Here is a 47,956-nt window from a genome sequence, read left to right on the forward strand (position 1 = left end):
CAATCACGTGCTGTCGATGGACCTGCTGATGGCCGACAGCGAGGTTCGTACCCTCACCCCCGACGGGCCGGACGCCGAACTGTTCTGGGCGACGGTCGGCGGTAACGGGCTCACCGGGATCGTGGTGCGCGCCCGAATCGCGATGACGCGCACGGAAACCGCGTACTTCATCGCCGACGGTGTGTCCACCAGCGACCTGGATGAGACCGTCGCCGTGCACCTCGATGGCAGCGAGGACCGCTACACCTACTCCAGCGCGTGGTTCGACCTGATCAGCCCGCCGCCGAAACTCGGAAGGGCCGCGATCAGCCGTGGCAGCCTCGCGACGCTCGATCAGCTTCCCCCGAAGCTGGCCAAGGATCCGCTGAAGTTCGATGCGCCACAACTACTTTCGGTGCCGGATATCTTCCCGGTCAGCGCCATGAACAAGCTCTCGTTCATGGCGATCGGCGAGGTGTACTACCGGCTCGGCGGCACCTACACCGGCAAGATCATGAACTTGTCGCAGTTCTACCACATGCTGGATCTGGTCAGCGGGTGGAACAACGCTTACGGCCCAGCGGGTTTCGCGCAGCACCAGTTCCTGGTTCCGCCCGATGCGCTCGAGGAGTTCAAGTCCATCATCCGCTGGATCCAGACGCGCGGGCACTATTCGGCACTGAACGTGTTCAAACTGTTCGGGCCCGGCAACAGCGCGCCGCTGAGCTTTCCGATGGCGGGATGGAACGTGGCGATGGACTTCCCGAACAAGCCCGGTGTCAACGAATTCCTCAACGAGCTCGATGAGCGGGTCATGGAGTTCGGCGGCCGGGTGTACACCGCGAAGGACTCCCGGGTCAGCGCGGAGCGGTTCCACAAGATGTATCCGAGGATAGACGAGTGGATTGCCGTGCGCCGCAAGGCCGACCCGAACGGCGTCTTCGCATCCGACATGGCACGACGCTTGGAGCTCCTGTAGATGGTTCTCGACGCTGTAGGTAACCCCCAGACCATCCTGCTGCTCGGCGGGACATCGGAGATCGGGCTGGCGATCTGCGAGCGCTACCTGCGCAACGCGCATGCCCGCATCATCCTTGCGGACCTGCCGAATCACCCCCGCAAGGACGAGGCGATCGCGGCGATGACGGCCGCGGGGGCCAAGTCCGTCGAATGGATCGACTTCGACGGCGCCGACACCGCCGGACATCGCGCCGTGATCGACAAGGCCTGGGGCGGCGGTGATGTCGATGTCGCGATCGTCGCCTTCGGGCTGCTCGGCGACGCCGAGGAGCTGTGGCAGAACCAGTCCAAGGCCGTGCAGGTCGCCCAGATCAACTACACCGCAGCGGTTTCCGTCGGCGTGCTGATCGGCGAGAAGATGCGCGCCCAGGGCTTCGGGCAGATCATCGCGATGAGTTCAGCGGCCGGTGAGCGGGTGCGGCGGTCCAACTTCGTGTACGGGTCGACCAAGGCCGGCTTGGACGGTTTCTACCTCGGCCTCGGAGAGGCGTTGCGGGAGCACGGAGTTCGGGTGCTGGTGATCCGGCCCGGTCAGGTGCGCACCACGACCACCATCGAGCACTGGAAGGCCACCGGCGCGAAGGAAGCGCCGTTCACCGTCGACAAGGAAGACGTCGCCGAACTGGCCGTCACGGCGGCAGCCAAAGGCAAGGAACTGGTATGGGCGCCGGGAGCGTTCCGGTACGTGATGATGGTGTTGCGCCACATCCCGCGGCCGATCTTCCGCAAGCTACCCATCTGATGCGCGGCGGCGCGCGGGCCCTGCCGATCAAGGTCGCCGGCCAGATGGTGGCGGCCACCGCGGTGGCGATCGTCGTCGCGGTGGTCTCGCTGGCCGCGATCGCGCGCGTGGAGTGGCCCGCCTACAACTCGTCCAATCAGCTACACGCGCTGACCACGGTGGGCCAGTTCGCCTGTCTGGCCGGGTTGTTGGCGAGCGGGTGGGTCTGGCGGCGCGGCCGGCAGCTGCTCGCGAAGGTCGGGGCGACGCTCTTCCTGTCGGCGTTCTCGGTGGTGACGCTGGCGATGCCGCTCGGTGCGACGAGGCTCTATTTGTACGGCATCTCGGTCGATCAGCAGTTCCGCACCGAGTACCTCACCCGGCTCGCCGACAGCGCCGCGCTGCGCGATATGACCTACATGGGTCTGCCGCCGTTCTATCCGCCGGGCTGGTTCTGGATCGGGGGCCGCCTGGCCGCGCTGACCGGAACTCCGGCGTGGGAGATGTTCAAACCGTGGGCGATCATGTCGATCACCGCCGCGATCGCGGTGGCGTTCGTGTTGTGGGCAGCCATGATTCGCTTCGAGTACGCGCTCATCGTGACCACCGCCACCGCCGCGGCCACGCTCGCATACTCACCGGCCGAGCCATACGCCGCGATCATCTGTGTACTGCTGCCGCCGGTGTTCGTGCTCGCGTGGTCGGGTCTGCGCGGGGGTGACCCGGATGGGGTGGCGGGCGGGAGGACGCGAGCCGGCTGGCCCGCCGTCATCGGCACCGGCCTTTTCCTCGGCGGCGCCGCGCTGTCCTACACGCTGCTGTTCGCCTACGCGGCATTCACATTGGCGATCATGGGGGTGCTTCTGGCCGTCGCGCGCAGACGCATCGAACCGCTGCTGCGGCTGGTGGTCATCGCGGTCATCTCGGGCGCCATCGCGCTGATCGGCTGGGCGCCGTACCTTCTGGCGGCGTTCTCCGGCGAGCCCGCCGACTCCGGTACCGCGCAGCACTATCTGCCGACCGACGGCGCGCAGCTGGAGTTCCCGATGCTGCACTTCACACTGCTGGGAGCGCTGTGCATGCTCGGCACGCTGTGGCTGGTCTGGCGCGCGCGCTCCTCCACCAGGGCCGGCGCTCTGGCGATCGCGGTGCTCGCCGTCTACGCCTGGTCGCTGCTGTCGATGCTGACCACGCTGGTGGGCACCACGTTGTTGTCGTTCCGACTGAATCCGACGCTGACCGTGCTGCTGACGGCCGCAGGTGCCTTCGGCTTCATCGAGGTCACCCGGGCCGTCGCGGCGCGGGTGCGACCCGAGAACGCGCGCCGCGTCGTCGCCGCGGCGGCCACGCTGGGCGCCATCGGCGCCGTCACCTACAGCCAGGACATCCCCGACGTGCTGCGGTCCGACATCGTGGTCGCCTATACCGATACCGACGGCTACGGTCAGCGCGCGGACCGGCGACCGCCCGGCGCCGAGCGCTACTACCGCGAGATCGACGCCAGGATCACCGAGGTGACCGGTCGTCCCCGTGACGAGACCGTCGTGCTGACCGCCGACTACAGCTTCCTGTCTTATTACCCCTATTACGGCTTTCAGGGCTTGACCTCGCACTACGCCAACCCCCTCGCGCAGTTCGAGAAGCGTGCCGAGGCCATCGAGAGCTGGGCCACGCTGACCGACGCCGACCAGTTCATCGAGGCACTCGACACGCTGCCGTGGGAGCCGCCGACGGTGTTTCTGATGCGCCGCGGCGCCGACGACACCTATACGTTGCGGTTGGCCTCCGACGTATATCCGAACCAGCCCAATGTGCGCCGCTACCACGTCGCCCTCGACGAGGCGTTGTTCGACGACCCCCGCTTCGAGGTCTCCAGCATCGGACCGTTCGTGTTGGCGATCCGCAAGCCCAATTAAGATCGAACCCCGTGGTCGGTGAAGCCGGTGTCGGGTCGAACCATCGGACGGTGCGGCTCATCGCCATCGTCGCGGGGTTGCTCGGCGCACTGCTGGCCATCGCGACGCCGTTGATGCCGGTCACGCAGACCACCGCCGAATTGAACTGGCCGCAGAACGGCGTGCTGCGCAGCGTGGACGCCCCGCTCATCGGCTACGTCGCGACCGACCTGGAGATCTCAGTGCCGTGTCGCGCGGCGGCCGGCCTGACCGGTCCCGGTAGCCAGGGCCGCACGGTGCTGTTGTCGACCGTGCCCAAACAGGCGCCCAAGGCCATCGACCGCGGCCTGCTCATCGAGCGGGTCAACGACGACCTGCTGGTGATCGTGCGCAACACCCCAGTAGTCAGCGCACCGCTGGACCAGGTGCTCAGCCCGCAGTGCCAACGGCTGACCTTCACCGCGCACGCCGACAAGGTGACCGGCGAGTTCGTCGGCCTAGTCCAGGGTCCGGGACGGATTCCGAACGACGACCCCGGTGAACCGCTGCGCGGTGAGCGCGGCGGCTACGACTTCCGCCCCCAGATCGTCGGCGTCTTCACCGACCTCAGCGGTCCGGCGCCCCCGGGTCTGGAGTTCTCCGCGACGCTCGACACCCGCTACAGCACGTCGCCGACGCTGCTCAAAACCCTGGCGATGATCATCGGGGTGGCGATGACCGTCATCGCCCTGGTCGCGCTTCATCTTCTCGACATCGCCGACGGCCGCGGCGTCAGACGGTTCCTGCCCCCGCGGTGGTGGACGCTGCGACCGCTCGACGGCGTCGTGACCGCGGTGCTGGTGTGGTGGCACTTCGTCGGCGCCAACACCGCCGACGACGGCTACATCCTGACGATGGCGCGGGTCTCCGAGCACGCCGGCTACATGGCGAACTACTACCGGTGGTTCGGCACGCCGGAGGCGCCCTTCGGCTGGTACTACGACCTGCTGGCGCTGTGGGCCCACGTCAGCACGCACAGCGTGTGGATGCGCCTGCCGACGCTGGTGATGGCGCTGGCGTGCTGGTGGGTCATCAGCCGTGAGGTGATCCCGCGCCTGGGCCACGCCGCGAAGAAGACACCTGCGGCGGCGTGGACGGCGGCGGGCCTGTTCCTGGCGTTCTGGCTGCCGCTGAACAACGGGCTGCGCCCCGAACCGATCATCGCGCTCGGCATCCTTCTCACCTGGTGCTCGGTCGAGCGGGGTGTGGCCACCAGCAGGCTGCTGCCCGTGGCGATCGCGATCATCATCGGTGCGCTCACGCTGTTCTCCGGGCCGACGGGCATCGCCGCCGTGGGCGCACTACTGGTGGCCGTCGGGCCACTGAAAACCATTGTCGCCGCGCATGTCTCACGCTTCGGCTATCTGGCGTTGCTGGCGCCGATCCTGGCCGCGGCCACCGTCACGATCATCCTGATCTTCCGGGACCAGACGCTGGCCTCCGAGATGCAGGCCAGCACCTTCAAGTCCGCGGTCGGGCCGAGCCTGAGCTGGTTCGACGAGCACATCCGCTACGAGCGGTTGTTCACGCTGAGCCCCGACGGTTCGGTGGCGCGCCGGTTCGCGGTGCTGACACTGTTGCTGGCGCTGGCCGTTGCGGTCGCGATGTCGTTGCGCAAGTTCAAGATTCCCGGCACGGCATTGGGGCCCAGCCGTCGCATCATCGGCATCACGGTCATCTCGTTTTTCGCCATGATGTTCACGCCGACCAAGTGGACCCATCACTTCGGGGTCTTCGCCGGGCTGGCCGGCTCGTTGGGCGCGCTGGCCGCCGTCGCCGTCACCGCCACGGCGATGCGCTCGCGGCGCAACCGCTCGGTGTTCGGCGCCGCGGTCCTGTTCGCGATGGCGCTGTCGTTCGCCACCGTCAACGGCTGGTGGTACGTGTCGAACTTCGGTGTGCCGTGGTCGAACGCCATGCCGGAGTGGAAGTTCGGCTTCTCGACGATCCTGCTCGGGCTGGCCGTGCTGGCCCTGATCGCCGCGGCGTGGTTCCACTTCTCCGGGCGCGACTCGTCGCCACCCGGACCGCAGCGGCGCTGGCAGCGAATGTTGCAGGCGCCGTTGGCCATCGCCACATGGCTGCTCGTGGTTTTCGAGGTGCTCTCGCTGACGCTGGCCATGATCGACCAGTACCCGGCCTGGAGCGTCGGCCGATCCAACCTCGAAGCCCTGACCGGCAAAACGTGCGGGATGGCCGAGGACGTCCTCGTCGAGGAGGACCCCAACGTCGGCATGCTGAGGCCGATCGGTACTCCCGTCGGTGAGGCGCTCAGCGCAGGCACCGCGCAGGGGTTCAACCCCAACGGGATACCCAGTGACGTCTCCGCCGACGAGACGATGAGCGGTCAGGGCACCTCGAGCAACTTCGCCGATACCGACAACGAAGACGACCAAGCTGGAAACGGTGGGACCGAGGGCGGCACGACGGCCGCCGCCGGTGTCAACGGTTCACGGGCCCGGCTGCCCTACAAACTCGATCCGGCCACCACCCCGGTGATGGGCAGCTGGCGGGCCGGCACGCAGCAGCCCGCGCAGTTGCGCTCGGCGTGGTACCAACTGCCTTCCCGCGACGACGCCGGCCCGCTGCTGGTCATCTCGGCGGCCGGCCGGTTCGACGCGGGTGAGGTCACGGTGCAGTGGGCGACCGACGAGCAGGCCGCCGCCGACGAGCCCGGGGGTGGGATCGGGTTCGCCGACGTCGGCTCCTCCCCCGCATGGCGCAACCTGCGGGCGCCGCTGTCCGCGATACCGCCCGAAGCCACTCAGATCCGACTGGTGGCCTCCGACGAAGACCTCGACCCGCAGCACTGGACTGCGGTGACGCCGCCGCGGATCCCGGAATTACGCACGCTGCAGGACGTCGTCGGGTCGTCGGATCCGGTGCTACTGGACTGGCTGGTCGGGTTGGCGTTCCCCTGCCAGCGGCCGTTCGGCCACCAGAACGGCGTCGTCGAGGTGCCCAAGTGGCGGATCCTGCCCGACCGGTTCGGGGCCGAGGCGAACTCCCCGGTGATGGACTACCTCGGCGGCGGGCCGCTCGGCATCACCGAACTGCTGGTGCGGGCCACGACGGTGCCGACGTATCTGGACGACGACTGGTTCCGGGACTGGGGCTCGCTGCAGCAGCTCACGCCGTGGTACCCGAACGCCGCGGAGGCCCGCCTGGACCTGGGCACGGCGACGCGCAGCGGGTTGTGGAGCCCGGCGCCGCTGCGCCTGTCCTGAGCTGCGGGCCTTAACGGGTTGGTCGCACCCACCTGGTGCGTGGGATCAACCCGTTAGAGCGATCGCGGGACGACAGGTCGAGCAGCTTCGCGGCCGACCGGTCCAGCCGCGGCGGCGGAACAGGTCGCCGATCAGTAGAGCCGTGCGGCACGCGCCGCCGAAGACGAGTCCATAGGTGACCCTGATCGTGACGAGGTCCGACCGGCTCAGCTCTGCGAGGTCACGCAGCGCATCCCGATCGCGATCGCGCGGTGACTCGTGAATCGCGCGACCGTCCAGCTCGACGACGACTCCCTGGCGCTTGTAGCGCACATCCTGGAATGTCGACCGGCCGGTCGCGGTGCTGCGGATCTGGCGCTCCCCTCGCGGCAGCCCGTGCGCCCGCTCGACTCGATGCAGGTAGCCACGCTCCAGCACCGAACACGCGCCGTCGCGGACGTCGGTGAGCATCGCCTCCACCGTCCGCCGACCCGCGACACGGCGGCGTGAAGGGTCTGCAGGATGCGCTGGGGGTGGTGCGCCGCGCGGCACCCACCCGCGCCAATACGGCGAAGGCGGCGGCGACATCTTCGTCGCGAAGTTCACTGCTGATCACGTCGATCAGTGCGTGTTCCAAGCGGATCGCCGGCGGGCTGCGGTCGAGATCGGCGCGCTGAGCGAAATCCGGCATTCGATGCAGCACCACCCGTCGCAGCGGCCGCAAATTGCGCGACGGGTCGACGGCGACGTGCACGACGGTCATCGGCGGATCGGGCAGCGCCGACGCGTGGGCCAGCGCGGCGGGCCAGAATGCCAGCACCGCGGCCCAGTGGCGCTGCGTCTGCGTGAGGCGGCCGCTGTGGATAACCCCTTAACCGGTGGGTCGCACGCACGTGGTGCGTGGGATCAACCCGTCAGAGCGCAGGAGGCGTTTGCCCATATCGGCCCGGGGTCACCGACTCCGATGATCGAGTCGCCTACCATCGACGCTCGTGCCTGCCCATCGGATCGCGCGACTGATCGCCGTCGTCGCGGGCATCGCCGGTGTGCTGTTGTGCGGGCTGGTCCCGCTGCTGCCGGTCAAACAGACCACCGCGACCATCCTGTGGCCGCAGGGCACCGGACCCGACGGGTTCGTCAGCGACATCACCGCCCCGCTGGTCTCCGGCGCCCCGCAGGCCCTCGATATCTCGATCCCCTGCCGGGCCGTCGCCACGCTGCCCGCCGACGGTGGCCTGGTGCTGTCCACCGTCCCGCCGGGCGGCATCGACGCCAGCCGTAACGGGCTGTTCGTGCGCGCCACCTCCGACCTCGTTGTCGTGGCGTTCCGCGACTCCGTCGCCGCCGTCGCACCGCGGCCCGCCGTCGAGGACGGCGCCTGCAGCACACTGCACATCTGGGCCAACCCCGGCGAGGCCGGCGCCGACTTCATCGGGCTGCCCGGGGCCGTGGGAACGCTGCCGGCCGAGGAGAAGCCGCAGGTCGCGGGCGTCTTCACGGATCTGGAGGTCGCACCACAGGACGGGCTCGAAGCGCGCGTCGACGTCGACACCCGCTTCATCACCTCCCCGACCGCGCTCAAGCTCGCCGTGATGGTGCTGGGGGTCTTGTGCGTGATCGCGTCGATCGTGGCGTTGGCGGTGTTGGACCGCCGGAGCCGCGCCTGGCGGCGTGTCTGGCGGGTGGGCTTCTGGCACTGGGTGGCCGACCTGGCCGTCGTGGGCACCTTGCTGCTGTGGCACGTCATCGGCGCGCTGTCATCGGACGACGGCTACAACCTCACCATCGCCCGCGTCTCGGCCGACGCCGGCTACACCGCGAACTACTACCGCTTTTTCGGCGCCACGGAGGCCCCGTTCGACTGGTATCAATCGGTGCTCGCGGCGTTCGCCTCGGTCAGCACCGCCAGCGTGTGGATGCGGGTGCCCGCGACGCTGGCGGCCATCGGCGCCTGGTTGATCGTCAGCCGCTGCATCCTGCCGCGCCTCGGCCGCCGGCTTGCGGCCAACCGGGTGACGGTGTGGACGGCGGGGGCGGTGTTCCTGGCGGCGTGGCTGCCGTTCAACAACGGCCTGCGGCCTGAACCGTTGATCGCGTTCGGCACCGTCGCGGTGTGGGTGCTGGTGGAGAACGCCGTGGCCACCCGGCGGACATGGCCTGCCGCGCTGGCGATCGTCGTCGCGGTGTTCAGCGTGACGTTGGCGCCGCAGGGACTGATCGCGATCGCGCCCCTTCTGGTCGGCGCCCGCGCGATCGTCCGCACCATCCGCGCGCGTCGTCCCGTCGACGGTGTGCTCGCGCCGCTGGCCGCGCTGCTGTCCGCGCTCGCGCTGATCTTCGTGGTGGTGTTCCGCGACCAGACTCTGGCCACGGTGGCGGAGTCGGCCCGCATCAAGTACGTCGTCGGCCCGACGATCGCCTGGTACCAGGAGTTCCTGCGCTACTACTTCCTCACCGTCGAAGACAGCGTCGATTCGTCGCTGACCCGACGCTTCGCGGTGCTGGTGCTGTTGCTCTGCCTGTTCGGGATGCTCGCGGTGCTGCTGCGGCGCGGCGGTGTCGCCGGCATGGCGCGCGGGCCGGTGTGGCGGCTGATCGGGTCGACGGCGATCGGCCTTCTGCTGCTGACGTTCACGCCCACCAAGTGGGCGGTGCAGTTCGGCGCGTTCGCCGGTCTGGCGGGTGCGCTCGGTGCGGTGACGGCGTTCGCGTTCAGCCGCGTCGGGCTGCACAGCCGTCGCAACCTCGCGCTCTATGTCACCGCGCTGTTGTTTGTATTGGCTTGGGCGACATCGGGGATCAACGGCTGGTTCTATGTCGGCAACTACGGTGTGCCGTGGTTCGACAAGCAGCCGGTGATCGCCGGTATCCCGGTCACCGGGATCTTCCTCGCGCTGGCGATCATCACCGGCCTGCTCGCGGGGTGGCTGCACTTCCGCATGGACTACGCGGGGCACACGGAGGTCGCCAACACCAAACGCAATCGCGTCCTCGCCTCGACGCCGCTGCTGGTGGTGGCGACGATCATGGTGGTGCTCGAGGTCGGCTCCATGGCCAAGGGCGCCGTGCAGCGCTACCCGGTGTACACCACCGCCAAGGCGAACTTCTCAGCGCTGAAGTCTGGGCTCTCGGACACCAGCTGCGCGATGGCCGACGATGTGCTCGTCGAGGCCGACACGAATGCCGGTATGCTGCAACCGGTTCCGGGGCAACGCTTCGGCGAGTACGGCCCGCTCGGCGGGGAGGACCCCGTGGGCTTCAACCCGAACGGCGTCAGCGACACCCTCGAACCGCCCGAGCCGATCACCGCCAACCCCGGCACCGTCAACTCCGACGGCTCACCGAACGAACCCAACATCGGGATCGGCTTCGCCGCAGGCACCGGCGGTGGATACGGACCCGTCGGCGTAAACGGTTCAAATGTGTTCCTGCCGTTCGGACTCGATCCCGACCGCACGCCGGTGATGGGCAGCTACGACGAGAACACCGTCGCGGCCAAGGTGACCTCGGCGTGGTATCAGCTGCCGCCACGCACCCCGGACCGGCCTTTGGTCACCGTCGCGGCGGCGGGGGCGATCTGGTTCTACGAGGAGGACGGTTCGTTCAACTACGGGCAGTCGCTGAAGCTGCAGTGGGGTGTGCACCGCCCCGACGGCAGCTATCAGCCGCTGGCCGAGGTGCAGCCGATCGACGTCGGCCCCGGTCCTCAAAAGGCCTGGCGCAACCTGCGTTTCCCGCTCGCCACGGCGCCGCCGGAGGCGAATGTCGCGCGCATCGTCGCCGACGACCCGAACCTGTCCACCGACCAGTGGTTCGCGTTCACCCCGCCGAGGGTGCCAGTGCTCGTCACGGCGCAGCAGTTCCTCGGCTCGCAGACGCCCGTCCTGATGGACATCGCGACGGCCGCGAACTTCCCTTGCCAGCGCCCGTTCTCCGAACATCTCGGCATCGCCGAGTTGCCGGAATACCGCATCCTCCCGAACCTCAAGCAGGTGGTCGTGTCCTCGAACCAGTGGCAGTCCGCCGAGGACGGCGGTCCGTTCCTGTTCATCCAGACGCTGTTGCGCACCTCGACCGTGCCCACCTATCTGCGCGACGACTGGTACCGGGACTGGGGTTCGATCGAGCGGTACCTACGGGTGGTGCCCGAATCCGAGGCGCCGGACGCGGTCGTCGAGCAGGGGGCGGTGCGCGTGTTCGGTTGGAGCCGTAGCGGACCCATCAGGGCGCTGCCATGAGCCAGACATCGAGTTCCGACGTGCGAATCGCCCGATGGGTTGCCGCGGTCGCCGGCCTGATCGGCTTCGTGCTGTCGGTGGCAACTCCTCTGCTTCCCGTGGAACAGACCACCGCATCGCTGAACTGGCCGCAGCAGGGCGAGTTGAACAGCGTCACCGCGCCGTTGATCACGCAGACTCCGGTGCGGATGTCGGTGACCGTGCCGTGCGAGGTGATCCGCTCGATGCCGCCGCGCGGCGGAGTCGTGTTGGGCACCGCGCCCAAGGACGGTAAGCAGGCCGCGCTGCAGAGTCTGTTCGTCACGGTCAACCCGCAGCGTGTCGACATCACCGACCGAAACGTGGTGGTGGCCAGCGTCCCCCGAGCCCGGGTGGTCGGCACCGGGGACTCCCCGGGATGCTCTCGCATCGAGATCACCTCCTCGGAGGAGGGCACCTTCGCCGACTTCGTCGGGCTGACGAAGGCGGACGGTTCGCCGCAGTACACCGGTTTCCCGGACCCGAACCTGCGCCCCGCGATCGTCGGCGTGTTCACCGACCTGACCGGTCCTGCGCCGTCGGGGCTGAGCCTGTCGGCAGAGATCGACACCCGGTTCACCACCAATCCGACACCGTTGAAGTTGACGGCGATGGTGCTGGCCATCGTGTCGACGGCGATCGCACTGCTCGCGCTGTGGCGCCTGGATCGTTTGGACGGCAGGCGAATGCGGCGGCTGATCCCGCAGCGGTGGCGGACGTTCAGCCCCACCGATGTGGTGGTGGTCGGCGGCTTCGCGGTCTGGCACGTGATCGGGGCCAACTCCTCTGACGACGGCTACATCCTCGGGATGGCCCGGGTGGCCGGTCACGCGGGGTACATGTCGAACTACTTCCGATGGTTCGGCAGCCCCGAGGACCCGTTCGGCTGGTACTACAACCTGCTGGCGATGATGACCAGCGTCAGCGACGCGAGCATCTGGATGCGACTTCCGGACCTGGTGTGCGGAATCGTGTGCTGGCTGTTGCTCTCTCGTGAGGTGCTGCCGCGCCTCGGTCCCGCTGTTGCCGCGAGCAAGCCTGCGCTGTGGGCGGCGGGGCTGGTGCTGCTGGCGGCATGGATGCCGTTCAACAACGGCCTGCGCCCCGAAGGCCAGATCGCCACCGGCGCGCTGATCACCTACGTGCTGATCGAGCGGGCCATCACCTCAGGACGACTCACTCCCGCGGCGTTCGCGATCATCACGGCGGCGTTCACGCTCGGGATCCAGCCGACGGGTCTGATCGCGGTGGCCGCGCTGCTGGCGGGCGGTCGACCGCTGTTGCGCATCCTGGTGCGTCGCCGCCGGGTGGTGGGCGTCTGGCCGCTGGTGTTGCCACTGCTGGCCGCAGGAACGGTGATCCTTACGGTCGTCTTCTTCGACCAGACCATCGCAACGGTGTTGGAGGCGACCAGGATTCGCACCGCCGTCGGCCCGAACCAGGAGTGGTACACCGAGAACCTGCGCTACTACTACCTGATCCTGCCGACGGTGGACGGATCGCTGTCACGTCGCTTCGGCTTCCTGATCACCGCGCTGTCGCTGTTCGCCGCGATGTTCATCATGTTGCGACGCGGACGCGTGCCCGGGGTGGCACGGGGTCCCGCGTGGCGGCTGATCGGGATCATCCTGGGCACGGTCTTCTTCCTGATGTTCACCCCCACCAAGTGGGTGCACCACTTCGGACTGTTCGCCGCGGTCGGGGCGGCGATGGCGGCGCTGGCCACCGTGCTGGTGTCGCCTGCGGTGCTGAAGTGGTCACGCAACCGGATGGCTTTCCTGGCCGCTGTGTTGTTCGTGCTCGCACTGTGCTTCGCGACCACCAACGGCTGGTGGTACGTGTCGAGTTACGGCGTCCCGTTCAACAACGACGAACCCGCCATCGGCGGCATCACCGTCAGCACGGTCTTGTTCGCGCTGTTCGCGATCGCGGCCATATGGGCGGCCTGGCTACATTTCTCGTCGCGGACCCGCGGCGAAGGGCGCATCGCCCGGGCGCTGACCGCGGCGCCGATCCCGGTCGTCGCGGGCTTCATGGTGGTCGTGTTCGTCGGATCGATGCTCCTCGGCGCGGTCCGCCAGTACCCCACCTACTCGAACGCGTGGGCCAACCTGCGCGCCTTCGCCGGCGGTTGCGGCCTGGCCGACGACGTGCTCGTCGAACCCGACGCCAACCAAGGCTTCCTGACAGCGCTGCCCGGGCAGTACGGGCCGTTGGGCCCGCTTGGTGGAGACGGGCCGGTCGGGTTCACCGCCGATGGTGTGCCGGAAAAGATTGTCGCCGAGGCGATTCGGATGAATCTGCCGATGCCCGGCACGGACTACGACTGGGATCAGTCCACCGAGCTGGACGAGCCCGGTGTCAACGGGTCGACGGTGCCGCTGCCGTACGGGCTCGACCCGAACCGGGTTCCGGTGGCGGGAACCTACGTCGAGGGACCCCAGCAGCAGAGCAGGTTGACGTCGGCCTGGTACGAACTGCCCGCCCCCGACGACGGGCATCCGCTTGTCGTCGTCACCGCCGCCGGAACCATCACGGGCGACAGCGTGTTCAACGGGCGCACCGAGGGCGAGACGGTCGAATTGGAGTACGCGCGCCGCGCTCCGGACGGTGCCATGGTGCCCGCCGGCCGGATGGTGCCCTACGACCTGGGTCCGATCCCGTCGTGGCGCAACCTGCGCTTCCCCCGCGCCGACATCCCGACCGATGCGGTCGCCGTTCGCGTTGTTGCCGAGGATCTTTCGCTGACGCCGGGCGACTGGCTCGCGGTGACTCCGCCCCGGGTCCCCGAACTGCGGTCGGTTCAGGAGTACGTGGGCTCGGAGCAGCCGGTGCTGATGGACTGGGCGGTCGGTCTGGCATTCCCGTGCCAACAGCCGATGCTGCACGCCAACGGCGTGACGGAGATTCCGAAGTTCCGCATCACCCCGGACTACAACGCCAAGCGCAAGGACACCGACACGTGGCAGGACGGCCTCAACGGTGGTCTGCTGGGGATTACGGATCTGCTGTTGCGCGCGCACGTGATGGCGACGTATCTGTCGGAGGACTGGGGTCGGGACTGGGGCTCGCTGCGCCGGTTCGAGCCGACCCCTGAGGCGCAAGGGGCGACGCCTGCGACGCTGGACTTCGGGACGGCCACCCGCAGCGGCCTGTACAGCCCGGGCCACATCCGCATCAAGCCGTAATCGTCGACGCGAGCAAGCTCTGCGGCAGTTGTCGCGCCCTCGGCGATCTAGGTCTGAGCCGCCTAGTGGTGAGGGCGGTCCGACGTGGTTCTCCCACCTGGTCGCCGGCGACGAGATCGACGAGTTGCGTCTCACCAGCGGCATGCGGCGCAAAGGTGTACTGCTCGGCGACGACGGCACCGTCATCGTCCGATGGGTTCGGCGCTGAGCGCCCGCTCGCGCGATTTTGAATCGAGGTCAGCCCGTTGTTGCGTTGCGCGGCTGATCTGCTTTTCTCGCATCAGGCGCAGCGACTTGCACAGCAGCCGGGTCTCGCACGGGCCAGATAACCGCGACGCGTGGTCGACCACGCGACGTTCAGCTCCACCGACAGCTGCGTGGACCCATCACCGCAACGACACGATTCCGCGCCACGGGCCTCTGCTTGCGCTTACAAGGAGTTTGGTGGTGTCCAGGTGCTCGGGTTCGACAAACTCGGCGCTCGCCGGGCCTCCGATGTGGGACCCTCGGAGAAGGTTTTCGTCCAATTCGGGAGGTCGGCGCCAACCACGGCGCATGAAGGTGAGGACGCATATGGCAGATGAAGTCCGCTAGATAAACCTCTCGGCCGAGCGCCCGGGTACGCGCTCTGATGTGACACCAGGCAATATGCGTGCCGACCGATCTCGGCGATGACCGTCGGCGACCCCACTTGGAGCTCGCACGTCTCTTATTCGCGACAGACAGCAATGAACTTAGGAACTGACCATGACAATCCGTCGCCAAACCGCCCACCCCTTCCTACTCAGGTGTGTTGTGATGCTGGCCGCCGCGCTCGGATGTGTCGCACTCGGGTGCGGCACCATCGCGAGTGCCGAGCCCGTATGGGACATCGAGGAGTTCGACAACTGCACCCAAACCCTGGACGAGGGCCTCGACAACACGCAGAACTGGATCGATACCGCCAACGAGTACTGCTGTAAGCACAGCGGCGGCGTGTGGAACGACAATCGAAAAGAGTGTGTGGCGCCGCCGGCCGAGGGCCAGGGCGCCGGGCCACAAGTGCCGCCGCGGGGGGTACTCCCGACGGTCCGTGTCAATCCGCCCAACATCGGCGAGCCCATTCCGCCGATGGCGCCCCCGGTGTTGGCACCAGGGGTTCCGTTGCAGCCCCCAGCGGGGTGACCACGGGCGCGGGGGACTAGATCGGGGTGAGGCCGTGCTTGCGTTGCACGCGGGTGATCTGCTTGTCGCGCAGCAGGTTCAGCGACTTGCGCAATAACAGCCGGGTCTCGTGCGGCTGGATCACCGCGTCGATGAAGCCGCGCTCGGCCGCGATCCACGGCGTGGCCATGTTGAGGTTGTAGCCCTCGATGAAGTCGGCCCGGATCTTCTGCACCTCCGGTGCGGTCGGATCCGGGAACCGCTTCACCAACAGCTGGGCGGCACCCTCGGCGCCGATCACCGCGATGCGCGCGGTCGGCCACGCGAAGTTCAAATCCGCCGACAGCTGCTTGGATCCCATTACCGCGTATGCCCCACCGTATGACTTGCGGATGGTGATGGTCACCTTCGGCACATCGGCCTCGACGACGGCGTTGAGGAAGCGGCCGCCGCGCTTGATGATGCCGCCCTTCTCCTGCTGGACACCCGGCATGAATCCCGGCGTATCGACGACGAAAACCAAAGGCAGGTTGTAGGAGTCGCAGAACCGGATGAACCGCGCGGCCTTGTCGGAAGCCTCGTTGTCGATCGACCCGGACAAGTGCATCGGCTGGTTGGCGACCACCCCGACCGGGCGTCCGTCGACCCGCGCGAACGCGGTGATGATCGCCGGACCCTGCTGCTCGGCCACATCGAAGACGTCGCCGTCGTCGAAGATCCGCAGCAGGATCTCGTGCATGTCGTAGGCCATGTTGTCGCTGTCCGGCACGATCGAGTCCAGCTCGTAATCATGCGGGGTCAGCTCCGGCTCCAGCCCGGGGTTGACGATCGGCGGATCGTCGAACGTGTTGGCGGGCAGGAACTCCAGGTAGTCGCGCACGTACTGGAACGCCGCGGCCTCGCTCTCCACAACCTGGTGGATGTTGCCGTAGCGGGCCTGGGCATCGGCGCCGCCGAGTTCGTCGAGCGAGACGTCCTCGCCGGTGACGTCCTTGATGACGTCGGGTCCGGTGACGAACATGTAGCCCTGATCCCGAACGGCCACCACGAGATCGGTCTGGATCGGCGAATACACCGCGCCTCCAGCGCATTTGCCGAGGATGATCGAGATCTCGGGAACCAGCCCGCGGAGCAGTTCGTGGCGGCGGCCCAGCTCGGCGTACCACGCCAGCGACGTCACTGCGTCCTGGATCCGCGCGCCCGCTGAGTCGTTGATACCGATGATCGGGCAGCCGACCATCGCCACCCACTCCATCAGCTTGGCCACCTTGCGGCCGAAGATCTCACCGACCGAGCCCTGGAACACCGTCTGGTCGTGGCTGAACACGCCGACCGGCCTGCCGTTGATCCTGGCGTGCCCCGTCACCACGCCGTCGCCGAACAACGCGTTCGGGTCACCGGGCGTCTTCGCCAACGCGCCGATCTCCAGGAAGCTGCCCGGATCGACCAGGGCGTGGATTCGCGCGCGGGCGCTCGGAATGCCCTTTCTCTCCCGCTTGGCGACCGCCTTCTCCCCACCGGGCTCCTTGGCCTGTTCCAGCTTCTCGCGGAGTTCGGCGAGCAGTTCTGCGGTGGTCCTGGTGCGGATGGGCGGCAGAGATTCCGTCGTCACTTGCCCTGCTTCTCCTGATCGGTGTTGTCGGCCTCGATCTGGCTGATCGACTCGCTCATGTGCGCCCCGACCTTCGCAATGTACGGCTCGTCGATCACCTGGATGTGCTCGCCCCCGATCGGGACGACCTCCAGGTCAGAAACGAACTCCCCCCAGCCGCCATCGGGCTTGCGCGTGGCGTAGCGCGGTTCGAAGTAGATCGCGTCGTCGTGGTAGCGGTCAGCCATGTACAGCGTGACCTTGCCGTCGTACGGCTTGATGTCGGCGGTGTCGATGGCCCGCTGATCGAGATACGACGTGCGCTGGTGCTCGATGATGCCGCCGGGGATCTGCACCCCGCTCTGGCTCACCACGTCGAGGACGTAGCGCACCTGACCCTCGTCGTCGAGCGCTTCGAGTTCCTCGTAGGGGATCTCGGGGATCTCGACGTTGAACGTGCGCTCGGCGAAGCGGGCGTAGCGATCCCAGCGGGCGCGGGTCTCCTCCTTCGTCTGGGGGATCTCCTCACTCGGACGGACCGCGTCGATCAGACCGACGAACCGCACATCGGCGCCCGCCTGCTTGAGACCGATCGCGCACGCGTAGGCGAGCACACCGCCCAGCGACCAACCGGCCAGGACGAACGGGTGACCCTGCTTGTCTCCCGTCCAACCGTTGAGCTCCAACAGTTTCGGCACGTACTCGCGGGCGCGCTCCTCGATGGAGCCCTCGACGCGCTCGATGCCGTACATCGGCGTGTCGGGGGGCAACCGCTTGAGCAGCGGCTCGTAGACCACGGTCGAACCACCGGCGGCGTGGAAGACGAACACCGGGATCCGGTCCGAGTCTTGGGACGGGGCGCGCAGCGTCCGCACGAAGCCGTCGACCTTGCCGCCCTCGAGGTAGTCGCGGACGGTGGTGGACAGTTCCTCGATGGTCTTCGCCGAGCGGACGTCGTCGGCGCTGATGGTGCCCTCGTCGACGCGCTCGGTCAGCCGCTCGGCGATCTTGGTCGCGGTCGCGTCATCGACATCGGGCAGGTCGTTGAAGATGCCGCCCGGCGACTTACCGGTGACGATCGCCCACGTCGCGAACGTGACGCGTTCCGCGGCGTCGCGCGGCGGCACGTCGGAGCCCAGCGCCTCGGTGACCGCCTCCTGGGTGAGTACCTTGCTCGCCGCCGCGACCGTCGACTTTGACGGGCCGCCTGCGGCGGTTTGGGGCGTGGGGCCGCTCGGATCCGTCGGCGGCGGCGGAATCACCGGGCCGCTCGGGTCGGTCGGCGGCGGCGGGATGTCGGATTCCGTCGCCGTGCCCGCGCTGGTCACCTCGGAGGCAACGCCGGTCTTCTCGGCCAACACCTGCTCGAGTTCGGCGACGGTGGTCGCACCGCCCATCAGCTCGGCCTGTTCGGCCGCGATCTCCTCGGCGGTCTTGGTCTTCTGATGCTCGGCAAGCTGATCGACCTCGTCGCGGTGTTCGATCGCGTACTGGATCAGCTTCTCGACCGCATACAGGTTGGCGTCGCGCACCGCGGTCAGCTGGATCGGCGGCAGGTCGAAGTCGTACTCGACGCGGTTCTTGATCCGCACGGCCATCAGCGAGTCCAGGCCGAGCTCGATCAGCGGCACCTCCCACGGCAGGTCCTCGGGCTCGTAACCCATTGCCCCGCCGACGATCGCGCCGAGACGGTCGCGGATCGACTCACCGGAGTCCGGCGACCACTTCGCGAAGCCGGCGGCCAGGCCCGCACCCGCAGTCAGGTTGTCCTGCAGGATCTCGGCCGCGTCTTCTTCGGGATCGTCTGCGGGCGCCGCCGAAACCTGTTCGGCCACAGTCGCTCCCGTCGCCACCGCGACGGGCAGCGCCGCCGCGGCGCCGGTGCGGCTCACCACGGCGTCGTACACCAAAGTGAACGACTCGTCGATGCGCGCGTGCACCTGCACGCTGGCCCCTCCGGGATGGCGGGTCAGCGTCGTCACCAGCCGTGCGCCCGCACCGGGCACCGCGCGCTGTTCGGAGGCGACCAACTTGGCGTCGGGAATGACCTGAGCGGCAGCGGCTTTGACCAATCCGGCCAGATCCGGCTCACCCTTGGGGGCGTACTCCCAGACGTGCCTGCCGTCCGGGGTGGCGACGTGGTTGCCCGGCATCATCACCGAGCTGTCACCGGTGAACCGCGCGTCGAGCCAGTGCGGTTTGCGCTTGAAGCGGGTCGGCGGGATGTTCGCGAAATCCAGCGCGCCGGCCAACCCCTTGGACCGCCGGGGGAACAGCGTGCGGAAGTCCAGATCGTGGCCGTGTACGAACAGCTGGGCCATCGCCACGGTCATCGAGTCGACCTCGTCCTGCTTGCGCGCCAGCGTCGCGATCAGCTGGGCGTCATGCAGACCGGCCGCCGCCGTCGTCAGGCCGACCTGCATGAGCGCCACCGGATTCGGGGCCAACTCCAGGAAAGTCGTATGGCCGTTGTCGACGGCGTTGCGGATGCCGTGGGTGAAGTAGACGCTGTGACGCAGCCCCTTCTTCCAGTAGTCGACATCGTGGATGGTCTCACCGGGGCGCAGGTAACGACCCTCGTGCACCGTCGAGAAGTAACCGATCTTGATCGGATGCGGTTCGATGCCCACGAGTTCGGCGGCCAGCTCGCCCAGCAGCGGATCCATCTGGGAGGTGTGGCTGGCGCCCTTGGTCTGCATCTTGCGGGCGAACCTGCCCTCTTGTTCGCAGCGCTCGACGATCGCGTCGACCTGGTCGGGCGGCCCGCCGATGACGGTCTGGGTCGGCGCCGCGTAGACGCATACCTCGAGATCCTTGAAATCGGCAAACACGGTATCGATCTCGTCGGCCGAATACTCGACAAGCGCCATCAACCGGATCCATTCGCCGAACAGCATGGCCTCGCCCTCACCCATCAGGTGAGCACGCGAACAGATGGCCCGGGTGGCGTCCTCCAGTGACAGGCCGCCCGCGAAATACGCGGCGGCGGCCTCGCCGAGCGACTGGCCTACCACCGCAGCAGGTTTGGCGCCGTGGTGCTTGAGCAACTCACCGAGCGCGATCTGCAGGGCGAAGATCACGGTCTGGACGACTTCGATGGGGTACTCGCAGGTCTCATTGGTGTAGTCGACCGCGTCATCGAGGATCAGCTCGAGGATCGAATAACCCCGTTCATCCTGGATGAGCGCATCGACCTTGTCGATCCACTCTGCGAACACCTCGTTGCGCAGGTACAGGTTCTTGCCCATCTTGCGGTGCTGCGCACCGAAACCCGCGAGCACCCACACCGGCCCGTTCGTCACCGGGCCGTCGGCGCTGAACACACTCGGGTGCTGCTTGCCCTCGGCCACCGCGCGTAGGCCCTTGATGGCCTCGTCGTGATCGTGGGCCAGCACCACCGCGCGCGAGCGCCCGTGGTTGCGCCGCGATAGCGCACGACCGATCGACTCCAGCGACGACGCCCGCCCCTCGGGGCTGTCGATCCAGTCGGCCAGCTCGGCTGCGGTGGCCTTCTTCCGCGACGTCAAGAAACCCGAGACCGCCAGCGGTACAACCGGTGCCGGCTGCTCACCGGCCTCCATCTCCTCGCGGGCTGCCTCGAGCAGGCGCTTGGCCTCGTCCGTCAGGCCGGGCAGTTCGGGCTCGTCCTGCAATGCGTGCGCTGGCCGGTCCAGAGCGTCGTCGTCATCGTCATCGATGAATTCGCCGTACTCGTCCATCCGCACCCCGCCGATGTAGACGGCGTTCGCGTCAGACGACTTGTCTTGCCCGGTTTCGGGTTCCGGCTCCGGTTCGGGCTCGACGAGGTCCGACGGCAGCACCTCGCGCAGCACGAGGTGGGCGTTGGCGCCGCCGAAACCGAACCCCGAGACGCCGGTAATCGCATAGCCGCTGTAGCGCGGCCAGTCGGTGACGGTGTCGGCGACCTTGAGGTGCACACCGTCGAAGTCGATGTAGGGGTTGGGGCCTGCGTAGTTGATCGACGGCGGGATCTTGTCGTTGCGCAGGGCCAACGTCATCTTCGCCAGGCTCGCCGCGCCCGCCGCCGACTCCAGGTGTCCCACATTGGATTTGATCGCGCCCAGCAGCGCCGGCTTGTCGGCCGCCCGCCCCCTGCCCACGACGCGCCCGAGCGCGTCGGCCTCGATCGGATCACCGAGGATGGTGCCGGTGCCGTGCGCCTCGATGTAGTCGACGAGGCGCGGGTTGATGCCGGCGTCCTTGTACGCCTTGCGCAGCACCTCGGCCTGCGCGTCGGGATTGGGCGCGAGCAGACCGTTGGACCGGCCGTCGTGGTTGACCGCGCTGCCCGCGATCACGGCGAGGATCTCGTCGCCGTCGCGGCGGGCATCCGAAACCCGCTTGAGCACAAGCATTCCGCCGCCCTCGGAACGGGCGTAGCCGTCGGCGTCCTGCGAGAACGACTTGATCCGGCCGTCCGGCGCGAGCACCCCGCCGACTTCGTCGAAGCCGACCGTCACCAGCGGGGTGATCAACGCGTTGACGCCGCCGACGACAACGACGTCGGCCTCACCCGAGCGCAGCGCCTGCACACCCTGGTGCGCGGCGACCAGCGAACTCGAGCAGGCGGTGTCGACGGCCACCGAGGGGCCGCGGAAGTCGTAGAAGTACGAAACCCGGTTGGCGATGATCGAACTCGCCGTGCCGGTGATCGCGTACGGGTGGGCGATCGACGGGTCCGACATGGCCAGGAAGCTGTAGTCGTTCAGCGAGCTGCCGATGTAGACACCGACGTTGCCGCCGCGCAGACTCGATGCAGGGATGCGGGCGTTTTCCAGTGCCTCCCAGGTCAATTCGAGCGCCATCCGCTGCTGCGGATCGATGTTGTCGGCCTCCATCTTCGACAGTGCGAAGAACTCGGCGTCGAACCCCTTGATGTCGGAGAGGTAACCGCCGCGGGTGCGGGCCTTGGCGACGCGCTCGGCGATGCGGGGCTCGCCGAGGAACTCCTCCCAGCGGCCCTCCGGCAGATCGGTGATCGCGTCACGGCCCTCCAGGAGCGCCTGCCACGTCTCGTCGGGGGTGTTCATGTCACCGGGGAAGCGGGTGGCCAGGCCGACGATCGCGATGTCCTCGACGTCGCGCGTCCGCGTCCAGTCCTCGTCGTCGCCGATGTCCTCGGGTTCGGGCTCGCCCTCGATGATCACCGTGGCCAGCGATTCGATGGTGGGGTGGCGGAACGCGACGGTGGCGGTCAACGTGACGCCGGTCAGGTCCTCGATGTCGCTGGCCATCGCGACGGCATCGCGCGAGGACAGCCCGAGTTCGACCATCGGCGCGCTCTCGCTGATGGAGTCGGGCGACTGTCCGGTCGCGTTGCCGATCCAGTTGCGCAGCCACTCGCGCATCTCGTTGACCGTCATATCGGTGCGCGGTGCGGTGAGCGGCTTTTCGGGCGCCAGCTGGATCTCGTCGCCGGACGGCATCTCTGGTTGCTGCGAATCGTCTTGTGTATCAGCCATATTCGGGGAGAGTCTCAGTCTGTCTCGTCGGGGAACGCGTTGGCGATCTTCCCGCTGCGCAGACTGCCGTCCAGGTAGGCCGCGCGGCACGCCCGGCGACCGATCTTGCCGCTCGAGGTGCGCGGGATCGCGCCGGCGGGGGTCAGCAGCACGTCGCGGACGGTGACGCCGTGGCGCACCGCGATCGCCGCGCGGATGTCGTCGGAGATGGGACCCATGTCGAGCTTGTGGGCGCCGGGTGCCCGCTCACCGACGATCACCAGTTGCTCGGAGGTGTCGTCGGGATCGCGCTTGAGTCCGGAGTGGGCGTTGTCGAACACCTCGTCGGGCAATTGGTTGGCGGGCACCGAGAACGCCGCCACGAACCCGGTGCGCAGCGCCTTGGTGGCCTCCTGCGCGGAGTACTCCAGGTCCTGCGGGTAGTGGTTGCGCCCGTCGATGATCACCAGATCCTTGACGCGACCGGTGATGTAGAGCTCGCCGTCGTAGTAGGCGCCCAGGTCGCCGGTGCGCACCCAGGTCGCGTCGTCGGTCGCGCCTTCGGCGTGCGACGGGTTGGTCCGCGACTTGAGGATGTTCTGGAACGTCGCGATGGTCTCCTCGGGCTTCCCCCAATAGCCCGTGCCCATGTTCTGGCCGCTGATCCAGACCTCGCCGATCTGCCCGTCGGGCAGCTCGGTGGCGGTGTCGTTGTCGACGATGACCGCCCACTCGGCGATGCCGATCTTGCCGGCGCCGGCCTGCGGAACGGCCTTGGGCGAATCCTCGGACACCGGAACGAAGCGGCCGACGTTGAGCTCGTCGCGGTCCACCGGAGTGATCGTCGGTTCGGCGTCCATCGGCGTGGTCGACACGAACAGTGTGGCCTCGGCCAGGCCGTAAGAGGGCTTGATCGCCTTGGGCTGGAAGCCGAACGGGCCGAAGGCCTCGTTGAACCGCCGCACGGTTGCCGCCGAGATCGGTTCGCTGCCGTTGAGGATGCACTTGACGTTGGACAGGTCGAGCGGCGGCTCGCCGTCCTTGGGCACGCCGCGGGCAGCGGCATGGTCGAACGCGAAGTTCGGAGCCACCGAGATGGTCCCGCCGGTGTCGCCTTCCTTGCGGGCCATTTCACGGATCCAACGGCCGGGGCGGCGCACGAACGCGGCCGGGGTCATGAACGTGATGTAGTGGCCGAGCATCGGCGACAGCAGCACTGTGATCAGGCCCATGTCGTGGAAGAACGGCAGCCAGGACACACCGCGGTCGCCTTCCTGGCCGTCGAGCGCCTCGATCACCTGCACCACGTTGGTGGCCAGGTTCAGGTGGGTGATCTGCACGCCGGTCGGGATCCGCGTGGAACCCGAGGTGTACTGCAGGTAGGCGATGGTGTGCTCGTCGACCTCGACGGGCTCCCAGGTGGCGCCGACCTCGTTGGGCACCGCGTCGACTGCGATCACGCGCGGACGCTGGTTGGCCGGGCGGGTGCGGAAGAACTTGCGCACACCCTCGGCCGCATCGGTGGTCGTCAGGATCGCCGACGGATGGCAGTCGTCGAGCACGGCGTGCAGGCGGCCCACGTGGCCGGGTTCGTTCGGGTCGAACAGCGGCACCGCGATGCGGCCCGAGTACAGGGTCCCGAAGAACGCGACGAGATAGTCGAGGTTCTGCGGGCACAGGATCGCGACGCGGTCACCGGGCTGGGTGACCTGTTGCAGCCGCGCACCGACCGCGCGGTTGCGGGCACCGAAGTCGGCCCAGCGCAGATCGCGGGCGACTCCGTCGCGCTCGGTGGAGAAGTCCAGGAAGCGGTAGGCGAGCTTGTCTCCACGCACCTTCGCCCATCGTTCGACGTGTTTGACCAGGCTCCCGTTGTCGGGAAACTTGATCAGTCCGTCCTTGATGAACGGGTTATGGAACCCCATCGCACTCTCCTGTCAGCGGCACACGCTTCTCGATGCCGATTGCACTTAACTTTTCCGAGCCGCCCCCAAGCCCCGCACCCCGCAAAATGGTACCGGTCGGCTATTCGCTTACTGCTCTTAGTTTTTTCTTAATGTTAGGTGACGTGGTGGCGCCGTCCAAATCAGGTCTGGTCACAGGTCAGCCATGTTTTGGCTGCGGAGCGTTATCGATCTTTTCCTGTGCCCAGCGCTGCGTCCACTGGGTGGCCGACAGCCCGTCGAGACTCCAGAACTGCGTGGTGGCGTACATCGCGTGAATCGGTTGTCCCGCACCGCCGAGCAGGATGTCGATGGTCTTGGGCAGGTTCATGATGTTGAACGCCTCCGGCGGCGCCGAGCAGATCAGGTCACCGGGAGCGCAGATCTCGTTGACGCGATCGTTGAGTGCACCGAACCCGCCGGGCCGCGGGCCCGTCATGGCCAGGCCCATGCCGTCGAGCATGGGCACATCGCGCAGCGTGATCTCGGCGCCCTGACCCGGCGGATTGGGGCCGACGTCCACGCCGACACCGGTCTGCCTGCGGCCGTCGGCGATCAACGTCACACCCAGCACCAGATCCTCGTCGACGGGGCCGCGCCCGTTGCCGATATCGCTGGCGATGTCACCGGCGATGACGGCGCCCTGGGAGAACCCGACGATCACGTAACTGGTCAGCGGGCAGCGCTCGTTCATCTCCGTCATGGCCTTGACCGTCGCGTTGAAGCCCTCGGCGCGGCTGTCGTTGTAGGTCATCTGGCCGTCCTGCGAGAACGGATTGTGGAACTGCGCCGTGTACGGGACGGTGAACACCTCGAGCCGGTCGTTCGCGAACTGCCCACGGGTCGGGTTCGTCACGTTGAGCAGCAGTGCGATCGGGAACTGAGTCGGGTTGAACGGGTCCATTTTCGGTGAGGACTCCCACGTGCCCGGAACCGAGATCATCTGCACATCGGGGCAGCTCGCGTCCTGAAACTCCGGCCGCGGCTTCTTGGTCGGGCTGATCCCGGTCGGTGGCACGGCCGTCGGCGGGACGCCGGCCGGACCGTCGGGTTTTCGCAGGATCACGACGACGATGATGATGAGCAGCACCACCACGAGCGCCATCGCGCCGGCCGCGACGAGCGCGAGGATACGGTGGCGTTTCCGCCGGTTGGTAGTAGCCATGTGTCGGTTGGGCTCCTGCTAGCAGAGTCGTTCGGTTGCGATGCGAATGTAATCGGCGGTCGCCGCATCGACGTTGACGGTCGGGGCCCTACCGGAGATGTGATCCATCGCATCGCCGCGCACCAGCGGATAGATCGAATCCCAGACCTTCTGGTCGTCGTGCCTGGCGGCACGGGCCTGGCATACATACGACCCGACACGCAGCGCCAGCAGCTCGCTGGACGGCTTCACCCCGGCGGCGGTGAGTGCGTCGAGATAGCCACGCTGGCGATCGGTCAGCACGAGCGTGTTGGAGTGCCCGGTCGCCGACGGCGGGGCCATGGGCTCGGCGGGCTGCCCCGGCGCGGGCGCCGTCTCTGACGTCGGCAATCCCATGGCCGCCATGACGTCGGGGCCCGAACACCCGGTCAGCAACGCCGTCGCCGAAGCTATCAGCAGCGAGCCTGCCGCAGTCGTCCGTACCGAGCGTTGCACTCCTCCAAGGTACCGGCTGCCGACAGGCGGTCCCGGTTCGGAAACAGCGGGTCTTCGGCTAAGCGATCGTCGCCGCCAACTCGCCGCTCATGGCCGCGAGCTGACCGCTCCAGGAACCCCAGTCGTGGTTGCCGCTGGTCGGAAAGTCGAAGTGTCCGTTCTTGCCGCCGACGGAACGGTAGTGCTGGTAGAACTCGCGATTGGTGCCCGACGCGATGTCGCAGTAGCCGATCATCGCGGCAGGATCGGTGCATCCTCCGACCGGACCGCTCCACACCCACAGCCGGGTGTTGTTGTCGGCCAGCAACTGGACATGGACGTTGGGCGAATGCCACTTCCACCGGCCCAGCTGTGGCAGTCCCCACATGTTGCGGGTCTCGACGCCGCCGAACTGCGCGAGCCCGGCGGTGATGGCACCGTCGACGCCGGTGCGCTCGGGGGTGAGGAAGCCGGACAGGGAGCCGGCGAAGCGATAGCGGTCCGGATGGAAGGTGGCCATCGCCATCGCGCCGTAGCCGCCCTGTGCGGCCCCCACGATGCCGTGCCCAGACGGCGCCAGGCCCTTGTTGGCGGCCAGCCAGTTCGGCAGCTCGTCGGCGAGGAACGTCTCCCACTGGCGGCTGCCGTCGGCCTCCCAGTTCGTGTACATGCTCCACGCGCCGCCCGCGGGCGCGGCCACCGAGATGCCCTTACCCGCGAGAGTGTTCATCGCATTGCCCGCGGTGACCCAGTTGCTGACGTCGGGTGCGGCGTTGAACGCGTCGAGCAGCACGACAGCGTGCGGGCCACCGCCCTGGAAGGCGACGGGGATGTCGCGTCCCATCGCCGCCGAAGGCACCATCAGCATTTCGACTTGCGCCTCGGCCTTCGGCGCGACGGCCGTACCCGCGGTCCACAGACCGGCGGCCAGCGCCACGGTCAAGATCGCCCGGAAGATCCCCTGCATCGGCTCGCCCACCTCACCTCGGTCTGCTGTCCCCGCGCGAGGTAGTCAATCACACACCGGCGCGGGCGTGGTCGGAAAAGGCCGACGGCGGCGACCCCGAAGGATCGCCGCCGCCAACTATGAACCTATTGCCGCACCAGTCAGTTACCGGCGTCCGTCGTCGTGACCGAGGCCTCGGTCGCGATCGGGGTCGACGGCTGCGGCGTGGCGCCGAGCACGCGCTGGATGTCCGGCTTCATCTGCTGGAGCTGCTGACCCCAGTACGGCCAGTCGTGCGTGCCGCCCTGCGGGAAGTTGAACACGCCGTTCTTACCGCCCGCGGCCAGGTACTGCTCCTGGAACGTCTCGTTGGTGCGCAGCGTGAAGCTCTCCAGGAACTTCGCGTTGAAGTTGTCACCGGCGACGCGGCCGTTGATCTCGGCCGGCTTGCCGTTACCGCAGAACACCCAGATGCGGGTGCCGTTGGCGACCAGCTTGTCGATGTTGACCATCGGGTCGTTGCGCTTCCACGCGGGATCGCTCGACGGGCCCCACATGTCCTCGGACTCGTAGCCGCCGGCGTCACCCATCGAAAGCCCGACCAGCATCGGCCACCAGCCCTCGGACAGGTTCAGGAACCCGGACAGCGAGGCGGCGTACTGGAACTGCTGCGGGTAGTAGATCGCCAGCGTCATCGCGGCCGATCCGGCCATGGACAGCCCGACTGCGGCATTGCGGTTCGGGTTCACGCCCTTGTTGGCGGCGAGGTATGCGGGCAGCTCCTGGGTCAGGAACGTCTCCCACTTGTAGGTCTGGCAGCCTGCCTTGCCGCAGGCCGGCTTGTACCAGTCGCTGTAGAAGCTGGACTGGCCACCCACCGGCATGATCACCGCGAGGCCGGAGTCCAGATACCACTCGAAGGCCGCAGTTTCGATGTCCCAGCCGTTGAAGTCATCGCGGGCACGAAGACCGTCGAGCAGATACACGCCCGGCGCGTTCGGCCCGCCGTTCTGGAACTGAACCTTGATGTCACGGCCCATCCCTGCGGACGGAACCATGAGGTACTCGACCGGCAGACCCGGACGAGAGAAAGCCTCCGCGGTGGCCGAGCCTCCGATGGCGCTCACCAAGCCCGGCAGCACGGCGGCCGCCAGGGCGGCTCCCGCCAGCCGGCGGACCCAGGCACCCCGGATCTTGCCAACGAACTTCATGCGTCATCTATCCCATCTGTTGTATGCCGCACGCGGAAATGCCGCTCAGGCAAGCCGCGTAACCCGTGCAGTCAACCACACGTCGGCGTGATCTACCCATTCGAGAGATGTCCACCCTGGTCACGCCGCTCTACCGCGGAGTGTTGTGACCAGGTCGGGTTTCAGGGTTTGCAGCTGCGCACCCCAGTCCGGCCACGCGTGATTTCCCTGAGGAGGGAATTCGAACGTGGCGTTGTTTCCTCCGGCCGTCAGGTAGGCCGTCTGGAAGTCTTTGCTGCTCTTCAACGTCATCGATTCCAGGCTGCGGGCATCGAAGGTCTGGTTCGGGTCGGTGTCGGCTTCTCGCGGTGCGGATCCGCTTGGGGCACAGTGACTCCACAGGCGAGTGTTGTTGGCCGCCAACCTGGCCGCCCGGTGGACCGGGTCGTGACGCTTCCACGCCCCGTCCCACGGCGCGCCCCACATGTTGTCGACGCTGTAACCGCCGGCGTCGAGCATGGCCACCCGGATGGCCTGCTGCATCGACGGCGCCGACGGGTTCAGGGGACCCGAAAGCGACGCAGCATAAGCGAACTGATGTGGGTGGTGGGCCGACAGGATCAGCGCCGCGCTGCCCGACATCGACACGCCCACGACCGCATTGCCGGTGGTGGAGACGTCTTTGTTGGCGGCCAGCCACGCGGGCAGCTCGTCGGTCAGGAAGGTTTCCCATTTGTAGGTGTAGGGCTGGCTGTTGAAACTCGAGGGCGTGTACCAGTCGGCGTAGAAGCTGGCCTCCCCGCCCACCGGCATCACGGTGGCCACCCCGGACTCGAAAAACCACTCGAATGCGGCGGTTTCGATGTCCCAGCCGTTGTAGTCGTCGCGGGCCCGCATGCCGTCGAGGAGATACACCGCCTTCTGGTCGCCCAATTCCGTTCCGGCAGGCTGGAATTGGACGCGCACGATGCGGCCCATCGACGGGAAATAGACGTCGAGGTACTCGACGGGAAGTCCCTCGCGGGAGAACGCGCTGGCCGGCGCCGCCGCGCCGACCGCGGCGGCCCCGCTCGGCAGCGCCACGGCCGCGGCTGCCGCCGCCAGCACACGGCGAAGCCAGGTTCGCACAGGTCGATCCATCCGTTCGTATCTCGGGCGCCGCGAAAAGAGCAGTTCGCGTCTGTCTATCGGTCCGGAGGGGTCGCGGCGTTACGGACCCGTGGCGGGCATGCCCCTGTACGGCTCGGATACCGGTTCCGGCAGGGGCAAATCACAGCGTTGGAGCTCATAGAGGGGCACGCGGTCGATCCGGTACTGCGTGAACTGGTAGGCGTGCACGAGATTGGACAGGAACCGACGCGGGCTCATCGGGCCGCGCACCGAGTTCAGCATCGCGTCGGTCTCCGGACACTTCAGCGCCGCCTCGGCCTGTCTGACCCAGTCCTCGTCGATGTAACCCGGAATGAACGGCGGCTCTTTGAGGAACGGTCCCTCCGCGATCGCCCAGTCGGCGAACAGGTTCTTGTCGTGGCCGATTCGGCCGTCCTCGAGGCGTTCGGTGTGTGCGGCCAATGGATTGGCCAGCCCGATCTGGTCGATGACCCGAACGTCGAGTCCGACGTTCATGCCCAGCATGCCGAGGTTGGTGAAGAAGACCGTGTGTGGACCTCGGTAGTCGGCCGGCGCGTCCGGTGGCGGTGGCAGCGCGGGAACCACGTCCCACTGGTCATAGTTGCCCGACGGCAGCAGCAGTGCACCGTCGGGTGTGTTCTCCAACGCCTCGAGCACCGCGCGCATCCGCGGATAGTCCAGGTAGTCCGCGGCGGTCAGCGGGTGCGCATGGCCCGTGGCCTGGGAGTAGAACCGCCGCTCGTCGACGATGCCGGAGTACGTGACGCGGGTGGCGTCCCGGCCCATTCCCGGCGAATTGGCCGCCCACAGCGCCCACCCCGCGACCGCCACCCACAGCACGGTGGTGGCGCCCACGAACAGATAGCCCGCGCCGCGGGCCATCCGGGTCTCGTCGGGAAGGACGACGGGGATCACCGCGACCGGCGCCAGCATCACGAACAGCGGGGTCAGGAGCACCCTGCCGTGCATGAAGTCCCCGCCCTGACGGATCCAGTAGATCGCCTGCAGCAGACCGCTGACGAGAAAGAAGACCACCACCGCGGCGGGGCTCTGCACCATCCGCGCCAGGCGTCCGGAGCCCGGGGCCATCGCGGCGCGATTCGGCCGGGGACGCCCGCGGATCACCCACACGACCCCGGCGAGCCCGGCGAGCAGGATCGCCGGCGCCCACAGCAGGTACGGCTGGTTGAAGTTCGCCAGGTAGACGAAGCCCTGCGACCATTTCGCTCCGCCCGCGTCCTTGGCCACCGCGGTATTGGGAACCACCAGGCCGTAGTAGCCCATCCGGAAGATCTGATACGCCACCGGAAGCAGGCCGCCCGCGACGATGATCACCGCGCGGCGACGCCAGTCGCGCACCGCGATCAGCATCATCACGAGTGCCGACCCGCCGATCAGGGCGAGCTCGGGCCGAACCAGCACGCTCAGACCCGCAACGAAAGCCAGTGCGATGTCGAAGGTTCCGCCTGCCGGGGGTGACGCCGGGGTCCCGAGGGGTTGTCTGCGGATTGTCGGTGCGCCTCCGCGCAGGACAGGGGCAGAAGTCGCCCGGTGGCCGCGCGGTCGCTGGGCCCAGCACACCATCATCCACCACAGCAGGCCCAGATATGCCAGTACCAAACCGTTTTCGAGCCCGGAGGTGGCGAAGTCGCGCGCGGGCGGAAGCGCGATGTAGACGAGTACGCCCGCGGGCAGCATCAGCGCACGCCGGCCTTGCAGGCTCGGCGCATACAACCGGCCGGTGCCCAACATCACGAACGCCACACCCAACAGGCTGAGCACCAGCGCCAGCACGAGCACGACGTACTCCAGCCGCACGGAGCCACCCACCAGCGCGCCGAAGTAGACCAGGTAGGTCCACGCGGTCGAAGTATTGGCCTCGACCCGCTCACCGGCGTTGAACACCGGCCCGTTGCCCGCCAACAGGTTTCGCACGGTGCGCAGCACGATCAGGCCGTCGTCGGCTATCCAGCGCCGCTGCCATGCGCCCCAGCCGAACAGCACCACGACCAACACCACGTTGATCCACAGGCTGATCCGGACCGTGTTGTCGTAACGGAACGCGGGCCAGCGGGCGAGGTTGCGTTCGATCTCACCGACCCACCCGCCCGGCACCGGTCGGCGGAGGGTCTCAGCTGAGGAAGACGGCGGCACCGATGGTCCCGATCCACGCCAGCAGCAACAGCTGCAGTACCCGGTCTTTGAGCGCGATCTCCTCGGGCTCCCCGGCCAATCCGCCGTCGACGTCGACCGCGTACCGAAGGATTGCGATGGTGATCGGAATGATCGTGACCGCATACCACGACGCGGTGGTGCCATCACGTTCGAAGGCCCACAGGCCGTAGCAGAGCACCATCGCCGTGGCCGACAACGTCCACACGAAGCGCAGATACGACGCCGTATAGCTCTCCAGTGACTTGCGGATCTTGGCACCCGTGCGTTCGGCGAGCTGTAGTTCGGCATACCGCTTGCCGGCCACCATGAACAGCGAACCGAACGTCATCACGAGCAGGAACCATTGCGACAGCGGGATGCCCGCCGCGGCGCCGCCGGCGATGGCGCGGATCAGGTACGCCGACGACACGATGCAGATGTCGAGCACCGCTTGGTGTTTGAGGCCGAAGCAGTACGCCAACTGCATGCCGATGTAGACCGCGATGACCACCGTCAGGTTGGTCGAGGCGAGCACCGAGATGGCCAGTGCCGCGGCCGCCAACACCACAGCTGCGGTGTAGGCCAACCATTCCGGGACCACACCGGCAGCGATCGGCCGGAACCGCTTCGTGGGATGCTGACGATCGGCTTCCACGTCGCGGGCGTCGTTGACCAGATAGATCGACGAGGCGGCCAGCGAGAACGTCACGAACGCGATCAGGATGTTGATCGCGACGCTGCCGTAGTCGTATTGGACGTCGCCGCCGAGGGAGGCGATCGGCGCGGCCAGCACGAGCAGGTTCTTCACCCATTGGCGCGGTCGGATCGCCTTGATAAGACCCGTCGCGGCGTTGCGCGGCGGGCCCTTCTGCGGTGCCGGTTGTCCATTCATCGGCCGTACGCTCTCTGCGCTGCTGTCACTGGAGATGCTCATGCGTTCCCTTCGGCGCGGTCGGCCACCGTGCCGACGGCCTTCGCGACGACTGCCCCGACCGCGACGCCGGTGAGGACGTCGCTGGGGTAGTGCACGCCGAGTACCAACCGCGACAACGCCATCGGCGGCACCAGCAGCGCAGGCAGCGGCAACCCGGTGACCCGGGCCATCAACACCGACGCCGCCGTCGTCGACGTCGCGTGCGCGGACGGGAAGCTCAGCCGGCTCGGCGTGCCGACATTGACCGAGATCGCGGGATGGTGCGGCCGTTCGCGGCGGACCACCCGCTTGATCAGCACCGCGGCGGCGTGTGCGGCGAACGCACCGGCGCCCACGGCCAGCCAGTCACGCCGACGGTCGGCCTGAAACAGCGCCCCCAACAGGGCTATTGCCAACCAGCCGAGGCTGTGCTCGCCGAAATGGGACAACGCGCGCGCCGTCGAAAGGACCGCGGGGCGGTCACCGAGCGCGGACTGCACGGCGACCAGAGCGGCCTCCTCGCCGCGCTGGTCCCGCGGGCGAAGAGCGGCGTCCCCGACCACAGGGCTCAGCAGCGAGCTCTCATCCATGTGCAGACGACTCCAAGAGGACCGTCTCCCACTTCTGCTTGCTCGTCAGAGTCGGCAACGCCTCGCGGTAGACCTTGCGCATCCGGTTGAACTTGCGCGCGAGGCGCGCCTGGCGCTTGAGTGATTCGCGCAGCAGCTCGAACATCTTCTCGCGGTCGCGCTGGCGGTACACGACACCGCGGCCGTCGGCGGTCGTCACTGTGACGCCGTCCACCCGGCACAGCGAGAACCACCGGGCATCCTGGGTGGCGACGTTGATCTGGGGCCGCCGGTGGTGTTCGGGGTCATGCGGCCGCAGCTGGTGAATCACGCCGCGCGACAACCGCGTCGAGATGGCCACCGCGTTGGTGGGGATCCGCACCTTCTTGCGCCAGCGCTTGTCCGACGGCGTCGGCAGCTCGGCCGCGCTCGGCAGCACCACCGCGTCCGGGTACTGCTGACGCATCTTGCGCACCTCGGGCAGCGCCGACTCCAGGATCGAAAACAGGTGTTCGGGCCCGGCCAGGAAATCGTCCATCGCCTTGTTCTGGATCGCAACGGTCGAATACTCAAGGCACAGAAGGTGTTTGAGTGTCGCCTTCAGATGGCTGGCGACCAGCCCGCTGACATTGCCGTCCCAGTGCAGCGCGGCGACGACCAGCCGGTTGCGCAAGTGGAAGTAGGCCTGCCAGTCGATCGCGTCGTCCTTGTCGCTCCATGCCATGTGCCAGATCGCGGCGCCGGGAAGCGTGACGGTCGGATAGCCGTGCTCGCCGGCGCGCAGGCCGTAGTCGGCGTCGTCCCACTTGATGAACAGCGGTAGCGGCTGGCCGAGCTCCTCGGCGACCTGACGCGGGATCATGCACATCCACCAGCCGTTGTAGTCGACGTCGATGCGGCGGTGCAGCAACCTGCTACGCGCTGAATCCTCGTCCGCCAGAGCGTGCTTGGCGAAGTTGTGGTCGTACTCGGTGTTGACCGCGTTGGTCCACATGAAGTTCTCGGAGTCCACCATCTCCCCCATCACGTGCAGGTGCGAGGGCTCCTGGAGGTTGAGCATCTGGCCGCCGACCAGTGTCGGCGTCTTTGCGAACCGGTTCATCGCCAGCGCCCGCAGGATCGAGTCGGGCTCGACGCGGATGTCGTCGTCCATGAACAGGATCTGTTCGCAGTCGGTGTTCTTCAGCGCCTCGTACATCACCCGGCTGTAGCCGCCGGAGCCGCCGAGGTTCGGCTGGTTGTGAATGGTCAACCGGTTCCCGAGGGCGGCCGCGGCCTCATCGAAGTTCGGATGGTCCTTGGCCTTGTTGTTCCCCTGATCGGAGACGATGACGGCGCTGATCACCTCGTCCACCAACGGATCCGACGTCAGCGCCGCCAGCGCGTTGACGCAGTCCGCGGGACGGTTGAAGGTCGGGATGCCGACGGCGATGTTGGCTCGGCTCGGTGCAGGCACCGGCGCGTACCAGCCGGCGTGGTGCAGTGTCGAGGCCGCATCGGTGGCGATGTCGAACCAGATCCAGCCACCGTCCTCGAACGGGCCCAGCTCGACCTCGAACTCGACATGAGCGGGTTCACCCGCGCGCTCGCTGACGATCGGGGCGCCACCGACCGTGATCCGCGCGCCGGTGGCCTTCGACCGGTAGACGTCGACCCGCGCGCTGCCGGTCAACTCGACCCGCAACACCACCGACTGCAGGATCGACCAACGCCGCCAGTAGCTGGCCGGGAACGCGTTGAAGTAGGTCGCGAACGACACCTGCGATTCGGTGCCGATCTCGAGTTCGGTGCGCGACGGCGCGTGTGCGCGCTTGGCGTTGGTTTCCGCTTCCTCGATGTAGAGCTTGCGGACGTCATGGGGTTCGCCTGGACGCGGCAGAATCACGCGGGCCAGCAGGCTGACCGCCTTCGATTCTGCGGATTCCAGTGCGCCGGAGGGAATCTCGCTCATGCGCTACTGCTTTCTGGGCCTGGTTCGGTCAGTGGCGCACCGTCACGCAGGTGCGGTGCGAGTGTGTTGTCGTACATGCTCAACGCGCTGGCGATGGCCATGTGCATGTCCAAGTACTGGTAGGTCCCCAGCCTGCCCCCGAACAACACCTTGGCAGAAGCGGTTTCGGCCTTGGCTCGGGCCCGGTAAGCGGCCAGCAACGCGCGGTCGGCTTCGGTGTTGATCGGATAGTAGGGCTCGTCGTCGTTGTCGGCGAATCGGGAGAACTCGCGCATGATGACCGTCTTGTCGGTCGGATACGTGCGCTCGGGGTGGAAGTGCCGGAACTCGTGGATCCTGGTGTATGGCACATCGAGGTCGTTGTAGTTCATCACCGGTGTGCCCTGGAAGTCCCCGGTGTCGAGCACCTCCATCTCGAAGTCGAGGGTGCGCCACCCCAGCCGTCCGTCGACATAGTCGAAGTACCGGTCGAGCGGACCGGTGTATACGACCGGCGCATCGGGGTTCTCGGCGCGCAGTCGGTCGCGGACGTCGAACCAGTCGGTGTCCAACCGGACCTCGATGCGGCCGTCGGCGGCCATGTTCTCCAACCACTTGGTGTAGCCCTCGGCGGGCAGCCCCTCGTAGGTGTCGTTGAAGTAGCGGTTGTCGAACGTGTAGCGCACCGGAAGCCGGGTGATGTTGGCCGCGGGCAGGTCCTTGGGATCGGTCTGCCACTGTTTGGCCGTATAGCCCTTGACGAACGCCTCGTAGAGCGGGCGCCCGATCAGCGAGATGGCCTTCTCTTCGAGGTTCTGCGCGTCCTCGGTCTTGATCTCGGCGGCCTGCTCCCTGATCAGTTGTCGCGCCTCATCGGGGGTGAAGTACTTGCCGAAGAACTGCGACACCAGCCCCAGCCCCATCGGGAACTGATAGGCCTGACCGCCGTGCATCGCGTACACCCGGTGCTGGTATCCGGTGAACTCGGTGAACTGACGCACGTAGTCCCAGACCCGCTTGTTGGAGGTGTGGAACAGGTGCGCGCCGTACTTGTGCACCTCGATACCGGTCTGCGGCTCGGCCTCCGAGTAGGCGTTACCGCCGATGTGCGGGCGACGCTCGATGACGAGCACCCGCTTGTCCAGCTGGGTCGCCACGCGCTCGGCAATCGTCAGGCCGAAGAATCCGGAGCCGACGACAAAGAGGTCAAAACGGGCTCCGGAGAGCGGAGCGACCGGAGAAACAGGCGTGGTCATCGGCAGCAAGGGTATCCGACCGCGAGCGCACTGCCCGAATCCGACAGGAGCCGAATATTGCGATCGGCTCACGATTACATATCGTCACTTTCGCCTCAGAAGTCACACCAGTACCGTCGATCACGTCGGTCCCGACTACCGACAGCGCACGACCTGGGCTGTTCACCTGAATCGCCTAGCCGAACCATAAAGCGACCACTAATAGTCGTAGCCCATGTATTGAGGAGACTTCCGTGCCGAACCGACGTCGACGCAGGCTGTCGACAGCCACGAGCGCAGTCCTGGCCTTGGCAGTCGCGAGTCCCGCTGCAGTAGTCGCCGTGACCGAGCTGACGGAGGCCACCAAGCCGGCCCCCCAGCACCGTGAATTCGTCCAGGCGGCGACGATCACCGATCTTCCGAATGAGCTGATGTCCGCCTTGACGCAGGGCCTCTCGCAGTTCGGCATCAACCTTCCGCCGATGCCGACCGGCATTCTGACCGGAACGGGCTCGAGCTCGCCCACCACGCTGACGTCTCCGGGCCTGACCACGCCGGCGCTCACCACCCCCGAGCTGACGTCGCCCAGCCTGACTGCGCCCGGGCTCAGCACACCCGGCCTGACGGCTCCGAGCCTGACGGCCCCGAGCGCGACGGTTCCCGGTGTGACCGCGACCGCGCCCTCACTGACCGATCCGGCCCTGACCAACCCCGCGCTGACCAGCCCGGCGCTGACCAGTCCGACCGGTGACGCGGGCCTGACCACGCCGGGGCTGACCACGCCGGGACTGTCGACGCCGCCGGCGCTGACCGACCCTGCCCTGGGCGCCACGCCGATCTCGTCGGCCACCGGGCTGCCCGCTCCGAGCGAGGTGCCGATCGCGGCACCGATCGGGCTGGACCCGGCCGCGGGCACCTATCCGATCCTCGGCGACCCCTCGCTGGCGACGATGCCGGCGGCGACTGGCACCTCCGGTAGCGGCGGCATCATCGGCGAGCTGTCCAGCATGGCCGATCAACTCGGTGCGGGGCAGGCGATCGACCTGCTCAAGGGCATGGTGATGCCGGCGATCATGTCGGCGGCCAAGCCGCCCGGCGCGCCGGCGGTGCCCCCGGTCCCGGCCCCCGTGCCGGCACCAGCACCCGGCGCCTGAGACCTGTCACCAGACGGCACCGCAGAAGCCGCTTCGGCTCTGCGGTGCCGGTGCCGGTCTGGCGATCGATTAGTTCTGCTTCCAACCGTGTCGCACCACTAGCATCACCTGGCACATACGTAACATCAGTCCGTGCCGACTCGCCGTCCCACGCCGTCACTGCTGTTCACCGCGCTTGCGGCGACGGTCGTGACGTTGCCGATGGCCCTTTTCGGCTTGCCCGGCGACGGTGACGACGGCGCGATCGCCGAGGCGCCGCACCTGGCGCAGCGACCGCTGACGGGGCTGGGCGGCGGGGAGACGATCCGCGAGATCCACCAGGACACGCCGTTCTCGTTGGTGGCGCTGACCGCTCAGGACTTCACCGGCACCACCGCACGGGTGCGCGCCAAGAAGGCCGACGGCACCTGGGGACCCTGGTACGACGCCGAACCCCTGGAAGGTGTCGGCCCGGACACTCCGTCGGCGGGACCGGCAGGCACCGAACCCGTGTTCGTGGGCCGCACCACCACGGTGCAGATCGCAGTGACCCGTCCGCCCGATGCGCCCGAGATTCCGGAAGCGGCGCCCCAGTCCGCCCAGGAACTGGGCTACGTCCCGGCGAACACGCAACATTCCTTCGGCCAGAACCTCAACGCGGTGTTGATCAGCCCGCCGGAGGCACCGCCGGTGGACACGCTGCCTCCGCCGTCGGCGGTGAACGCACCCGGAGTGCCGCCCAACATCATCAACCGCGCGCAGTGGGGCGCCGACGAATCCATGCGGTGCGGCGACCCCCGGTTGGACGCCGGAGTTCGGGCGGGGGTGGTGCACCACACCGCAGGCAGCAACGAGTACGCCCCGCAGGACTCGGCAGGCATCATCCGATCGATCTACGAGTACCACACCCGCACACTGGGCTGGTGCGACATCGCCTACAACGCACTGGTCGACAAGTTCGGACAGGTCTTCGAGGGCCGCGCGGGCGGTGTCACCAGACCCGTCGAGGGGGCGCACACCGGAGGGTTCAACCACGACACCTGGGGTGTCGCGATGATGGGCAACTTCGAAGTGGTGCCGCCGACGCCGATTCAGCTGCGCACCACGGCCCGGCTGCTGGGATGGCGGCTCGGCCTCGACCACGTCGACCCCCGCGGCGCGGTGGTGCTGGCGTCAGGCGGCGGGTCGTTCTCGAAGTTCCCGACCGGGGCGACACCGCGGCTGCCCGCGATCTTCACCCACCGCGACGTCGGCGCCACGGAGTGCCCCGGCAACGCGGCGTACGCCCTGATGGACCACATCCGCGACATCGCCGCGCGCTTCAACCAACCGCCGGGACCCGACGACCTGGCCGAATCACTGCGCGGAGGCGCGATATTTGCGAAATGGGAAGCAATGGGCGGGATGAAGAGCCCGCTGGGCAGGCCGACGTCGCTGGAGGCGTCGGGCCAGGATGGCGCCCGCTACGTCACATTCGAACGCGGCGCGATCTACTGGTCACCGGTGAGCGGCGCCGAACCGGTCACCGGTGAGATCTACAAAGCTTGGGGCACACTGGGTTTCGAACGCGGTGCGCTCGGACTGCCCACCAGCGGCGAGATCCAGGAGCCGCTGTGGATCGTGCAGAACTTCCAGCACGGCACGCTGAACTTTGACCGCGAGAAGGGCACGGTGACACGCGTTTTCGACGGTATCCCCGTGGAACTGCCGAAGCCGGACTTCGACACCCCGCCCGTGCAACTCGAGCGATTCACCCCGCCGATCAGCACCTGAGGTCTACGCCCACCACCGCTCGAGCACACGCGCGACACCGTCGTCGTTGTTGGTCGAGGTGACCTCGTCGGCCGCGGCCAGCGCGGCCGGATGGGCGTGGCCCATGGCGACCCCCAGGCCGGCCCATTGCAGCATCGGCACGTCGTTGGGCATGTCACCGAATGTGACGATCTCATCGGCGGTGATGCCCAGCGGTTCGGCCACCTCGGCGACCCCGGTGGCCTTGCTGATGCCGACCGGCATGATCTCGATCAGGCCGTTGTTGGTCGAGTACGTGATATCGGCAACGTGCCCGACGTGATCGGCGAGCTCGGCCGCCATGTCCGAGCTGCGCGCGCCGGCCTTCCTGACGAGGAGTTTGATCGCGGGTGCGCTGAGCAGGTCCTCGAACGACACCTCGGTGTTGTCCGGATTGAGCCACGCATGTTCGTACCCGGGCGAGCTGACGAACTGCGGGGTCGCGGCGTCGTGAGCGCTTTTGCCCACCCGCTCGACGGCCAGGCCCGCCCCCGGGATCACTCGGGTCGCGATGTCGGCGAGCTCACCGAGCACGTCGGTGGTCAGCGTGCGCGCGGACACGATGCGGTCGGTGGCCGGGTCGTAGAGCACTGCACCGTTGGCGCACACCGCCATCGGGGCGAAACCCAACGCGTCGACGACCGGTTGCACCCACCGCGGCGGCCGTCCCGTGGCGATCAGGAACTCGGTGCCCGACTCCACCGCGGCGGTGACCGCCGCCCTGGTGCGCGTCGAGACCTTCTCGTCGTCGTCGAGCAGCGTCCCGTCGACGTCGGAGGCGATCAGCAAGGGCCGGTTCATCGCGCGGACCGCCGCGCGAATCCGCGTTCGCCGATGTCCGGGCTCACCGGTGACTCTTGGCTTCGCGCAGGGCACGCTTGCGGGCACGCTCGGCCAGTTCGGCCTCGTCGAGAGCCTTCGCCTCGTCCAGGGTGGGTGCGGAGCCGCCGAGTCGGCGCGGAACCCAGTACGCCCCTTCCGGGTGCGGATAGTCGCGCTGCGCCTCGTGCAACAGTTCGGTCATCGCCGAACGCAAATCCTGCAACGTCTGCTCCATCGTCTCGCCGGCTCGTAGGGGACTACCCACCTGCACCGTGATCGGAATCCTGTTGCGGCTCAGACGACGCGGATGGTCCTTGGTCCACAGCCGCTGCGCACCCCATACGATGAGCGGAACGATCGGCACATCGGCGTCGCGGGCCATCCGGGCCGCGCCGGTCTTGAAGTCCTTGAGCTCGAAGCTTCGGCTGATGGTCGCCTCCGGGTAGACGCCGACGAGCTCGCCGGCGCGCAGGCGTTCCACCGCGACGGCGTAGGCGCCCGCACCGGCGCGGCGATCCACCGGAATCGTGCCGGTGTGGCGGATCAGGAAGTTGACCACCTTCACGTCCTGCATCTCTTCTTTGATCATGAACCGCAGGCGCCGCTTGCGATAGTGCACCGCCAGCGCGGCGGGCAACCAGTCGACGTAGCTCGTGTGGTTGATCGCGATCACCGCACCGCCGCCGGCGGGGATGTTCTCCAAGCCCCGGTAGCTGATCTTGTAGCCATTGATCCTGACCGCCGCCTTGACCAGAACCTCGAGCGTGTAGAAGACCGGCTCCATGGCGGCTACCCGGTTGCTCCGCTGGGGTCGGGACGCTGGGCACGCCTGGCGGCCTTCTCTGCGGCCTCCTCCGCGTCCATCAGGTCGGCCTCGGCGAGCGTCGGCGCGCCCCCGCCCAACCGGTGCGGCACCCAGAACTCGCCGGCGGGGTGCGGGCCGTAGCTGTCTTGGACTTGCTCGAGCAGGTGCTGCATCCGGGAGTGCAGCAGAGCCGTCAGGTCCGCCGCGGGCAACGTCGGCTCGATCGGTTCGCCGACGGCCACGGTGATCGGCACCTTGGGGCGCCACATCTTCTTCGGGTGGCCCTTGGTCCAGATGCGCTGCGCACCCCACACGATGTGCGGAACGATCGGCACGCCCGCCGCGATCGCCATGCGCGCGGCGCCGGACTTGAACTGCTTGATCTCGAAGCTGCGGCTGATCGTGGCCTCGGGATAGACGCCGACGAACTCGCCCTCCTTGAGCCTTTGACAGGCCTGCTCGAACGAAAGGGCGCCGCTCTCGCGGTCCACCTCGATGTGGCGCAGACTGCGCATGACCGGGCCCGAGATCTTGTGGTCGAAGACCTCTTTCTTCGCCATGAACCGCACCTTGCGCCCCATGCCCTGCCGGTAGGCGGGCAGCCCCGCAAAGGTGAAGTCGAAGTAGCTCGTGTGGTTGATGGCGATGACCGCGCCGCCGGTTCTCGGCAGGTTCTCCACACCGGTGACGGTGAATTTGAGTCCCTGCACGCGCCAGATCAGCCGCGCCAGCTGAATGACGGTGCCGTATACGGGTTCCACATCAGGCAGCCTAGTCGCGCGACCACACGACCTTCGAGGTCGGCGGTGCCGAGTTCGTCGAGGCCCGCCGAGATGCCGGCGCCACCTGCCGGCTCTGCGGCGCGTGGGATGGGGACGAGCCTGCGGCGGGCTAGACTCGCGGCAGGCATCCACATTCGCAGGAAGGGTATTTGTGCAGGTCACCAGCATCGGCCACGCGGGTTTCCGCATCGACACAGCGGCCGGGAGCATCCTGTGTGACCCCTGGGTGAACCCTGCCTACTTCGCGTCGTGGTTCCCGTTCCCCGACAACAGCGACCTTGACTGGGATGCGCTCGGCGACTGCGACTACCTGTACGTCTCGCACCTGCACCGCGACCACTTCGACCCCAAGCTTCTGCGCGAGCACGTCAACAAGGACGCCGTCGTGCTGCTGCCGGACTATCCGGTTCCCGACCTGCGGCGCGAACTCGAGAAGCTCGGCTTTCACCGGTTCTTCGAGACCGTCGACTCGGTGCGCCACACCGTGTCCGGCCCCAAGGGCGACCTCGGCGTGATGATCATCGCGCTGCGAGCCCCCGCCGACGGCCCGATCGGCGACTCGGGACTCGTCGTCGACGACGGTCGAACCGTGGCGTTCAACATGAATGACGCACGCCCGGTCGACCTCGACGTCGTGCACGCCGACTTCGGCCACGTCGACGTGCACATGCTCCAGTACTCCGGCGCCATCTGGTACCCGATGGTCTACGACATGCCCGTGCGAGCCAAGGAGGCGTTCGGCATCCAGAAGCGCCAGCGCCAGATGGACCGCTGCCGCCAGTACATCGCGCAGGTCGGCGCCACCTGGGTCATCCCGTCGGCAGGCCCGCCGTGCTTCCTCGATCCGGAGCTGCGCGACCTCAACGACGACCACGACGACCCAGCCAACATCTTCCCCGACCAGATGGTTTTCCTGGAGCAGATGCGTACACACGGCCACGACGGCGGGCTGTTGCTGATTCCGGGCTCGACGGCCACTTTCACCGGCTCGCAACTGGATTCACTGAACCACCCGCTGTCCGACGACGAGGTGGAGTCGATCTTCACCACCGGCAAGGCCGACTACATCGCCGACTACGCCGAGCGGATGGCGCCGGTGCTGGCCGCGGAGAAGGCGAGCTGGGCCGACGCGGCGGGCGAGTCGCTACTGGAGCCGCTGCGCACCGCGTTCGAGCCGATCATGATCCAGAGTGATCAGATCTGCGACGGTATCGGCTACCCTGTCGAGCTGCGGCTCGGGTCCGAGACCGTGGTCGTCGACTTTCCGAAACGCGTTGTTCGCGAACCGATCTCTGCAGAGAAGTTCCGTTACGGCTTCGCGATCCCGCCGGAGTTGGTGCGCACCGTGCTGCGCGACAACGAACCCGACTGGGTCAACACCATCTTCCTGTCCACCCGATTTCGGGCCTGGCGAGTGGGCGGATACAACGAGTACCTGTACACGTTTTTCAAGTGCCTGACCGACGAGCGGATCGCGTACGCCGACGGCTGGTTCGCCGAGGCGCACGACGACTCCGCGTCGATCACGCTGGACGGCTGGGAGATTCAGCGGCGCTGCCCGCATCTGAAGGCCGACCTGTCGAAGTTCGGCGTGGTGGAGGGCTCCACGCTGACGTGCAATCTGCACGGATGGCAGTGGAATCTGCAGAACGGCCGCTGCCTGACCACCAAGGGCCACGAGTTGCGGAGCAAGCGAAAGTGAGTGTGCCGCAACAGCTCTACGACGACGGCATGATCCAGGTCGACCGGGAGGCGGTCACGCTGCGCCGGTACCACTTCCCCTCTGGCACGTCGAAAGTCATTCCGCTGCCGGCCATCCGCGGGTACACCGCCTCGCCGCTGGACTGGATGCACCGCTACCGGTTCTGGGGCAGCTCGGATCTGCGCCGCTGGCTGCCGCTGGACGTGCGTAGGCCGCTGAAGGCCACGCTGGTCACCCTCGACGTCGACGGCAACCGGTGGCGACCGGCGTTCACGCCCGAACACCCCGACCAGCTCATCGAGGTCCTCGACGAGCTGCTGCGGCCTTAGCGCCGGTTCCGGCGCAACCGGCGCGCGGCCAGCAGCCCGATCCCGGCGGTCGCCACCCATGGGCCACCGACGATCAGCGGGTCGAGCCACAGGTGATTGACGTCCGCACGTTTACCTTTCGCGCGCGCGGCCAGACCGTTGTGCGTCAACTCGGTCTTGACTCCGGTCTGGGTGATGGGGTTGTCCGGGCGAAGGCTGACCAGCGACTGCAGGTGGTGTTCTACCGCGTCGACGCGGTCGGCGAGGATCAGCAGCAGCCAGTGCGCGGCACGGCCCTCGCTGTACGTGCGATACGAGTAGCGCCGGATCGCACCCGAGAGCCCTCTCGGCGGAGTCGACGTACCGAAAACCGGTGTCAGGAACCTGTGTTCGATGGACCGCTCCCGCGGCCACGTCTCGGGTTGCCGGTCGGGAAAGTCCCAGTGGGCGCCGGTCTCGACCGCCTTGAGCTTGGGCACCGAAGGCCGGTCGGCCGGGTCGAGGTCGGCGCCCCACCCGGGGATGCGGGCGCGCAGGTCTTCGGATGTCGGTACGGGCGGATGGTCGGCGGTGTAGGTCATGATGATTCCCCTCAGGCGGCGTTGGCCACGATGACCGGTTTGATGCAGTCGTCGAGCTTGGCGGAGAAGATGTGATACCCCTCGGCGATGTGCTCGAGCGGAATACGGTGAGTGACAATGTCATTGGGCTTGAGATAGCCGTTCTGGATATGCGAGAACAGCCTGGGCCACTGGCGTTTGACGGGGCACTGGTTCATCCGCAGCGTCAGCCCCTTGTTCAACGCGTCGCCGAACTTGACCGCGGAGAAGATCGGTCCGTAGGCGCCCATCACCGAGATGGTGCCGCCTTTGCGCACCGCGTCGATCGCCCAGTTCAGCGCCACGGGCGAACCGCCCTGCATTTTGAGCTTGGCGCCGGTGACGTGCTGCAGCAGGTTGCCGTCCGCCTCGGCGCCCACGGCATCGATCGCCACGTCGGCGCCGAGATAACCGGTGGTCTTCTTCATCTCCACGACGATGTCGTCGCATTCGGCGAAGTTGAGGGTCTCGGCATGCGCGAACGTGCGGGCCTTCTCCAACCGGTACTCGAGGTGGTCGATGACGATCACCCGGCCAGCGCCCATCAGCCATGCCGATTTCGCGGCATACAGACCGACCGGGCCCGCGCCGAAGACCGCGACGACGTCACCCTCGACGATGTCGCCGAGTTGCGCGCCGAAGTAGCCGGTAGCCAGGGCGTCGGTGCACATCAGCGCGTCCTCGTCGGCCATCCAGTCGGGGATGAGCGCCGGGCCCACGTCGGCGAACGGCACCCGGACGAACTCCGCCTGCCCGCCGTCATATCCACCGCACGTATGCGAGTAGCCGTAGATCCCACCGACGGCGGTCGCGTTCGGGTTGACGTTGTGGCAGTTGGAGTACAGCCCGCGGGTGCAGAAGTAGCACGAACCGCAGAAGATGTTGAACGGCACCATGACCCGGTCGCCGACCTTGAGGTTGCGAACCGAGGGCCCGACCTGCTCGACCACACCGATGAACTCGTGGCCGAAGGTCATGCCGACCCGGGTGTCGGGCATCATGCCGTGGTAGAGGTGCAGGTCCGAACCGCAGATCGCCGCGAGGGTCACCCGCACGATCGCGTCGTTCGGATGCTCGATCGGCGGAATGTCTTTTTCTTCGACCCGTATCTTGTACGGGCCGCGGTAAACCATCGCCTTCACGGCGCCTCCTAGAGTCGGGATGCGAACGCGTCTACCCGTGTCCGGGCGCGCGAAACCACCTCTCCGCCCAGCGAGGCGCTTGCCCTACTTGGCCGGCGTCAGGACGTCGGTTCCGACATACGGCCTCAGCGCTTGTGGCACCCGGACGCTGCCGTCGGGCTGCTGATGGTTCTCCAGGATCGCCACCAGCCACCGCGTCGTCGCGAAGGTCCCGTTGAGCGTTGCCGCGGTCTGCGGACGCCCGTTCTCGTCGCGGTAGCGCACCGCCAGCCGGCGGGCCTGAAACGTGGTGCAGTTCGACGTCGAGGTCAGCTCCCGGTAGGTCTGCTGCGTGGGAACCCAAGCCTCACAGTCGAATTTGCGCGCCGCAGAGGAACCGAGATCACCGGCGGCGATGTCGACCACGCGGTACGGCACCTCGATATCGGCCAACATCTGGCGCTGCCAACCCAGCAGGCGTTCGTGCTCGGCCTCGGCGTCTGAGGGCTTGCAGTAGATGAAGCCCTCCACCTTGTCGAACTGGTGCACGCGGATGATGCCGCGGGTGTCCTTGCCGTGGCTGCCCGCTTCGCGCCGGAAGCATGACGACCAACCCGCATAGCGCAGCGGTCCGTCGGACAGGTCGAGGATCTCGTCGGCGTGGTATCCGGCCAGCGGCACCTCGGAGGTGCCGACCAGATAGAGGTCGTCGGACTCGATCCGGTAGACCTCCTCGCTGTGCGCACCGAGGAAACCGGTGCCCCCCATGATCTCCGGGCGCACGAGCACCGGCGGGATCATCAGCGTGAACCCGTTCGCGGTGGCGAGTTTGACGGCCAATTGGAGCAGACCCAGCTGCAGCAGCGCGCCGGCCCCGGTGAGGAAGTAGAAGCGTGAACCGGACACCTTCGCACCGCGTTCGAGGTCGATGAGACCCAACGACTCACCGAGTTCGACGTGATCTTTGGGGTCGTCGATGCGCGGTGGCTCACCGACCGTGTCGAGTACGACGAAGTCGTCCTCGCCGCCCGCGGGCACCCCGTCGATGATCACGTTCGAGAGCGCCATGTGCGCCTCGGTGAACGTCCGCGCGGCGTCGGCCTGAGCCGTCTCGGCGGCCTTGACCTTCTCGGCGAGCGCCTTGGCCTGCTCCAGGAGCGCGGGCCGCTCCTCGGGCGAGGCTTTGCCCACCTTTTTGCTTGCGGCCTTCTGCTCGGCGCGCAGATTGTCGGCCGCCGACACCGCGGCCCGGCGCGCGGCGTCGGACTCGAGCAACGCGTCGACGAGGCTCGGGTCTTCGCCGCGGGCGCGTTGCGAGGCACGGACCACATCCGGGTTTTCGCGCAGCAACTTGAGGTCGATCACGGGCGCAACCCTACTGGTCGAGCACCCAGGCCAGCACAACCGCATAACTTTACAACTGCATCACTTGTCACAGCGCCTGACACGCCTGTCACAATGGAGCAGATGTTGGAGGCACCCGGTCGCCCGTTCGGCGAGCATGAACCCGCCGATCTGCAGCAAGGCGACGCACAGGCGCAGGAGCGGGTGGCGTGGTGGACCAGTTTGCACGCCACGCCGACGCGCCGAGCGCTCGTGTTGACGGCGCTGGGCGGGTTGCTGATCGCGGGCCTCATCACCGCGCTACCGCAGAATGACAGCGCCAGCGGGCTGACCGCGAGCACGATCTCCCTCGGTCCCCGGGGCAATGCGACGTTCGAACACGCCAAGGCGGGCGACTGCCTCAACTGGCCCGACCGGACACCCGACGCCGCCGAGATCGTCGACTGCAGCCAGGAGCACCGGTTCGAGGTCGCCGAGTCGGTGGACATGCGGACCTTCCCGGGCAGTGAATACGGTCCGGACGCCGCGCCGCCGTCGAGCGCGCGTATCCAGCAGATCAGCCAGGAGCAGTGCTCGACGGCCGTGAAGAACTACCTGGGCCCGCGCTTCGACCCGAACAGCCGCTTCACCGTGAGCATGCTGTGGTCCGGCGACAAGGCCTGGCGCCAGTCCGGCGAGCGCCGCATGCTATGCGGACTGCAGCTGCCCGGCCCGAACAACCAGCAGCTGCCGTTCTCCGGCAAGGTCGCCGAGGTCGACCAGTCCAAGGTGTGGCCTGCGGGCACCTGCCTGGGCATCGATCCCACCACCAACCAGCCCACCGACATCCCGGTCGACTGCGCGGCGCCGCACGCGATGGAGGTCACCGGCGCGGTGAACCTCGCCGAGAGGTTCCCCGGCGGGCTGCCGCCCGAGCCCGAGCAGGACGGCTTCATCAAGGATGCGTGCACCCGGATGACGGATGCCTATCTGGCGCCTATCGAGTTACGCAGCACCACGCTGACGCTGATCTACAGCACCATTTCGCTGCCGAGCTGGGCGGCGGGAAGTCGTCAGGTGTCCTGCAGTATCGGCGCCACGCTGGGCAACGGCGGCTGGTCGACGCTTCTCAACAGCGCCAAGGGCCCGCTGCTGATCAACGGTCAGCCGCCGGTACCGCCCCCGGACATCCCCGAAGAGCGGCTGAACTTCCCGCCGATCCCGATCACCGACAACGAGCCGGTCAACACCTCTCAGTCCACCAGCGGGCAGTCCTCGGGCAGCAGCGGCTCCAGCAGCGGCAGCAGCAGTGGCAGCTCCAGCGACGACAGCGACCAACAGCAGTCGACCCATGGCCAGCAATCGCCGGACGTTCACCAGGGCGGTGCCCCGACCAACCCCGAGCCCGACCCAGGCAACACCTTCCTGGGCGGCGCGTAAT

32 protein-coding genes (1 of these 32 cut by a window edge) are annotated in these 47,956 nt (G+C 67.6%); 12 read left to right on the forward strand and 20 right to left on the reverse strand.

The genetic code is table 11. The features are described 5' to 3' along the window. The 4 genes in view from dprE1 to AU192_RS06015 are tightly spaced (at most 11 nt apart) and all read left to right on the forward strand, a layout consistent with a single transcriptional unit that may run on beyond the window. Positions 1–958 carry the 3' portion of a decaprenylphosphoryl-beta-D-ribose oxidase gene (dprE1, locus tag AU192_RS06000; RefSeq protein WP_064394866.1) on the forward strand. Its footprint begins 443 nt before the window's first position, so the window shows 958 of its 1,401 coding nt (coding positions 444–1,401); its start codon lies off the left edge, out of view; the stop codon is at positions 956–958. Then, positions 959–1,741, forward strand: a complete 783-nt coding sequence (gene dprE2, locus AU192_RS06005; protein WP_064394867.1) for a decaprenylphospho-beta-D-erythro-pentofuranosid-2-ulose 2-reductase — start codon at positions 959–961, stop codon at positions 1,739–1,741. Then, positions 1,741–3,636: a galactan 5-O-arabinofuranosyltransferase gene (locus AU192_RS06010; RefSeq protein WP_064394868.1), complete on the forward strand. Its 1,896-nt coding sequence runs from the start codon at positions 1,741–1,743 to the stop codon at positions 3,634–3,636. The genes dprE2 and AU192_RS06010 overlap by 1 nt, the downstream gene beginning before the upstream one ends. Before the next feature lie 11 nt (positions 3,637–3,647). Continuing rightward, a complete protein-coding gene (locus AU192_RS06015; RefSeq protein WP_064394869.1) occupies positions 3,648–6,881 on the forward strand; it encodes an arabinosyltransferase domain-containing protein in 3,234 nt (1,077 codons plus the stop codon). Between the two features lie 45 nt (positions 6,882–6,926). Here the strand turns inward: AU192_RS06015 and AU192_RS25905 are convergent, their stop codons facing one another. Then, positions 6,927–7,331, reverse strand: coding sequence for a hypothetical protein (locus AU192_RS25905; RefSeq protein WP_242656908.1), 405 nt, complete (start codon positions 7,329–7,331; stop codon positions 6,927–6,929). Between the two features lie 521 nt (positions 7,332–7,852). On the opposite strand from AU192_RS25905, the gene AU192_RS06025 reads away from it, so the two are divergent. From AU192_RS06025 to AU192_RS06035, 3 genes are all read left to right on the forward strand, one after another. Further along, positions 7,853–11,098: an arabinosyltransferase domain-containing protein gene (locus tag AU192_RS06025; RefSeq protein WP_064394871.1), complete on the forward strand. Its 3,246-nt coding sequence runs from the start codon at positions 7,853–7,855 to the stop codon at positions 11,096–11,098. Continuing rightward, positions 11,095–14,304 carry an arabinosyltransferase domain-containing protein gene (locus tag AU192_RS06030; protein WP_064394872.1) on the forward strand — a complete coding sequence of 1,070 codons (3,210 nt, stop codon included), beginning with the start codon at positions 11,095–11,097 and terminating at the stop codon, positions 14,302–14,304. The genes AU192_RS06025 and AU192_RS06030 overlap by 4 nt, the downstream gene beginning before the upstream one ends. Before the next feature lie 798 nt (positions 14,305–15,102). Then, positions 15,103–15,468 carry a hypothetical protein gene (locus AU192_RS06035; protein ID WP_133148014.1) on the forward strand — a complete coding sequence of 122 codons (366 nt, stop codon included), beginning with the start codon at positions 15,103–15,105 and terminating at the stop codon, positions 15,466–15,468. A gap of 16 nt (positions 15,469–15,484) precedes the next feature. Here AU192_RS06035 and AU192_RS06040 read toward each other — a convergent pair whose 3' ends face one another. The 13 genes from AU192_RS06040 to glf all read right to left on the reverse strand — a co-directional run bounded on the left by AU192_RS06040 (position 15,485) and on the right by glf (position 36,150). Beyond that, positions 15,485–17,035, reverse strand: coding sequence for an acyl-CoA carboxylase subunit beta (locus AU192_RS06040; protein ID WP_094288866.1), 1,551 nt, complete (start codon positions 17,033–17,035; stop codon positions 15,485–15,487). Between the two features lie 20 nt (positions 17,036–17,055). Then, positions 17,056–22,485, reverse strand: a complete 5,430-nt coding sequence (gene pks13 / locus AU192_RS06045) for a polyketide synthase Pks13 (protein WP_165593274.1) — start codon at positions 22,483–22,485, stop codon at positions 17,056–17,058. A 50-nt stretch (positions 22,486–22,535) separates the two neighbouring features. Then, complete coding sequence (fadD32, locus tag AU192_RS06050) at positions 22,536–24,425, reverse strand: long-chain-fatty-acid--AMP ligase FadD32 (RefSeq protein ID WP_064394876.1); 1,890 nt, start codon at positions 24,423–24,425, stop codon at positions 22,536–22,538. 178 nt (positions 24,426–24,603) lie between these two features. After that, complete coding sequence (gene culp6, locus AU192_RS06055; protein ID WP_064394877.1) at positions 24,604–25,608, reverse strand: carboxylesterase Culp6; 1,005 nt, start codon at positions 25,606–25,608, stop codon at positions 24,604–24,606. An 18-nt stretch (positions 25,609–25,626) separates the two neighbouring features. Beyond that, positions 25,627–26,082, reverse strand: a complete 456-nt coding sequence (locus AU192_RS06060; protein ID WP_064394878.1) for a DUF732 domain-containing protein — start codon at positions 26,080–26,082, stop codon at positions 25,627–25,629. 58 nt (positions 26,083–26,140) lie between these two features. After that, entirely contained in the window at positions 26,141–27,028 is an 888-nt protein-coding gene (locus AU192_RS06065; RefSeq protein ID WP_064394908.1) for an alpha/beta hydrolase-fold protein, read from the reverse strand. Positions 27,029–27,168: 140 nt separating this feature from the next. Then, positions 27,169–28,218: an esterase family protein gene (locus tag AU192_RS06070; protein ID WP_064394879.1), complete on the reverse strand. Its 1,050-nt coding sequence runs from the start codon at positions 28,216–28,218 to the stop codon at positions 27,169–27,171. Positions 28,219–28,338: 120 nt separating this feature from the next. After that, positions 28,339–29,337 carry an alpha/beta hydrolase gene (locus AU192_RS06075; protein WP_064394880.1) on the reverse strand — a complete coding sequence of 333 codons (999 nt, stop codon included), beginning with the start codon at positions 29,335–29,337 and terminating at the stop codon, positions 28,339–28,341. Between the two features lie 69 nt (positions 29,338–29,406). Continuing rightward, positions 29,407–31,482 carry a terminal beta-(1->2)-arabinofuranosyltransferase gene (gene aftB, locus AU192_RS06080; RefSeq protein WP_064394881.1) on the reverse strand — a complete coding sequence of 692 codons (2,076 nt, stop codon included), beginning with the start codon at positions 31,480–31,482 and terminating at the stop codon, positions 29,407–29,409. Continuing rightward, complete coding sequence (locus AU192_RS06085) at positions 31,460–32,374, reverse strand: decaprenyl-phosphate phosphoribosyltransferase (protein ID WP_064394909.1); 915 nt, start codon at positions 32,372–32,374, stop codon at positions 31,460–31,462. Before AU192_RS06085 ends, aftB begins: the two co-directional genes overlap by 23 nt. A gap of 38 nt (positions 32,375–32,412) precedes the next feature. Then, positions 32,413–32,985 (reverse strand): phosphatase PAP2 family protein, encoded by a 573-nt coding sequence (locus AU192_RS06090; protein ID WP_082694918.1) that lies wholly within the window; start codon positions 32,983–32,985, stop codon positions 32,413–32,415. Next, entirely contained in the window at positions 32,978–34,915 is a 1,938-nt protein-coding gene (locus AU192_RS06095; protein ID WP_064394882.1) for a glycosyltransferase, read from the reverse strand. The genes AU192_RS06090 and AU192_RS06095 overlap by 8 nt, the downstream gene beginning before the upstream one ends. Next, positions 34,912–36,150 (reverse strand): UDP-galactopyranose mutase, encoded by a 1,239-nt coding sequence (gene glf / locus AU192_RS06100; RefSeq protein ID WP_064394883.1) that lies wholly within the window; start codon positions 36,148–36,150, stop codon positions 34,912–34,914. Before glf ends, AU192_RS06095 begins: the two co-directional genes overlap by 4 nt. A 233-nt stretch (positions 36,151–36,383) precedes the next feature. On the opposite strand from glf, the gene AU192_RS06105 reads away from it, so the two are divergent. Both AU192_RS06105 and AU192_RS06110 read left to right on the forward strand, forming a co-directional pair. Beyond that, positions 36,384–37,283 carry a hypothetical protein gene (locus AU192_RS06105; protein ID WP_064394884.1) on the forward strand — a complete coding sequence of 300 codons (900 nt, stop codon included), beginning with the start codon at positions 36,384–36,386 and terminating at the stop codon, positions 37,281–37,283. A 132-nt stretch (positions 37,284–37,415) separates the two neighbouring features. Continuing rightward, complete coding sequence (locus AU192_RS06110; RefSeq protein ID WP_064394885.1) at positions 37,416–39,035, forward strand: N-acetylmuramoyl-L-alanine amidase; 1,620 nt, start codon at positions 37,416–37,418, stop codon at positions 39,033–39,035. A gap of 3 nt (positions 39,036–39,038) precedes the next feature. On the opposite strand, the gene AU192_RS06115 is transcribed toward AU192_RS06110, so the two are convergent. Genes AU192_RS06115 through AU192_RS06125 form a run of 3 tightly spaced genes read right to left on the reverse strand, consistent with a single transcriptional unit; the run spans position 39,039 to position 41,441 of the window. After that, on the reverse strand, positions 39,039–39,854 hold the full coding sequence (locus tag AU192_RS06115) for a Cof-type HAD-IIB family hydrolase (protein ID WP_064394886.1): 816 nt from the start codon (positions 39,852–39,854) through the stop codon (positions 39,039–39,041). Positions 39,855–39,897: 43 nt separating this feature from the next. Further along, on the reverse strand, positions 39,898–40,659 hold the full coding sequence (locus tag AU192_RS06120) for a lysophospholipid acyltransferase family protein (protein WP_064394887.1): 762 nt from the start codon (positions 40,657–40,659) through the stop codon (positions 39,898–39,900). 5 nt (positions 40,660–40,664) lie between these two features. Next, entirely contained in the window at positions 40,665–41,441 is a 777-nt protein-coding gene (locus tag AU192_RS06125; protein ID WP_064394888.1) for a lysophospholipid acyltransferase family protein, read from the reverse strand. A gap of 172 nt (positions 41,442–41,613) precedes the next feature. Between AU192_RS06125 and AU192_RS06130 the strand changes: the two genes are divergently transcribed. Both AU192_RS06130 and AU192_RS06135 read left to right on the forward strand, forming a co-directional pair. Next, positions 41,614–43,164 (forward strand): MBL fold metallo-hydrolase, encoded by a 1,551-nt coding sequence (locus AU192_RS06130; protein WP_064394889.1) that lies wholly within the window; start codon positions 41,614–41,616, stop codon positions 43,162–43,164. Next, a complete protein-coding gene (locus AU192_RS06135; RefSeq protein ID WP_064394890.1) occupies positions 43,161–43,493 on the forward strand; it encodes a hypothetical protein in 333 nt (110 codons plus the stop codon). The genes AU192_RS06130 and AU192_RS06135 overlap by 4 nt, the downstream gene beginning before the upstream one ends. Here the strand turns inward: AU192_RS06135 and AU192_RS06140 are convergent. From AU192_RS06140 to serS, 3 genes are all read right to left on the reverse strand, one after another. Then, positions 43,490–44,053 carry a hypothetical protein gene (locus tag AU192_RS06140; RefSeq protein ID WP_064394891.1) on the reverse strand — a complete coding sequence of 188 codons (564 nt, stop codon included), beginning with the start codon at positions 44,051–44,053 and terminating at the stop codon, positions 43,490–43,492. The genes AU192_RS06135 and AU192_RS06140 overlap by 4 nt on opposite strands. A gap of 11 nt (positions 44,054–44,064) precedes the next feature. Beyond that, positions 44,065–45,213 carry a zinc-dependent alcohol dehydrogenase gene (locus AU192_RS06145; protein ID WP_064394892.1) on the reverse strand — a complete coding sequence of 383 codons (1,149 nt, stop codon included), beginning with the start codon at positions 45,211–45,213 and terminating at the stop codon, positions 44,065–44,067. An 84-nt stretch (positions 45,214–45,297) separates the two neighbouring features. Then, positions 45,298–46,557, reverse strand: coding sequence for a serine--tRNA ligase (gene serS / locus AU192_RS06150; RefSeq protein ID WP_064394893.1), 1,260 nt, complete (start codon positions 46,555–46,557; stop codon positions 45,298–45,300). A gap of 93 nt (positions 46,558–46,650) precedes the next feature. Here serS and AU192_RS06155 point away from each other — a divergent pair, with 93 nt between their 5' ends. Further along, positions 46,651–47,955, forward strand: coding sequence for a septum formation family protein (locus AU192_RS06155; protein ID WP_082694919.1), 1,305 nt, complete (start codon positions 46,651–46,653; stop codon positions 47,953–47,955). Position 47,956 lies beyond the last annotated feature (1 nt).

It is taken from the genome of Mycobacterium lehmannii (assembly GCF_001499925.1).
GTDB classification, from domain to species: domain Bacteria; phylum Actinomycetota; class Actinomycetes; order Mycobacteriales; family Mycobacteriaceae; genus Mycobacterium; species Mycobacterium lehmannii.

Bases quoted from the DNA above. Each gene is read 5' to 3' on its own strand.
- AU192_RS06155 (WP_082694919.1), top strand. From the start codon at position 46,651: ATGGAGCAGATGTTGGAGGCACCCGGTCGCCCGTTCGGCGAGCATGAA.
- glf (WP_064394883.1), bottom strand. From the start codon at position 36,150: ATGACCACGCCTGTTTCTCCGGTCGCTCCGCTCTCCGGAGCCCGTTTT.
- AU192_RS06085 (WP_064394909.1), bottom strand. From the start codon at position 32,374: ATGAATGGACAACCGGCACCGCAGAAGGGCCCGCCGCGCAACGCCGCG.
- AU192_RS25905 (WP_242656908.1), bottom strand. From the start codon at position 7,331: ATGCTCACCGACGTCCGCGACGGCGCGTGTTCGGTGCTGGAGCGTGGC.
- culp6 (WP_064394877.1), bottom strand. From the start codon at position 25,608: ATGGCTACTACCAACCGGCGGAAACGCCACCGTATCCTCGCGCTCGTC.
- AU192_RS06065 (WP_064394908.1), bottom strand. From the start codon at position 27,028: ATGCAGGGGATCTTCCGGGCGATCTTGACCGTGGCGCTGGCCGCCGGT.
- AU192_RS06030 (WP_064394872.1), top strand. From the start codon at position 11,095: ATGAGCCAGACATCGAGTTCCGACGTGCGAATCGCCCGATGGGTTGCC.
- AU192_RS06090 (WP_082694918.1), bottom strand. From the start codon at position 32,985: ATGGATGAGAGCTCGCTGCTGAGCCCTGTGGTCGGGGACGCCGCTCTT.
- AU192_RS06120 (WP_064394887.1), bottom strand. From the start codon at position 40,659: ATGGAGCCGGTCTTCTACACGCTCGAGGTTCTGGTCAAGGCGGCGGTC.
- AU192_RS06140 (WP_064394891.1), bottom strand. From the start codon at position 44,053: ATGACCTACACCGCCGACCATCCGCCCGTACCGACATCCGAAGACCTG.
- fadD32 (WP_064394876.1), bottom strand. From the start codon at position 24,425: ATGGGGTTCCATAACCCGTTCATCAAGGACGGACTGATCAAGTTTCCC.
- AU192_RS06070 (WP_064394879.1), bottom strand. From the start codon at position 28,218: ATGAAGTTCGTTGGCAAGATCCGGGGTGCCTGGGTCCGCCGGCTGGCG.
- AU192_RS06095 (WP_064394882.1), bottom strand. From the start codon at position 34,915: ATGAGCGAGATTCCCTCCGGCGCACTGGAATCCGCAGAATCGAAGGCG.
- AU192_RS06035 (WP_133148014.1), top strand. From the start codon at position 15,103: ATGCTGGCCGCCGCGCTCGGATGTGTCGCACTCGGGTGCGGCACCATC.
- AU192_RS06115 (WP_064394886.1), bottom strand. From the start codon at position 39,854: ATGAACCGGCCCTTGCTGATCGCCTCCGACGTCGACGGGACGCTGCTC.
- AU192_RS06075 (WP_064394880.1), bottom strand. From the start codon at position 29,337: ATGGATCGACCTGTGCGAACCTGGCTTCGCCGTGTGCTGGCGGCGGCA.
- dprE2 (WP_064394867.1), top strand. From the start codon at position 959: ATGGTTCTCGACGCTGTAGGTAACCCCCAGACCATCCTGCTGCTCGGC.
- pks13 (WP_165593274.1), bottom strand. From the start codon at position 22,485: ATGCCGTCCGGCGACGAGATCCAGCTGGCGCCCGAAAAGCCGCTCACC.
- AU192_RS06010 (WP_064394868.1), top strand. From the start codon at position 1,741: ATGCGCGGCGGCGCGCGGGCCCTGCCGATCAAGGTCGCCGGCCAGATG.